This window comes from Actinomyces sp. oral taxon 175 str. F0384 (genome assembly GCF_000223355.1).
Taxonomy (GTDB): Bacteria; Actinomycetota; Actinomycetes; order Actinomycetales; family Actinomycetaceae; genus Actinomyces; species Actinomyces oris.
This window is the reverse complement of the sequence record NZ_AFUR01000001.1, coordinates 346,029-403,699: the sequence shown is the minus strand read 5'-3', so window position 1 is coordinate 403,699 and position 57,671 is coordinate 346,029. Positions and strand designations below refer to the sequence as shown.

Below are 57,671 nucleotides of genomic sequence, written 5' to 3'. Positions count from 1 at the left end.
CACCTTGATACCGGTGTCAACGTTGCCGGTCACCTGCTGGGACGCCGCCCCACCATTGCCCTGCTGGGCCTTGAGGGTCCACTGGTCGGCCCCGAGGGCCCTGACCTGCCCGGTGTACGGGGCCTGGACGTTCTTCACGAGCCGGATCGTGGGGACGCGCACCGCGATCCGGTAGTCCTCCACCTCGCCGCCCATCGTGCTGCCGGTGGGCTTGAGGTTCACTCCTGCCTCAGCTGTCCTCACCCGTAGGTAGGTGTGGGGCTGGGATCCGGCCTCCCCGTCGATGCTGCGCACGACGTCCTCGGGGACGGTCCACCGCAGTGTGGCATTACCCCAGCCGTCACAGGTGGTTTGACCGCTCTTCTCGGTGGCGTCGAAGACGCCGTTGTGGTTCCAGTCGATCCAGCCGGCCACCGCTCCCCGGCCGCCGCAGCGGACGTTGGTGGTGTACTGCTGTCCCGGGGCGGTCTCAATGCCTGAGGCGGGGATGGAGACACCGTCCTCGTCGTTGCCGTACCAGCCGTCGTTGTCGTCGCCGTCGGCCCCGTCGCTGAAGCGCTGCTGGGACTCGGCGTCAGTACCCGAGCCCAGGTAGGGTCCGGTGGGCTGCATGCGGGTGGTGTTGATGAGGCGGCCACCGAACAGGTCATAGCCGTTGCGGTTCGTGACCTCACCACCATCCCACCTGGGCTGCAGGAGGGCGGAGGCGCTGCCGTAGGAGACCGGCGCGTCACCGAAGTCGGTGACCAGGACCAGCCCCAGGGCGACGGCGGAGTAGCCCGATCCCTGCATGGTGATGGTGGCGCTGGTGGCCCCTTCCATGAACATGGAGACCGCGGGCCCACCGATGCCGTTGGGCTTGGAGTAGCCTCCGCCGTTCTGGTAGACGCACTCCTGCGCCGTGTTGTCCAGCCTCAGGGTGCGGTTCCCGTTGGAGAAGCTCGCGCGGGTCGTGACCGGCCGCCCGGTGCCTCCTCTGGTGTCCGTGCAGTTACTGGAGCGCCCGCCGTCCAGGAGGCGCCAGGTGACTCGTTGATTGCTGGGCACCTCGGCCTGGATCCATTCGCCGTCGAAGGGCTCATTGGTGCTGCCGGGGTTGGAGGCCTCCGCGTCGGCGAAGACCAGGCCGTTGAGGGCCACCGGTGTGGAGCTGCCGTCGGGGGCCTGGAGAGCAGCGGAGCAGGAGACGTCGAAGCTGATGCGTGAGTATCCGCCCGTGGGCGTGCGGTTGGCCCGGCGGTCGTTCTTGTCCCTGCCGTCCCAGGTCTTGTCCCCGTTGTAGGCGTAGCCGTTGGCCAGTCCGATGACCATCTGGTTGTGGTTGGTGTAATTGTCCGGGTACTTCAGGCCGTTGTGCCACTCCGAGCTGCCGTCGCTCCAGCCCCCGGCGCCACCGGTGTTGTAGAGGTTGTCGAGGATGTCACCGGCCCAGGTGCCCGGAATCGTGGCGACCAACGGGCCGCGGGCAAGATCGTCGGGAAAGCCCTTCTGGTGACCAAGGTGCCTGAGATTGGACAGATTGCAGGTGGTGACCAGATATCCGGCCTCCCCCAGGTCGCGGTAGTTGGTGAAGGTCCTGCGCTGCCCGTAGTCGAGCACGGGAACATTCGGCTTGGTCCGGCCGGCGAAGTTCTGGTCGTAGTCCGCCCACTGGAGCCACTGGATGGTATCCCGGTACCAGCTGGTGCCGCCCTGGGCGAAGACCGCCGGAAGCGCATCGGCGGGGAGCCCGCTCGGGGCCGCCCCGGCAGAAGGCTGCTCAGTGCCCACGAGCGCCGCAGCGACGCAGGCGAGTGCCGCAGCGCCGGCGATGAGCTTGCGCAGGCGAGGCTTGATGGCATGACGAGACAGCAAAGGGAACACTCCGATTCATGGGCAACCAACAGCGCTGGGACCGCCTTCTTTTAGGCGTCGACTCCATGCCCTTGGCAACAGGGATTAACTTAGTTGACGTAGTCGGGCAATACAGGATCGGTGATGGATCTGAAATCGTCCGTTATGGCATTGCGACACCATTCATTACATCGGAATCACGAATACGAGGAAATGGTGTCATTCATATTTCTATTCACGCTGACGGTCGGCTGTGCCCTTTCCCGTCATGGGACACGAAAAAGACCTCCCCGGTCAGAGCAGATGCTCTGACCGGGGAGGTCTGGTGCTACGCGGAGGCGCGGAGCGTCAGTGGGTCACTTGATGACCTTGGTGACGCGGCCGGAGCCGACGGTGCGACCACCCTCACGGATGGCGAAGCCGAGGCCCTCCTCCATGGCGATGGGCTGGATGAGCTGGACGGTCATCTCGGTGGTGTCGCCGGGCATGACCATCTCGGTGCCCTCGGGGAGGGTGATGACACCGGTGACGTCCGTGGTACGGAAGTAGAACTGCGGACGGTAGTTCGAGTAGAAGGGGTTGTGGCGGCCGCCCTCGTCCTTGGTGAGGATGTAGACGTGGCCCTCGAACTCGGTGTGCGGGGTGATGGAGCCGGGCTTGCAGACGACCTGACCGCGCTCGACGTCCTCGCGACGGGTGCCGCGCAGGAGCAGACCGCAGTTCTCGCCGGCCCAGGCCTCGTCCATCTGCTTGTGGAACATCTCGATACCGGTGACCGTGGTCTTCTGAGCCTCGCGGATACCGAGAATCTCGACCTCGGAGTTGATCGGGAGCTTGCCGCGCTCCACACGACCGGTGACGACGGTGCCGCGACCGGTGATGGTGAAGACGTCCTCGATGGGCATGAGGAAGGGCTTGTCCATGTCACGCTCGGGGGTGGGGATGAAGTCATCCACCGCGTCCATGAGCTCCTTGATCTTGCCGGCCCACTCGGCGTCGCCCTCGAGGGCCTTGAGAGCGGAGACGCGGATGACGGGAGCCTCGTCGCCGTCGTAGTCCTGGGAGGACAGCAGCTCACGGACCTCCATCTCAACCAGGTCGAGGAGCTCCTCGTCGTCCACCATGTCGGACTTGTTGAGGGCCACGAGGAGGGCGGGGACGCCCACCTGGCGGGCGAGCAGGACGTGCTCGCGGGTCTGGGCCATCGGGCCGTCGGTGGCGGCGACCACGAGGATCGCGCCATCCATCTGGGCGGCACCGGTAATCATGTTCTTGATGTAGTCGGCGTGCCCGGGGGCGTCGACGTGCGCGTAGTGGCGCTTGTCGGTCTCGTACTCGACGTGCGCGATGTTGATGGTGATACCGCGCTGACGCTCCTCAGGAGCCTTGTCGATCTCGTCGAAGGGGGTGAAGGGGTTCAGCTCGGGGTACTCGTCGTGCAGAACCTTGGAGATCGCAGCGGTCAGCGTCGTCTTACCGTGGTCGACGTGACCGATCGTTCCGATGTTGACGTGCGGCTTGGTCCGCTCGAACTTGGCCTTGGCCACTGGTGTCCTCCTGGGACTCGGGTAGTTCTCTTCGTCGGGATTCGACTAGCACACATGCTAGCCGCCCGGGCGTCGAGAGTCTCTACTGGTGGATGTTGGAAATCTTACTGAACTGGGTCCCGGTCGGCACCCGAGGGGCGCCGTCGGGCCGGGGTCCGCCGCGGTCGCGTGCAGCCGGTGCGGACCCCGGAGGCAGGGCGTCAGGCGCCCTTGACCTTGGCGATGATCTCGTCGGCGACGTTCTTGGGAACCTCGGCGTACGAGTCGAAGGTCATGGAGTACACGGCACGTCCCTGCGTCTTGGAGCGCAGGTCACCGACGTAGCCGAACATCTCCGACAGGGGCACGTTGGCGCGGATGACCTTGACGCCGACGGCGTCCTCCATCGAGGCGATCATGCCGCGACGGGAGTTGAGGTCACCGATGACGTCGCCCATGTACTCCTCGGGAGTACGGACCTCGACGGCCATGACGGGCTCGAGGAGGACCGGCGAGGCCTTCTTGGCACCCTCCTTGAACGCCATGGAACCGGCGATCTTGAAGGCCATCTCGGAGGAGTCGACCTCGTGGTAGGCGCCGTCGATGAGGGTGGCCTTGATGTCCACCATCGGGTAGCCGGCCAGGACACCGGTGAGCATGGCGTCCTGGACTCCGGCGTCCACGCTGGGGATGTACTCGCGGGGCACGCGGCCACCGGTGACGGCGTTGGCGAACTCGTAGTGCGCCTTCTCGCCATCGGCGGTCTCGGCGGCCTCGTCGGCCACGAGGGGCTCGAAGCTCATCTGCACCTTGGCGAACTGGCCGGAGCCACCCGTCTGCTTCTTGTGGGTGTACTCGACCTTGTCCACCTTCTTGCGGATGGTCTCGCGGTAGGCGACCTGCGGGGCACCCACGTTGGCCTCGACCTTGAACTCGCGGCGCATGCGGTCCACGAACACGTCCAGGTGGAGCTCGCCCATACCGCCGATGACGGTCTGGCCGGTCTCCTCGTCGAGGGAGACGGTGAAGGTTGGGTCCTCCTCGGAGAGCTTCTGGATGGCCACACCCAGCTTCTCCTGGTCGCCCTTGGTCTTGGGCTCGATGGCCACGTGGATGACCGGGGCCGGGAAGGTCATGGACTCCAGGACGATCGGGGAGCCCTGGGCGCACAGGGTGTCACCGGTGGTGACGTCCTTGAGGCCGATGAAGGCGTAGATGTGGCCGGCGTGGGCCTCCTCCACCGGGTTCTCCTTGTTGGAGTGCATCTGGAAGAGCTTGCCGATGCGCTCCTTCTTGCCCTTGGTGGCGTTGAGGACCATCTCGCCCTGGGAGACCTTGCCGGAGTAGACGCGCACGTAGACGAGCTTGCCGTAGAAGGGGTGGGTGGCCACCTTGAAGGCCAGGGCGGAGAAGGGAGCCTTCTCGTCGGCCGGACGGGTGAGCACCTCCTCCTCGTTACCGACGGCGTGGCCCTCGACGTCGGGGACGTCGAGCGGGGAGGGCAGGTAGTCCAGGACGGCGTCGAGCACGGGCTGGATGCCCTTGTTCTTGAAGGCGGACCCGGCCAGGACCGGGAAGGCCTCACCGGCCACGGTGAGCTTGCGGATGCCGGACTTGAGCTCGGCGATGCTGAGCTCCTCGCCCTCGAGGTACTTCTCCATGAGGGCGTCGTCGGCCTCGGCGACCGTCTCGACCAGCTGGGCGCGCAGCTCCTCGGCCTTGGCGACCAGCTCGGAGGGGATCTCCTCGTACTCGACGACGGAGCCGCGGGTCTCCTTGCCGTCGGCGTCCTTCTCGGGGAAGCGGATGGCCCGCATCTCCAGGACGTCGACGAGGCCGGAGAAGTCGTTCTCGGCGCCAATCGGGAAGTTGAGGACGATCGGGGTGGCGTGGAGGCGGTCACGGATGGTCTGGACGGAGAAGTCGAAGTCCGCGCCCAGCTTGTCCATCTTGTTGATGTAGCAGATGCGCGGGACGTTGTACTTGTCCGCCTGGCGCCACACCGTCTCCGACTGCGGCTCCACACCCTCCTTGCCGTCGAAGACCGCCACGGCGCCGTCGAGCACGCGCAGGGAGCGCTCGACCTCGACCGTGAAGTCCACGTGTCCGGGGGTGTCGATGATGTTGATCTGGTTGTTCTTCCAGAAGCAGGTGGTGGCCGCGGAGGTAATGGTGATACCGCGCTCCTGCTCCTGCTCCATCCAGTCCATCGTCGAGGCGCCGTCGTGCGTCTCGCCGATCTTGTAGTTGATGCCCGTGTAGAACAGGATGCGCTCTGTCACGGTGGTCTTACCGGCATCGATGTGGGCCATGATGCCGATGTTGCGGACCTTGGTGAGGTCTGTCAGCACGTCAAGTGCCACTGGTGGTGTCCTTCGTTCGTGTGGGGTACGGAGCTGATTCCGGCACTACCAGCGGTAGTGGGCGAAGGCCTTGTTGGACTCGGCCATGCGGTGCATGTCCTCACGGCGCTTGACCGCGGCGCCCAGGCCGTTGGAGGCGTCGAGAATCTCGTTCATGAGACGCTCGGTCATGGTGTTCTCGCGGCGCTGGCGGGAGAAGTCCACGAGCCAGCGCAGCGCCAGGGTGGTGGCGCGGCCGGGGCGGACCTCGACGGGCACCTGGTAGGTGGCACCACCGACACGACGGGAGCGGACCTCCAGGGCGGGGCGGATGTTGTCCAGAGCGCGCTTGAGGACCGAGACCGGGTCCTGGTCCGTCTTGGAGCGCACGCCCTCCAGGGCGCCGTAGACGATCCGCTCGGCGGTGGACTTCTTGCCGTCCAGCAGAACACGGTTGACGAGCTGGGTGACGACCGGCGAGCCGTAGACGGGGTCGACGACGAGCGGGCGCTTGGGTGCGGGACCCTTACGAGGCATTACTTCTTCTCCTTCTTGGCGCCGTACTTGGAACGTGCCTGCTGGCGACCCTTGACACCCTGGGTGTCGAGGGCGCCGCGCACGATGTGGTAGCGGACACCGGGAAGGTCCTTCACACGACCACCGCGCACGAGCACGATGGAGTGCTCCTGGAGGTTGTGGCCCTCACCGGGGATGTAGGCCGTGACCTCGATACCGGTGGACAGGCGCACACGGGCGACCTTACGGAGGGCGGAGTTCGGCTTCTTAGGGGTCGTGGTGTACACGCGGGTGCACACGCCACGGCGCTGCGGACTGGCCTTGAGCGCCGGCGTCTTGGACGCGGAGCGCTTCGTCGAGCGGCCCTTGCGGACCAGCTGCTGAATGGTAGGCACTACTGATTCTCCATTGGGACGTGAGTCTGTATCTGGCTGCTGCCTGCGTGCCGGGCCGCTCCCCCATTGGTGGCTCGACGGCGCACGCCACCGCGGAGAGGGCCGGCCCGCCGGGATCGGGGCGAGCCCGATGACGACGTCCGGAGCCCCGCAGTCAGGGGCCCGTCGGTTCCCGCCGCGGCAGACCCGCGTCACGATGTCGCACCTGAGCCGAGCAGGCCTGGGGCCTGGGACGAGTCCGACGTCGCTGGGAACGGAATGGAGATGCGGTGACCCGCCTGCGGGCACCGTCGGCCAGGCTACCCGTTCGCCGCGTCAGGGCGCCAGGGCGGAGGGAGAGGTGAGGGCGTGGTGCTGGACACGCCGCAGGACCACGAGGAAAGGTGCGGGCACACTGACGTCGGCTCCCGAGCACTCATTGGAGGACGCGAGACACGCATGAGTCCTCTCCATTTTCCCCACCTCGAAGGTAGCGAACGTGCGAGAGTGTGGAGGTGAACGTCTCCGCACTACTGGCCGCCATCGCCGTTGGCGGCGCAGCCATCGCAGTCGTCACCCGCCCAGCCTCGGCGTTCGCCCGCCGGTATGTGTCCGACCTGGAGCAGGACAGGGCACGGACCGGGGCCACCTCATCCCGTGACGCCACCACCGAGCCGCGAGAATTCCGCGCCCTGTGGCTGCTGACTCCCACTTCTCAGGGCATTCTGGCCGCTGTCCTGTGCGCGGCGACGCTCGTGCGGGGAGCGGCTGGCGGGGCGTGGGGCGAGGTGATCGTCGCCCTTCCCCTCGTGGCGCTGCTCGGCGCGGCATGCAGCGTTGACGCCGTGTGCCACCGGCTCCCCAATCGCATTCTCGGCCCTGCGGCCCTGTGGACCGGCACAGCAACCTTGGCTCTTGCGCTGTTCAACGCGACCACGGGGACGCCCCTCCCCGAAGCAGGCTGGGCAGCCCTCAGGTCCATCCTGTGCGCAGTGAGTGCCGGCGTCATTGTGGGCGCCATGGCACTGCTACCCGGATCGGGCATGGGACTTGGGGATGCGAAGCTGTGTGCCGTTCTTGGGCTGTGGCTCGGATACTTCGGCGGAACCTATGCCACGATGGGCATTATCCTCGGATTCTTCATCGGTGGGATCACCGCCGTAGCACTCATGGCCTGTCGCCTGGCGGACCGCAAAACATTCATCGCCTTCGGTCCCTACCTGTCGCTAGGAGGCTGGTTGGCATGGATGCTCGCGGTGGCATGACTCCGCAGGACGATTGTGCGCACTTACCCCCACCGCACATCGACGTGGCGGTTGGCGGCCTTGCCCGCCTCGTTGACGCTGCCGTCCGCGTTGGTCTCGGAGGCCACGGGCTCGCTCTCCCCCTTGCCGGAGGACTGGACGTTCAGGGAGGGGACCTTGGAGGTCAGGTAGTCGGCAACAGCCTTGGCCCGCTGCTCGGAGAGCGTCTGGTTGTGAGCGTCGTCGGCGACGGAGTCCGTGTGCCCCACCACGGTGACCGTGGCGGGAGCCTTGCCGTTCCAGCGCTTGACAATCTCGTCGAGCACCTGCTTGGCGCGGTCGGTCAGGGCCGAGGAGTCGACGTCGAAGGTGACGTCTCCGGACAGTGAGGCCACCGTGGTCTGCCCGTCCGAGGAGTAGGTGACCGCGCTGTCCGAGCTGCTTGAGCGCGACACCGGCGTGACGACGCGGTCCACGGTCTGAGCCACCCGGGGGTTGCCCGGCCCGGCGCTCTCCGGTTGCTTGGTGATCGTCGTCGGGTCGGCTGTGGCGCTGTTGCTCGCAGCCGCCAACGGGTGGCCCGCTTGCGGTGCTGCAGGTACGGCAGCAGCCGAGGCGGACACTGGCCACGATGTTGCCCACACGACGGCGACTGCGGCTGCAAGCACCCCTGACCGAAACCGAGACCGAGACGTGGCGCCCCTTGCCCATCCCCCATTCATCTGCCGTCTCATCGGGTCACCGCCACGTTGCTGAAGGTCCCTCCATTCGGGATGGTGATGGTGACGTTCTTCGCCTCGGCCGGCACACCGGTGAAGGTCGCCTGGAGTGCGATCGTCTGACCGGGCTTGACGAACTCGTTGAGGTCACCGGAGCACAGGCAGCCGCCTTGGGAGTCATAGGAGACTCGATAGATGTTCGAGGAGGACGGCTCAATGAGCGTGATTCCATCGACGTTGTTCTTACTTCCTCCCGGTGTCGCCTTTCCGCTGGGCTGCGGAATCGAGTCGTCCCCATCCGAGAAGTAGTCGGAGACGTACATATCATTGCTCTTGTCGTCATTCGTCACGGAGAACATGACGGTGACCGTCGTCCCCGTGGCGGAGACGGAGTTCAGGGAGACGGTTGCAGGCTTGCTGTCAATGCTGCTGGTGTGCGACTCAATGGCCGCACCCTGGCTGCTATTGCTATCACCCCCGGGCTGCGCCGACTTCGGCGCTGAAGCCGACGTCGAGGTCGACGCCCCCTTCTCACCCGAGGAGCCTCCTGGCAGCTGACAGGACGCCAAGGTCGCCGCCAGACCAATACTGCTCACGGCAGCCAGGAGCCGCTTCGAAGTAATCGTCATGATGGACCTCCAATGCTCTCATTCAGGCCACTTCAACCTGAGGAATACCGACACTCTATGCAGCATTCCTTATTCGAGACATGGGGAGACTCCCACGGGGAAAAACTGTGCCGTACCCATGATGCCCACGGGTACTCCAGGGGACCCACATGCTCCCCATGCAGCAATGGGGAGTACCTGGGGAGCGATGGGGAGTACCCGGGGAGCCCCACTTGCTAGCAATATTACGTTACGATTACGCTCTGTCTTTGAGAAATTCCGGCGGACCCATGAAGGAGTTCTTGTGTCGCCCATCTTGCCTGGTTCTTCTTGTGTTCCTTCGGCACCGTCTCGTCGGTCTTTCGTGGCTCTCTCGGCCCTGGTGGGTGTGGGTGTACCGGTGCTGACCGGGTGTGACCTGCCGGGGACATCGAGGGGCAAGGAAGGGGCGGCCTCTCCGTCAGGCTCCACCGCCGGCGGGTCAGCCACAGCCTCGGCCAGTGCTCCGGCTAAGGCGGGGAGCACTGAGTGGCAGAAGCTCGACGGCCACGTCATGGGCCACAAGGTGAGCGTGGAGGTGTCCCCCGTCATCCGCCAGGACGACAAGACCTCGATCATCGCCCTGAAGCTCACCCGCGCATCCGACGACGCCTCCATCGACGCCGTCAACGCCCATCCCTTCAGCGACAACAAGAACGAGGTCATCCTCTCAAGCTACGTAGGGGCTCCAACCATCTTTCGGCCTGGCGCCGGCGCCGACCTGGTCAAGCTCCTCGACACCGGCTCCGGGCGCGTGTGGAGCGCCGTCGACGGCAGCGGCGGAATGCTGGAGCTCACCCCCGGCGAGGAGATCATCTCCTACCTGTCCTTCGGCAAGGTCGACACCGACACCGTCACCGTCATGGTCCCCATGGCCGGCTTCACCACCGTCTCCGTCCTGGACGCCGACAAGGCCAAGAAGGCCAAGATGGACCTGAGCACAGCCCAAACCGACATCGACAAGTACCCGCGCGCTGCCCCCGAGCTCGCTGACCCCGTCGCCATCGAGCGCTACACACGCTCTCTGGACGACTCCACCAGCACCCACGCCGGAGGCAAGGACATCACTGTCACCCTGGCCAGCGACGTCACCTTCGCCTCCGACTCCGCCGACCTGGCCTCGGGCGCCGAGGCCCAGCTGAAGACCGTGGCCGGCCAGCTGAACCAGCACCCCGACGGCGGCACACTCACCATCGTGGGACACACCGACGACGTCCAGGACGACGCCTACAACCAGACCCTGTCCGAGAAACGAGCCAACGCCGTCAAGACCCGCCTCGCGCAACTCACCAAGCTCGACAAGTGGAAGACCAGCGTGTCCGGCAAGGGCGAGAGCCAGCCCAAGATCAAGGACACCACCGACCAGGCCCGAGCCGCCAACCGACGCGTCGAGATCACTCTGACCCCCACCGGCGGCACCACCCCCAAGGGCAGCAGTACTGCCACCCCCAGCAGCAGCACAGCCCCTAGCCCCAGCAGCGGTAAGCTGCCCGACCCCCAGGGCCCCGTCGCCAAGGGAGCCGAAGGCGTCACCCTCACCCCCAAGAGCGGTGACACCAGCGGAGAGGTCACCATCACCCTCGACCAGGTCACCCGCTCCGGCGGCTACCTCCTGGGCACCATCACCTGCACCGTCAAGGACGGATCCACCGGTGCACAACTCCACCCCCTGCTCCAGGACCCCCAGACGGCACTGAGCAACCAGCGCGACGAAGACGGCAGCGCCTTCGTAACCCAGTTCGCCAGCGATGGCCTGACCCTCCTCAGCAACGGCGAACGCGTCTTCCCCGCCGACTACGTCGACGCCTACAACAAGCAGCACCTCCCCCTGACCGAGCTACACCTCTACGACCACCTCAAGACCGGCACCACCACCGTCTGCGTCGTCTGGCCCGACCCCGGCGGCGACACCATCACCCTCGACCACGCCAAAGACAAGTACTCCATCCCAGACACCGCCTACCGCCTCACCGACATCCCCATCAAGAACAACTGAAAGGACCCGCGCCATGCGTCGTCGCGTATTTCTCTCCGGAGCAATTCTGACCGGTGTCGGGTTGCCGATGCTGGCCGGGTGCAAGCTGCCCTGGCAGTCGAAGCATCAGGCCGGCTCTACCTCAGCGGCCTCGACATCAGCATCGGCATCGGCCTCGCCGTCGGCAGTCAAAACACCGGGGACAGCCGCACCCACAGCATCGGCCGCGCCGCAGGGATGGCAGGAACTCGACGCTCACGTCATGGGTCACCACCTGGGGATCCAGGTCTCACCACTGGTGCGCCGCGACGAGAAGACCACCGTCCTGGCCCTGAGACTGACACGAGCCAAGGACGACCCCGCAGTCAAGGACATCGCAGACTCCTCGCATGATCCCGGAAACAACACCTTCGAGGCAACTAGCCCACTGGGACGCCCCATTCACATCAGGACCTTTGACTGGGGTGCGACCGGGGTGCGCCTGCTGGACCTGCCCAACAACCGGGTGTGGGTGGCCACCACCGGTGTGGAGAACAAGGTCAAGGACAACTACAACAAGCTGGCACTCAAGCCGGGCGAGTCCACCAGCTGCTTCGTTCTCTTCGGGGCTGTGGATGCCAAGCAGGTCACCGTCTTCGTCCCCCAGGCCGGCTTCGTCACCGTCGACGTCGTGGACAAGGACGCCCCTGGCGCCTCCGGCGTCGACCTTGCAGCAATGGACAAGGCCTTCGACAGTGTCGCCACCATCGGCTACTCCCGAGACAAGGCCAAGCCCAAACAGGCACTGGAGGCCCCAGTCACCATCGAGCGCTACTCCAGGGCTCTGGATGACTCCAGCAACACCCACACGGGGAGCAAGGACATCACCGTCACCCTGGCCAGCGACGTCACCTTCGCCTCCGACTCCGCCGACCTGGCCCCCGCCGCCGAGGCGCAGCTCCAGACTGTGGCCGGCAAACTCGGCCAGCACCCCGAGGGAGGGACGCTCACCATCGTGGGACATACCGACGACGTCCAGGACGACGCCTACAACCAGACCCTCTCCGAGAAGCGGGCCAACACTGTCAAGACCCGCCTCGAGCAGCTCACCAGTCTGGACAAGTGGCAGACCAGTGTGTCCGGCAAGGGCGAGTCCGAGCCCAAGATCAAGGGCACCACCGACGAAGCCCGGGCCGCCAACCGACGCGTCGAGATCACCCTGACCCCCACCAGCGGCACCACCCCCAAGAACACTGCCCCTCCCGCTGGAACCGGTTCCTTGCCCGAGACCAAGGGCGCCGTCGCTAAGGGCGCTGAAGGCGTCACCGTCAAGAATGACAGTGGTAACGGAGAACTCACCATCACCCTGGACCACGTCACCCGCTCCGGCGGCTACCTCCTCGGGCAGCTCCACACCACCCTCAGCACCAAGAACAACTCCACCACAGGCCTCTTCCACTGGTTCAAGGACAAGGAGGTCTTTCTGTCCAACGTCCGAGGAGAGGATGCGAGCGGCGAGACTACCGGCTTCTCCGCCGACGGGTTGACCCTTCTGGCCGGAGGCGAGCGCATCTACCCCGCCGACTACCTCGACGCCGAGTTCAAGACCCACGTCCCCCTCACCGAGCTCGCACTCACCCCGTTCATCAAGGCCGGAACCACCACTATCTGCGTCGTCTGGCCCGACCCCGGCGGCGACACCATCACCGTCGACCACACGACGCCCATGAAGCAACTCTCCGACTTCGCCTACCGCCTCACCGACATCCCCGTCAAGAACAGCTGAAAGGACCCGCAGCCATGCGTCGTCGCTTGTTTCTCTCCGGAGCGATCCTGACTGGTGCGGGCCTGCCGGTGCTGGCGGGCTGTGATCTGCCGGGGGCATCGAAGGGCAAGGCAGGGGCGGCCTCTCCGTCGGGCTCCCAGGCCGGGGGTTCGGCCTCGGCCGGCCCGGCTAAGGCGGGCAGCACCGAGTGGCAGAAGCTCGACGGCCACGTCATGGGCCACAAGGTGAGCGTAGAGGTCTCCCCCGTCATCCGCCAGGACGACAAGACCTCGATCATCGCCCTGAGGCTCACCCGCGCATCCGACGACGCCTCCGTGAAAGAGACCAATATCAGCTCCTACGGCGGAGATGACAACAAGCTCAAGACTGATAACTATCTGGGAGCTCCGACAACCTACGGTCCCGGCATCGGCGCCTCATGGACCAAACTTCTCGACCTGGACTCAGGTCGGGTGTGGAGCGCCGTCGACGGCAGCGGTGTTTCTCTGTACCTCGCCCCCGGCGAGGAGATCACGTCCTACCTGTCCTTCGGCAAGGTCGACACCGACACCGTCACCGTCATGGTCCCCATGGCCGGCTTCACCACCGTCTCCGTCCTGAACTCCGACGATGCCAAGAAGGCCGGCATCAACCTCGCCACCGCAAAGAAGGAGCTTGCTAAGTGGCCCGACGCCATCACGAAAGATACGGCCCCCGTTGCCATTGAGCGCTATACCCGGGCCCTGGACGACTCCACCAGCACTAAAGCCGGCAGCAAGGACATCACCGTCACCCTCGCCAGCGATGTCACCTTCGCTTCCGACTCAGCCGACCTGGCCTCGGGCGCCGAGGCCCAGCTGAAGACCGTGGCCGGCCAGCTCGGTCAGTACCCCGACGGCGGGACGCTCACGATTGTGGGGCACACCGACGACGTCCAGGACGACGCCTACAACCAGACCCTGTCCGAGAAGCGCGCCAACGCCGTCAAGACCCGACTCGAGCAACTCACCAAGCTCGACAAGTGGAAGACATCCGTCTCCGGCAAGGGCGAGTCCGAGCCCAAGATCAAGGACACCACCGATGAGGCCCGGGCCGCCAACCGACGCGTCGAGATCACCCTGACCCCCACCGGCGGCACCACCCCCAAGGGCAGCAGCACCGCCACCCCCAACAGCAGCGGTGGTGGCAAGCTGCCCGAGCCGAAGGGGCCCGTCGCCAAGGGATCCGAGGGCGTCACCCTCACCTCCAAGGGCTCCGACACCAGTGGGGATGTCACCATTACCCTCGACCAGGTCACCCGCTCCGGCGGCTACCTCCTGGGCACCCTCACCTGCACCGTCAAGGACGGCTCCACCGGCGCACTACTGAGCCAGTTGTGCGCTGACCCCCAGACAGTCTTGGCCAACCAGCGTGACGAGGACGGTGGAGCCGTACAAACCCTCCTCGCCAGCGACGGCCTGACCCTCCTCAGCGACGGCGAGCGCGTCTTCCCCGCCGACTACGTCGACGCCTACAACAAGCAGCACCTCCCCCTGACCGAACTCAACCTCTACGACCGCCTCAAAGGCGGCACCACCACCATCTGCGTCGTCTGGCCCGACCCCGGCGGCGACACCATCACCCTCGACCACCAACACCACAGAATCACCAACGACTACGGCTACCGCCTCACCGACATCCCCATCAAGAACAGCTGAGACCTGTCCGGGCCTCCTTCACGGCGGAGAGGTCGTCCCCGTCCTTGCGAGAGGGAGAGGCAAGGACGGGGACGACCGGCTTCTCCCCTCCCCCATCCGGTGCGCCACCGACGCCTTCACCGTAGTCAGCGCGGCACCCCGCGGACCATGGGCAGATGCTCCCGTGGAGGGCTCGTGCAGTCCCCAGGCAGGCCCCGGGGACCGGCACTCCCCCGCAGGCGAAGAACGGCGTCGGCCGCCTCCCGCATGAGGAGGCGGCCGACGCCGTCGTGAAGAAAAAGAGCCTCAGGCCTTGGTGACATCCATCGGGATGCCGGGGCCCATGGTGGTGGTCATGGTGGCCTTGAGGATGTAGCGGCCCTTCGAGGTCGAGGGCTTGAGGCGCAGGACCTCCTCCAGGGCGGCCTGGAAGTTCTCCGTCAGCTGCTCCTCGGTGAAGGATGCCTTGCCGATGATGAAGTGGAGGTTGGAGGCGCGGTCCACGCGGAACTCGATACGGCCGCCCTTGATGTCGGAGACGGCCTTGGCCACGTCCATCGTCACGGTGCCGGTGCGGGGGTTGGGCATGAGGCCACGGGGGCCCAGGACGCGGCCCAGGCGGCCGACCTTGCCCATGAGGTCCGGGGTGGCCACGGCGGCGTCGAAGTCCGTGTAGCCCTTGGCGACCTTCTCGATGAGCTCGTCGCCACCGACCTCGTCCGCGCCGGCGGCGAGGGCCTGCTCGGCGCGCTCACCCTGGGCGAAGACGACGACGCGGGCGGTCTTACCGGTACCGTGCGGCAGGGACACGGTGCCGCGGACCATCTGGTCCGCCTTGCGGGGGTCGACCCCCAGGCGGAAGACGACGTCCACGGTGGCGTCGAACTTAGTGATCGAGGTGGACTTGGCCAGGTGAACGGCCTCGGCCGGGGTGTAGAGGACTCCGGACTGGATCTTCTCAGCCGCGGCGCGGTAGGCCTTGGAGCGCTTGGTCATCTGCTTCTCCTTGCAGTCGTGGTGTTCGGGCCGCGCGAGGCCCTTCCACGGTTTCGTATGGGGGTTGAGTTGAGAGAGCCGGCGGGCCGGCGAGTGCCTCAGGCCTCGACGGTGATGCCCATGGAGCGGGCGGTGCCGGCGATGATCTTGGCAGCGGCCTCGATGTCGTTGGCGTTGAGGTCGGGCATCTTGGACTCGGCGATCTCACGCACCTGAGCCTGGGTCAGGGAGGCCACCTTCACGGTGTGGGGGGTGGCGGATCCCTTGGGGACGCCAGCGGCCTTCTTGATGAGCTCGGCGGCCGGCGGGGTCTTGGTGATGAAGGTGAAGGAGCGGTCCTCGTAGACGGTGATCTCCACGGGGATGACGTTGCCGCGCTGCGACTCGGTCGCCGCGTTGTACGCCTTGCAGAACTCCATGATGTTGACGCCGTGGGCACCCAGGGCGGGGCCGATCGGCGGAGCGGGGTTGGCCTGGCCGGCCTGGATCTGGAGCTTGATCAGCCCGGCGACCTTCTTCTTGGGGGCCATAGGAATGGGTCCTTCTTACTTGTCCGGATGTGCTGCACGCCTGCCGTGCAGCCGTGGGTGCATGCGCACACACAAGCGCTCATCGTAGCCCGCTGCCGGGCCGCGCAGGGAGCCCGGTGCGCGGTATCACAGGAGATCTGCCTGTGATTCACGGCTCTTGAGTCGTGGCCGCTGGCACAGCTCAGGCGGTTGTGGCCCGACGACGCGGAACAGCGTCGTCGGGCCACAACGGCTGACGGGGCCTGCCCTCAGGTCCGCCTCAGATCTTGGCGACCTGATTGAAGGAGAGCTCGGCCGGGGTGTCACGACCGAACAGGGAGATGAGCACCTGGAGCTTCTGAGTCTCGGGAAGGATCTCGGCGATCGTGGCCGGGAGGGACTCGAAGGGGCCGTCGGTGACGATGACGGACTCGCCGACCTCGAAGGCGACCTCGAAGACCTGCCCGCCGGTGGCGATCTGGGTGCCGGAGCCGGACTCGGGGGCCGTGACCTCCGCAGCGGCGGCCTCCTTGGCGGCAATCTCCTCAGGCGTGGGGCCGAGCTGGGCGACGGCCTCCTCGAAGGTCAGCGGCACCGGGTTGTAGCGGTCCCCCACGAAGCCGGTGACAGCCGGGGTGTCCTTGATGGTGCGCCACACCTTGTCCGAGGTCTCCGGGTCATCCAGGTCCATGCGCACGAACACGTAGCCGGGGATGCGCACCCGGGAGACTTCCTTCTTCTTGTTGCCGTTCTTGATCTCGATGACCGTCTCCATGGGGACGGTGGCGTCGAAGATGTAGTCCTCGACCTCGAAGTTCTCGGCGCGGGCCATGATGTCGGCGGCCACGCGGCGCTCGTAGCCGGAGTAGGTGTGCAGCACGTACCACTGCCCCGGCAGGGCCGACATCTGGCGGCGGAACTCGGCCAGCGGGTCGACGACGGGCGCCTCCTCGGCCGGCGCGGCAGGCTCGGCGGCGGTCTCGGGCTGCGCCTGGGCCACCTCATCGGTCGCATCGGCCTGGGCGGCCTCAACCGGCTCGACGGCGCCAGCGGCGTCGTCGGTCGCGAGCGAGGTCAGGGCCTCGACGTCGTCGGGGTTGGTCTGCGAGGAGACGTCCTCAGACATGGTGTACCTGCTTTCCAGTGGCGTGAGACGAGCGGATGCGACGGGCCGCGCGAGCAGCAGCGGCGTCGGGAGTAGACGTGGTCAGGGGCGCAACCGCGCATCCCCGATGAGGGTACGGCCGCAGAAGCCGGGAGGTCAGGCGAAGAGCCACATGACGGCCCGGTTGAAGGCGAAGTCCAGTACCCCGGTGAAGGCCATGATGGCGATGATGAAGACGACCACTACCGTGAAGTAGGTCCACAGCTCGTTCATGGTGGGCCAGACGACTTTGCGCAGCTCGTCAATGACCTGGCGGATGAACAGGGCGATGCGCCCGAAGAAGCCGCGCTTGGTGGCCGACTTGCCTGTCGCGGCGCGTGCGCTCTCGCTCATGAATCTGGGTCCTCAGGGTCGACGGTCAGGTCAGTTCCCGCACAGCGGGGAGAAAGACGAAACCGACGGGATCTCCCGACAGATCCGCCGTTCTCAGCAGGGCAGGCGGGACTCGAACCCACAACCGCCGGTTTTGGAGACCGGTGCGCTACCAATTGCGCCACTGCCCTTCAGCGGTGCTCTAGTCTGCCATACGAGGAAGCCTTTGCGGTAACCGCAGGCCGTGGGGTGCGCCACGCCGAGCCGGCCGGGGTGCGGCGCCACACCGCGCCCCCCGAGGTGCCCTGGAGGTGTCCCGGCGTCGTCACTGGCGGATCCGACGTGTTTCAGGCGCGCGGATGTCGCTGGTCGTGGGACCATGGTCGGGTGACACCTGCACCCACGCACCGCGTTTCCGCCCGCCTGTCCGCCATCGCCCCCTCCGCCACTCTGGCCGTCGACGCCAAGGCCAAGGCCCTCAAGGCCGCCGGCCGCCCCGTCATCGGCTTCGGCGCCGGAGAGCCCGACTTCCCCACCCCCGACTACATCGTTGAGGCCGCCGTCGCCGCCGCGAAGGACCCGGCCAACCACAAGTACTCCCCCGCCAAGGGCCTGCCGGCCCTGCGCGAGGCCATCGCCGCCAAGACGCTGCGCGACTCCGGCTACGAGGTCTCCCCCGACGACATCCTGGTCACCAACGGCGGTAAGCAGGCCGTCTTCCAGGCCTTCGCCGCACTCGTCGACCCCGGCGACGAGGTGCTGCTGCCCGCGCCCTACTGGACCACCTACCCCGAGGCCGTCGCCCTGGCCGGGGGGACCACGGTCGAGGTCTTCGCCGGGGCCGACCAGGACTACAAGGTCAGCGTTGACCAGCTCGAGGCCGCCCGCACCGAGCGCACCAAGGTGCTGCTGCTGTGCTCGCCGTCGAACCCGACCGGCTCGGTCTACACGCCCGAGGAGCTGACCGCCATCGGCCAGTGGGCCCTGGAGCACGGGATCTGGGTCATCACCGATGAGATCTACGAGCACCTCCTCTACGACGGCGCCCAGACCGCACACGTCGTCAAGCTCGTTCCCGAGCTGGCTGAGCAGACGATCGTCCTCAACGGCGTGGCCAAGACCTACGCCATGACCGGATGGCGCGTGGGCTGGATGATCGCCCCCAGCGACGTCATCAAGGCCGCCACGAACTTCCAGTCGCACCTGACCTCCAACGTCGCTAACGTCTCGCAGCGCGCGGCGCTGGCGGCCGTCAGCGGCGACCTGACCGCCGTCGAGCAGATGCGCACCGCCTTCGACCGGCGCCGGCGCACCATGGTGGAGATGCTCTCGCAGATCGAGGGGCTGACCGTGCCCGTACCCCGCGGTGCCTTCTACGCCTACCCCAGCATCGAGGGGCTCGTGGGGCGCACGCTGCGCGGCACCACGATCGACAGCTCGGCCACGCTGGCGGCGCTCATCCTCGAGCACGCCGAGGTCGCTGTCGTTCCCGGTGAGGCCTTCGGTCCCTCGGGCTTCGTGCGGCTGTCCTACGCGCTGGGCGACGACGACCTGGTCGAGGGCGTGGGCCGCGTCCAGAAGCTGCTGGCCGAGGTCGAGTAGCGCCTGAGGCCCCGCCTCCGTCATCGAGCCGGGCGGGTTTCGCGCCAGCCGACAGAGAGTCTGTCGGAGGCAGCGAAACCTGCCCGGCTCGGCGTTTGATACCAATGTGGTTGCGGACGGGCCTTCCGCGTCCTTCAGAGACCTATCATCCGATTCGTGCCCGCCCACACTCCCGACGATGAACGTCGTGCCGCCGATCCCAGTACGGAGCCCGAGGTGCTGGAGTACCTCGCCAAGGCGTTTCCCGATCTGCGACCGGTCGTCGCCGCCAATCCAGCTATCCCCGCGGTGCTGCGCGAGCAGGTTCTCCAGATGGGCGCGAATGATCTCCCCAGCGTCTCACCCGCTTCCCCCACCAGCGCCACGGACGCATCAGACACGAACCGTCCGAGGACCGCGGAAACCGCGTGCCTGCCCACGGCATCAACCGCGGACTACAGCAGCGTCTCGACGTACTCCGCGATCCCCGTCGAGACAGCTCCTCAGACGATGGTGCTGGGAGCCTCGTCGGCAGCGCCAGCGACGGCTTCATCTCCAGGGACCGCAGCGCCGCCCATGTCCGGCACCGCCCCAGCAGCCTCGGCGGCTCCGGCACCGCCCCTCGACCGTCCTGCGCCTCGTTCCAGCTCTCATGCTGGGCTGATGACCGCACTGGTTGTCGTTTTGATCCTCGTGGTCGCTGCGGCCGGAGTCTTCGGTGGCATGCTGCTGGCGAACCGTGGACGACAGTCCGATACGACATCCGCCTCGGCCGCCACTGCGGCCCCCTCCTCAAGCGCGGGTACTGCGGCAGAGCAGGCCGCACCTCCCACCGGTGGGCCGATACTCCCCAGCGGCCCTGCCCTCCCCACGTCCACAACGACGTACTCCTACCAGTACGTGGACACCCCGTCGAAGAACATCTCCTGCATCCTCTCCAACGAGGGAGTCGGTTGCTCGATCCTGGAGAGGAACTACGCCTCCTCCGGGATGCAGGACTGCCCCGACCGGGAGTTCTCCATCGTGGCCCTCGCCGGTCGCACCGAGGTCCGCTGCGGAGAGGAGTACCTGGGACAGCCCGGGGACACCTTCCACACGCTCGAGTACGGGGAGACCACGATGTTCTCCGACTACGCCTGCACCTCGCAGTCCAAGGGGATGACCTGCTGGAACACGATCACCGGACGAGGATTCACCATCTCCAGGAAGTCACTCATCCGCTTCTGACGGCCTCAAGCCGAGCATCCGGCGGGACTGTCAGTGGGCGCCGCGGCGGGCCTGGATCTCGCGGCCCTGCGCCAGCCAGGTCTCGGCGCGGGCCAGGCGGCCCTCGGCGTCGGGGCGCCACGGACCGCCGTCCTCGCGGCGGGCGCCGGCCACCAGGGACAGGACCACGCCAGCGCAGCGCGCACGCAGGGAGACCGGATCCACCTGCCGCTCGGCCATGCGGGTCCAGGTCTCCAGGATGGGACGCAACTTCGGGTAGGAGGCGGGTGCCAGGTGGTCCAGTACGCTGACGTGTCCCAGCAGACAGGCCAGGTCGTCAACCCGGTAGCCGGGCCCCAGGGAGTCCACGTCGAGCAGACTGGTGACGGACTCGCCCTCCATGAGGACATTGGCCTCGTAGAAGTCACCGTGGACCGGGACCGGCCGACCGGCGTCGGAGGCGGCCATGAGCTGCTCGACCCCCTCTGCGACGGCCCGGGCGCGGGCGGCGTGCTCGGGCAGGACCGTGGCGGCGGCGTGCGCGTAGTGGCGGGCCCGCTCCGACCAGGCGGCGTGCGCCGGCAGCTGCATGGCGCTGGCCGGCAGGGCGTCCAACAGCGAGATGAGGCCGTTGAAGACGCGTTCGCTGCGCGAGACGCTCATGCCCTGGGACAGCAGGCCGGACAGGGCCACTCCCCGACCGGTGGACAGCAGCACGAGTCCGTCGGGGTCCTCCCGCAGGACCTCGGGCGCGGGCACGCCTGAGGCCGTCAGCAGGCGGTGGCGCTGGGCGAAGGACGGGGCCTGGCTCGGGCGCAGGACCTTGGCGTAGGCGGTGGTCTCATCCGGGAAGGTGGCGCGCACGACCGCTCGACGGGTGGGACGGTAGGCGACCATCGTGGCCTTGACCTGCGTGCCGATCCGGGCCGAGAGCAGCGAGGGCGTACAGGCCACCACCAGGCCGGGAAGCTCGGGGTCGGCCGGGTGGCGCCACACATGGACCGCGGGGCCGTCCCCGCCGGTGGGGGCTACCCGGGTCAGACCCGGTGCGTGCGGGTTGGACAGACGAGCCGTCGTAGCACACAGGTACTCGGTGGTGGAACGCCCGTTGGGCGCGACGACAACGGCCGTGTACCCCACGGACACCCCCGCTCCGGGGCGATGGTGGACTGAGTGGACCTCCCAGCTGGCCAGACGCTGGCCGGCCGGGGCGAGGGCGGCGGAGAGCACGGACGCGGCACGCGGCCCCGTCAGCAGGGCCACCTCCTCGGGCTCCTGGGACGCCGACGAGTGGTTCATAGCAGTTAGTCTGCCCCACCCACCTGATGGTTCGCCTCCAAAACGGCCCCGGGTGTTCGACAACAGCGGAAGCACCCGTCCCCGGACGATGCGCCGGGTGGTCCAGGTGGAGGACGTGCAGGGGCACAGATCTGCCACGAGATCTGTCACTCCTGGCGACTTTTAGGTCGGCTCGGGGAGGGGGCGCCGGGACGTTGCCCTCTATCTGCGCAGGTCAGCGCCGTTCCCTCCTGTCGCAGGCTGTCGGTACCGGGCGGAAAAGTCGCCAATCGTGACAACGAAGGCACTGACAACACCGAGGGACGCCCGACGTTATCCACAGCGCCACCCCATGTCTTTTACCTCAAAGCACTGTTTGACATGATTTAAATATGTTTGATGATGTCCGTCGGAGTGATGTGCGCGCCCGGCTACTGGCCAGGAACGGCGCAGCCCGGCTCTCCTCACTGAGCCTCACCCGGTCAGAGCGCAGGACAGTGGCGCGCATGCTGTCTGAGAAGGCGTTGACCTCCCACCCCGGTCACGTCGTGTCCCTTCCGTCGGCCAAGACCTTCGTCGTCACCTGCCGCCGACTGGGAGGCGTGGTGAGCTGTGGACACGCGATGAAGCACTACGGCATTCCGCTGAGGACATCATCCGGTGTTCTCCATGTCGCCATCCCGGCACAGCGAAGCCGCGTTCCCAATGCGATCGGCCGCACCGTGGTCCACCGCGTCAGGGGACTGGCCTTGCCCGAGGACACTCAACCACCGGTGGCGCAGGTCGAGCAGGCTCTCATCTGCTTCATGCGCTGCGCCGATAAGCTCGATGCCCTCATCGCTCTGGATGCGGCCCTGCGCCTGGGATACACGACCCGCGCTCAGCTGGAATCCGCGTTGCCGGGCCCGCGCAACGCACCGCTGCGATCCCTGCTCTCCCAGGCCTGCCCGGGGGCGCGCTCCCTGCTGGAGACGATCGCCCGCCACGACCTGGAGCAGGCCGGCTACCGCCCAGTCGCGGCGGTCATGGTGGACGGGGTCGGCGAGGTGGACCTGGTTCTCAGCCGGAGGCCTCAGGCGATCGTTCCCGGGCCTGCGGAGGGCACCCATGTCCTCACCGCAGCAGCCTGCCCGGCCCTGCTCATCGAGACAGACGGCTACACCTACCACTCCTCCCGCCCGGACTGGCACAGCGACCACCTACGCGATCAGGCTGCTCTCGCTCACGGTCATACCCCGTTGCGTCTTACCAGCGACCAGGTACTGGATCGGGAGACGGTGCGGATCGTCTCCCCGGTGGCGCGCCGGCTCGGAATCCACCCGGATGTCACTCCTGGCGACTTTTAGATCGAGTCGAGGCGGGGTGGCCAGGCACCTCTCCCCTATCTGCGCTGGTCCGCCCCCTCCTCTCCCCTCTTAAGCTGTCGGTACCGGGCGGAAAAGTCGCCAATCGTGACACTTCGGTGCCTCCTGCCTCGCGTGGGAGGGCTGCCGGTGGGGTGCGAACGCGTGGAAGAATCCACCCATGCGAGACCTCGCCACTCTTCCCAAGGCGCACCTGCACCTGCACTTCACGGGGTCGATGCGCCTGGAGACCCTCATTGAGCTCGCCTCCAGCGCGCGCACGCGCCTGCCCTCGAACTTCCTGGACGGCGATCCGCTGCGCGTGCCCGCTGACCGGCGCGGCTGGTTCCGCTTCCAGCGCGCCTATGACACGGCGCGGGCCCTGGTGCGCACCGAGGAGGTCATGCGCCGCATCGTCCTGGAGGCCGCCCTGGATGACGCCGCCGAGGGCTCGCGCCGCCTGGAGATCCAGGTCGACCCGACCAGCTACGCCCCCTTCGTCGGCGGGATCACCCCGGCCCTGGAGATCATCCTCGATGCCGCCAAGCAGGCCACGACCCTGAGCGGGGTGGAAGTGGCGGTCATTGTGGCGGCCTCCCGGATGCGTCACCCGTTGGACGCCCGCACGCTTGCGCGCCTGGCGGTGCGCTACGCCGGGGATCAGCCGGGCGAGGTGATCGGCTTTGGCCTGTCCAACGATGAGCGCGCCGGGCAGACGTCCTCCTGGGAGCGGGCCTTCGCCATCGCCCGCCGGGGCGGATTGGCCTCCATGCCGCACGGAGGGGAGCTCTTAGGGCCCGACCACCTGCGTGAGGTCGTCTCCTGCCTCGGCCCCACACGCCTGGGCCACGGGGTTCGCGCCGGTGAGGACCCCGCACTGCTGGACGCGATCGTCGCTTCCGGCATCAGCCTCGAGGTCTGCCCCGCCTCCAACGTGAGCCTGGGCGTCTATCACAGCACCGACGACGTCCCTCTACGTAGGCTCATGAGCCACGGGGCGCAGATCGCCCTGAGCGCCGATGACCCCTTGCTCTTCCAGTCCCGGCTCGTCGACCAGTACGAGATCGCCCGGACCCTGGGCTGCGGCGACGCCGAGCTGGCCGAACTGGCCCGCGGCTCGATCCGCGCCTGCCTGGCCTCCCCGACGGCGAAGCAGACCTGGTTGGCCGAGGTGGACGCCTGGCTGGCGGCACCCGACCAGGCTCTGGGAGCGCAGTCCGACGGCCCGGAGGCCGGCGACCTCGAGTCTCGCGCGGCTGCGCGCTAGGGGCTAGAACCGGCAGCGAGCACGCCCGGATAAGGACTCTGAGACGCAGAACCACGCCCCAGGGACAGGGAAAGTGCCCGCAGCGACCGCTCCCCAGAGCCAGGGGCGCCCGCGACGGACCACATGCTCGCGCGGTGAACTACGGGGCCGCCGGGGCTTTGGACAGGCGGCCTAGAAGCCGACCTGGACGGGCTCGGGCACAAGGGTGACGCCGTAGCGCTCACGCACGCCGGCCACCACCGCGTCACGCAGGCGCGCCAGGTCCGCACCGGTCGCGCCGCCCCGGTTGGTCAGGGCCAGCACGTGCTTGGTGGACAGCCCGGCCGGTGCGCCGGTCTCCACGGCGAAGCCCTTGCTGAAGCCGGCGTGGTCGATGAGCCAGGCGGCGCTGGTCTTAACCAGCCCCTCGATGACGGGGGCGGCCTTGGTTCCGAGCACCACCTGCGAGTGGTCGGTGACCGGGAAGCGCGGCGCGTCCTCCGGCAGCTGCTCGGCCTGCTCCGTGGTCAGGATCGGGTTGGTGAAGAAGGACCCGGCCGACCAGGTGTCGTGGTCGGTGCCGTCCAGCACCATCCCCTTGGAGCGGCGCAGCTCGAGAACCGCCTCACGCAGCTCGCGCTCGGGCACACGCTCACCCAGCTCAACGCCGAGCGCCCCGGCCAGCTGGGAGTAGGCGATCCGGGAGGACAGGGAGCCCTGCCGCACGGCGAAGGTGGCGTCGAGGACCACCCAGCGCCCGGTCGGCCCCCACAGGCGCCCGCCCCCCACCTCGGTGTCGGTGAGGGACTGCTTGAGGCGCGAATCCCGGTAGGCCAGCCCCAGCTCACCCAGGGCCAGCCAGACCACCCGATTGCGCAGGCGGTCCCAGGCGCGCACGCTGGCGATGAGCTCGGCGACCTCGGCGCCGTAGGCCCCGATGTTCTGCACGGGGGCGGCGCCCACCGTGCCGGGAATCCCGGACAGGGGCGCGAACCCGGCCCACTGGCTGGCGATGGCCTCGCGCACCAGGTCGTCCCAGGTGGTTCCGGCGGTGGCGGTGACCTCGACGCCGCCGCACACCGAGTCCGAGACGAGCGAGACCTCGGCGCGGGCGTCCCGGATGACGAGACCGTCGAAGCCGGCGTCGGAGGCCATGATGTTGGAGCCGCCGCCGATGACGAGGACGGGCGTTCCGGCGGCGTCGGCCTCGCGGATCGCCTCGGTCAGCTCGCTCTGCGTGGTGGCCTCGACGTAGCTGCCCACCGGGCCGCCCACACGAAGCGTGGTCAGCTCGGCCAGGCTGGTCGGCCGGGCGCCGGAGCCGGGCGTGTGCGCCAGGGCCTGGACGGGTGCGGGCCAGGCGGACGGGTCGACGTCAACGCTCAGCGGGACGGTGCAGTCGCCTGCCACCAGCTGCGGCTCGATCGACGGCGCAGCCGGCACCGTCGAGGCCTCAGCGGGGGCAGCGGGGGCGCGGTCATCTGGGGTGGTGGTCAACGGAGGTCTCCGCTCTTTCTGATCGGTTCCTCGTGAGACAAGCAGGGCCCCGCTCACACCAGTAGTGTGCACGGAGCCCCGAGACGCGGACGGGCCGCTCGTCTCACTTCTTGTTGCGACGCTGGTGACGCGTCTTGCGAAGCAGCTTGCGGTGCTTCTTCTTGGCCATGCGCTTGCGGCGCTTCTTGATGACGGATCCCATGAGATCTCCTCGCAGTTCGCTTGTAGTGCCCGCAGACCCTCCCTGCGGGCCGAGGCAGGCCGGCGAGGGTTATGCCATGGGGCGGTTGGTCGGCGCGTGAGGCTCAGCGGCCGACCACGCAGGTGACCGCCTGAGTGTAGCGGCTCCTAGGACCCTGATGCCTCTGACGCGTCGTGGCCCCAGTCACCCAGCCCTGCGGACAGGTAGTCGTGAACGGCGCGCTCGGGGACGCGGAAGGATCGTCCGACCTGCATCGCGGGCAGGTCGCCGGAGTGCACCATCCGGTAGACGGTCATCTTGGACACGCGCAGCATCGCCGCCACCTCAGCCACGGTGAGGAACGAGGGGGCGCCGGAGGCGCTGGGGGATGTGGGAAGGCCCGGTGCCATGAGCTTGAGGTCCGTTCGTCGCGGGTGGCCCCGTCGGGGCAGGAACACAGCCAATATATCTCCGCACCAGCCTTCGCACAGGGTTTCTCGGGCCCCATTCGCCACAGGCGTCGCATTTCACACTCGGTCACCAATTGTCGCTGCGGCATCCTCACAGATCCCCCCTGATCCGGCCGTCAGGACGGCGAGCACCGGAGCCCGCTCACCGGCCCTACTCGAACACACCCGGCCCACGACGCCGGGAAACGTGACGAAGCCCCACCAGCGGGACCACAATGGCGACCGTGCCCCAGACAGACACCACCCAGGAGCCGGAGCCCGGCCGCGGATCCCGCGGCGAGACCCGGCCCGGGAAGCGCGGCGCCTCCCAGGCCGGCCGGCGCCGTCAGGCCCACTGGCACGCCCCCCTCGTGGGCGTCGTCGGCCATGCGTGGAAGCGCCACAAGAAGCCCCCGAATTCCAGAGAGGGAGCCGGCCCCCTCGAGGAGCCGCTGCCCCGCCCCCCGCTGCCGGGTACGGAGCCCACCGGGATTCGCCGCCTGCTCAGGCACATCGAGCCCCTCGGCCAGATCGCGAGGGCCGCCCGCTTCTACCCGGCCCGGCTGGCCGTGATCGTCTTCGCGGCCATCATCGTGGTGGTGACCGGCCTCCTCAGCCTCCCCATCGCCACGACCAGTGGGGAGCACGCCGACTTCCTCGACGCCCTGTTCACCGCCACCTCGGCCGTGTGCGTCACCGGCCTGAGCACGGTGGACACGGCTGCCTACTGGTCCACCTTCGGACACGTCGTCATCATCCTGGCCGCGGCCGTGGGCGGTCTGGGAGTCATGACCCTGGCCTCCCTGCTGTCCCTGGCGGTGTCCCGGCACGTCGGACTGACTCAGCGGATGCTGGCGGCCTCGGAGAACCAGTCGCGCCTGGGTGAGGTGGGGCGGCTGCTGCGCGCCGTCATCTACACGGCCGCCGGCTGCGAGCTCCTCCTGACGCTCATGCTGCTGCCGCCCTTCCTCAGTCACGGTCTCGATGTGGGCCACGCCCTGTGGTACGCGGTCTTCATGGCGCTGTCGATCTTCAACAACGCCGGCTTCGTCATCATGCCCGAGGGCCTGGAGGCCTACTCCACCGACTGGTGGATCGGCTTGCCGATCATCGTGGGGACCTTCATGGGCGCCGTCGGCTTCCCCGTCATCCTGGACATCATGGGCCGACGCCACCGCCCCCGCACATGGAGCCTGCACACCAAGCTGACCCTGACGACCTACCTGGCCCTCACGGTCGCCTCGACCATCGCCATCGCCACCTTCGAGTGGAACAACCCGCTCACCTACGGCTCCCTGCCCACGAGCGGGAAGATCATGACCGCGCTCGTCAACGGCGTCAACGCCCGCTCCTCAGGGCTGTCCACGATCCCACCCGAGCACATGCACGAGGCGACCTGGTTCCTTCAGGACGCCCTCATGTTCGTCGGGGGCGGCTCGGCCTCGACAGCCGGCGGCATCAAGGTGACGACCTTCGCGGTCCTGCTGCTGGCGATCCTCGCCGAGGCCCGCGGCGACCAGGACATCGAGGCCTTCGGACGGCGCATCACCCCCTCAACCGTGCGCCTGAGCGTGGCGGTGGCCTTCATCGGCTCCAGCATCATCGGACTGGCCACGCTCCTGCTGCTGCAGATGACCAACCTGTCCCTGGACCGAATCCTCTTCGAGGTCATCAGCGCCTTCGCGACCGTGGGCCTGTCCACGGGCATCACGCCCTCCCTGCCGGACGGCGCCAAGTACGTCATCGTGGCGCTCATGTTCGTCGGCCGCGTGGGCACCATGACGGCAGCCAGCGCCCTAGCGCTGCGCGAGCGGCGCCGCGTCATCCGGATGCCCGAGGCCAGCCCGATGATCGGCTAGCGCCCACCGCCCTGCTCTCCGCACTTGCTCACCCGAGAGCCTGCAGGCACCAGGGAGAACGATCAGCTCCCCTCGGGTTTCTGCCCATCCGGCGCGAGCAGGTGCCCAAGGGTCGCGGCCGCACTCTCCACGTCTGCGCGGCCGGTGATGAGCTGCTCGACGATGAGACCGAAGGAGACGCTCTGGATGAGGGAGGCCAGCTGCTCGGGACTCAGACGGCTGGAGATCGTCCCCACCCTCTGCCCGTTGCGGCACAGTCGGATGAGGCCACTGCGGATGTCGTGGTAGTTCTCCTGGACCATGACAGACATCTCGGGATCGCGAGTCAGCTCACCCCAGGCGTGGTAGGCCAGCGGCGCCCAGGCACTCAGTCCGACATCGTCAGCATCCTTGCGGACCTCGCCTCGCCGAGCGGAGGTCCGCCGCGAGGTGGAGGCCGCCTCGCCAACGTGCTGCTCAGCGTCGTCGCGCTCGTAGTTGAGCAGGACGAGCGCCTCGATGAATCCCTGCTTGAAGTCCGGCAGCGCCTCGGACTCGGCGAGCTGCTTGATCCGCTCGACGAGCGGTCCCATACGCCGAGTCAGGACCTCGCGCACAAGTGAGCGCTTGCCCTCGGGGAAGTAGCGGTAGACCGTCGATGACGACATTCCGGCCGCGGCAATGACCTCATCCATGGAGGCGGCCTGGAAGCCGCTGCGCGCGAAGCACTCCTCGGCGGCCTGCAGGATCCGGTCGGTCTGACGCTCCCGGTAGGCGGCGGTCACTCGTGGCATGAGTTCAGGATAAGCGACTCAGAGCACACTCCAAATCGAAACGATCGTTGTTGACTAGGTGTCACGGGAAGCCTAGACTCTCGAGCGCAAACGAAAACGATAGTTTTGATATGGAGGTTCGCGATGACGCTCACAACGACATCCCCCCTCAAGCAGACCGAGTCAGCACCGGAGATACAGGAAAAGACTCCCGCAGCCGTGCAGCGGCCCAATCGACGCGCGGTCATGGTCAGTGCCGTCCTCACCCAGCTGATGATCGTCCTGGACCTGACGATCATCGCCATCGCCCTGCCGCACATGCAGGAGGACCTGGGGATGACCGTGTCCCAGAGCCCGTGGACGGTCACCGGCTACAGCCTGGCCTTCGGCGGCCTCGTGCTCTTCGGGGGAAGGCTCTGCGCCGTGGTCGGCATCCGCCGCTCCTACCAGGTCGGTCTGATCGGATTCGGGATCGCCAGCCTCGCAGCCGGGATGGCGACCTCCTTCCCCGTCCTGCTGGCGGCCCGCGTGGCCCAGGGCTGCTTCGGCGCCCTGCTGGCCCCCACCTCACAGTCGCTGCTCAATGTCACCTTCACCGAGCGCACTGAGCGCGAACGGGTCTTCGCGATCTTCGGCGCCACTGGCGGCCTGGGAGCGGCCGTCGGACTGCTTGTCGGCGGAGCACTGACCGACTGGTTCAGCTGGCGCTGGGCCCTCTACATCAACATTCTCCTGGCTGCCGCCGCCCTGCTCATCGGGCAGCGCAGCCTTCCGCCGGCCGACCAGCGCGACCGCGGCTCACGCATCACTGATGACCTGAGCGGCCTGGTACTGGGCTGCGGAGCCTGCTTCAGCGCCGTCTACGGGCTCGACCGGGCCCAGCAGACCTCCTGGACCTCCACGTCGACCGTCAGCTGGCTGGCCCTGGGCGGCATCGCCGCGGTGCTGTTCGTGGTCCGTGAGCGCTTCGCGAGCCGCCCGGTGCTGCCCCTGTCGATGATGGCACTGCCAGTGCGGGCGGCCTCCTACGCCACGCAGTTCGTCGTCGGCGCCGCCCAGATGGGGGCGATCATCTACCTGACCTACTACATGCAGAACCACTTCGGTTACTCGCCCCTCAAGAGCGGGGTCGTCTTCCTCCCAATGGTCCTTGCGTTGATCGCCACCGCGATCCCGGCCGGGCGCATCATCGTGCCCAGGCTCGGGGCGCGCGGCACCCTGCCACTGGGGCTGGCAGTATTGGCGGGATCCTTCCTCATCTTCTCCCGTATGACCACGGAATCGACTTACGAGCACGTGGCACTGCCCGGCCTCATCGTCTTCGGGATGGGCCTGGGGCTGACGATGCCGGTCACCTTCAACTCCGGCACTCGCGGGGTGGATGCGAAGCGGACCGGACTGGCCTCGGCGATCCTGAGTGCCGCCCAGCAGATCGGCGGGTCCTTCGGAGTGGCACTCATGACCTCCTACGCCACCCAGCACGCCGAGGACTACGTGACCGACCACGCCGCGCGGGTCAGGGCGGAAGCCATGGAGGCGATGATGCGCGCTCAGGCACTGCCGCAGTCGCCCACGGGCAAGCAGATCATCGAGACCCTCAAGGCCCAGCTCGTCGACCGCGCGCAGATCGAGGCCTACTCCGGCGGCTTCACGATGATGACGTGGCTCCTGGCCGGGGCGGCGACGGTCCTGGTGGCCTGCGGGATCGGCCTGAGCCTCCGTCGTCGCCGCAGGAGGTAGCGTAGGGGCCACTGCCTCACGGCCGACCTCAGGAGACCTCATGCCTGCCCCGCTCTCGCGCACCGACTCCACGCTCGTCATCGGGCTGGGACGCTTCGGCTCGGCCGTGGCCGCCACCCTGGACCGGCTGGGGCGCGAGGTGCTGGCCGTGGAGGCCAATCCCGCAACCGTGCGGCAGTGGACCGGCCGCATCCCCCTGGTGGAGGCCGATGCCACGGACGTGGAGGCCCTCGAGCAGCTGGGCGCCACCGAGTTCGGCACCGCGGTCGTGGGGGTGGCGACCTCCCTGGAGGCCTCCGTCCTCATCACCGGTAACCTCGTGGACCTCGAGACCCCCCAGATCTGGGCCAAGGCCATCTCCCGCGCCCATGGCCGCATCCTGCGCCGCATCGGCGCCCAGCACGTCGTCTACCCCGAGTTCGACGCCGGTCAGCGTGCCGCCCACCTCGTCTCGGGCCGCATGCTCGACTACATCGAGATGGAGAAGGGCGGCTTCACCATCGTCAAGATGCGTCCGCCCACGGAGCTGCACGGATTCACCATCGGGCAGTCCAAGGTGCGCTCGCGCTACGGGGTGACCGTCTTCGGCCTCATGAGCCCGGGCGAGCCCTTCGAGTACGCCACCCCGGACACCCTGGTCTCAGCCGAGGACGTGCTCGTCGTCGGTGGGGACGCCGCCCTCCTGGAGCGCTTCGCCAACCGCGCGTGAACCGGCCCGGCGGCCCCTGACGCGACGACGCGCGTCAGAAGCACCTCAGAAGGCGGCCACCTGGGAACGCTTGGCCTCGGCGGCGCCGTCGGCCTCAGCGGCCACGGCCTGAAGATCCTTGCCGATACCGGCTGCGCCGTAGGCGCCGAGCAACCCCTCGACGAAGGGCGCCGCCGACAGGCGCGTCCGCTCGGCGAGGGCCGGATCGAGCATCTCCAGAGCCATCTCGGCGCTCATGACCCCGCTGCCCAGGTCGGCCAGGACCAGGACGCCCTCGCAGCGCTCGGCCAGACGCTCCACGGCCTCGACGACGGCCCCGGGGTCGGTGCCCAGCCCGCCGTCGGCCAGGCCCGCGGCCAGCTCGACGGGGACGTCGACGGCCACGATGAGCCGGCGCGCCAGGTCCATGGCGGCCTCGGCCAGGGCCCGGGAGTGGGAGACCAGGACGATGCCGACGCTCACGGCACTCACGACGCTCTCCCTGCCACGACGTCGTCGAGGGCTGTCAGCAGCAGGACGGTGGAGGCGGCACCGGGGTCGATGTGCCCCACCGAGCGCTCCCCCAGGTAGGAGGCCCGTCCCTTGGTGGCCACCATGGGCTTGGTGGCCTCGCGCCCCTCGGCGGCGGCCTGCACGGCGGCCGCGACGCCGGCGGCGAGGTCGCCGGGGTGGGCGCGCAGGGCCTCCAGGGCCGGGCTCCAGGCATCGAGCATGGTCTTCTCCCCCGTGGTGGCCCGCCCCCGTGCGGCGAGGCCGCCGACCCCGGCCTCCAGGGCGCCGGCGAGCGCCTGGGCGTCGAGCACCTCCAGGCCGGCCACGGCGCCCCCGGCCCGCAGGAAGAAGGTGCCGAACAGGGGCCCGGAGGCGCCGCCGACGGTGGAGACCAGGGTGGTGCCGACCTTCTTGAGCAGGGCGTCGGCGCTGGCGAAGCTGCCGGCCTGCACCGCCTCGGCGGCGGCGGCCAGGCCGCGCTTCATGTTGGTGCCGTGATCGGCGTCGCCGATGGCGGCGTCCAGGTCGGTGAGCTCCTCGGCGTGCTCGGCGATGAGTGCGGCGCTACGGCGCACCCAGGTAGCCAAGTCCGCCACGCTCAGCGAGTGGCGGGCGGCTCCCACCTCTGCGGTCATGTCGCTTCTCCTTACAGTCTCCTTGGGGTACCCGCAGGCGATCGGGCACCCCGATTGTGTCAGGTCCTCACGCTCCCCAGCGCAGGCCGGGCGTGTTGACTGGGGCGTCCCACAGGCTCAGCAGCTCGGCGTCGGCACGCACCAGGGTCAGGGAGCAGCCGGCCATGTCGAGGCTGGTGATGTAGTTGCCCACGAGGTTGCGGGCCACGGTGATCCCGGCACCCTCAAGGAGGCGGGCGATCTCCCCGTACATGAGGTAGAGCTCGAGCAGCGGGGTGGCGCCCATGCCGTTGACCATGGCAATGACGCCCTCGTCGGCGCCGGCACTGTCCAGCTCGGTGAGCGCGGTGAGCTCAGCCAGGATGGGGGTGACGAGACGCTCAGCGATCTCAGCGGCGGGGACGATCTTCTCGCGGTGGCGTCCGGGCTCGCCGTGGATGCCGATGCCGATCTCCATCTCGCCCTCGGGCAGGTCGAAGGAGGGCTTGCCGTTGGCCGGGACGGTGCAGGAGGTCAGGGCCATCCCCATGGACCTGCCGGCGGCGTTGACGCGTGCGGCGATACCGGCGACCTCGTCCAGCGGGCGCCCCTGCTCGGCGGCGGCGCCGGCGATCTTCTCCACCATGACGGTCACGCCCACGCCGCGGCGTCCGGCGGTGTAGAGGGAGTCCTCGACGGCGACGTCGTCGTTGGTGACGACGCTGGCCACCTGGATGCCGGACTCGGCCTCGACGATCTCGGCGGCCATCTCGAAGTTCATGACGTCGCCGGTGTAGTTCTTGACGATGTGCAGCACGCCGGCTCCACGGTCGACGGCGCTGGTGGCGGCCACCACCTGGTCGGGGACCGGGGAGGTGAAGATCTCTCCGGCGCAGGCGGCGTCGAGCATGCCGGTGCCCACGAAGCCGCCGTGGAGGGGCTCGTGCCCGCTGCCTCCCCCGGAGATGATGGCGACCTTGCCCTGCTCCTTGGGTCGGCGGCGGTAGACGATGTGCTGGTCGAGGTCGATGTCGAGCTCGTGGGGGTGGGCGGCGGCCATGCCCCGCAGGGTGTCCGTGACCACGTTGTCAACGGCGTTGATAAGTTTCTTCATGGCGCTGACGCTACCGCGCCACGGGCCCGCGTGGGGCGTCTCGGGCACTAAGGACCTCGCCCCGTGCACATCGGTGCAGGTTGCCGAGGCCTTGTCGGGGCGGATGCGCGCCGCAGCGGCCGGCGCCCCCTCCCAACGCACCGCCCCAGCGACGTCACCCCCTCGCCCTCCTCAGCGTGAGCGCGGCCACCACCCGGCCTGGGCGTCACCCGCAGAGATTCTGGGGACTATCTGGGGAGGCCCTTTTTTCGCGGCACCATCGAGTCGATTACGGGCAGGATAGGGGTATGGATCTGTCCGTCGTCGCCGTCGTGGCCACTATCGCAGCCGGTGTCTCCATCCTGGTCGCCGTTGCCGCCGTCTTCGCCGCCCGGCGCTCGACGGCGCATGCGGACCTGGCCCTCAAGGAGGCCTCACGGATCTCCCGGGCGAGCATCTCGCGGATCAACGAGGTCCAGTCCGAGGCCAGCTCGGCCCGCCTGGCGGCGCGTCACGCCGCCGAGCGGCTGCGCTCGATGACCAAGGAGCGCACGACCCCTGACAGCGTCGCCGCCTACCGGGTCTTCCTGCGTGAGGTCGTCGAGGACTCCAAGCACCTGCTGGGCCCCGAGGGCACCGGGACGATGAAGAATGAGGCGCTGGACCGCCTGCGGGTGGGGGCCCTGGTGGGTGGCTCGGACGAGGTGCTGCGCGCCATGCGGAACTTCGCCCTCCTGCGCACCCAGCGGCCCGAGGCCCCGTGGCCGAGTGCCTACGCCATGGCCTACGCGCGCCTGGAGTCGGACCTGGTCACCGCGATCCGCAATGACCTGGGCTCCTCCGAGGAGTCCCTGACCGCCGACCAGATCTGGGGCGCGGTCAACGCCCGCTGTGTCGACCCCGCCTTCCGGCTGGCCCTGCTCAGCCCTCTGGAGGACGTGCTGCGCAACGCCGGACAGGACCCGACCCACTACGACCTGGACCACATCGCCAAGTTCGCCGACTACCCGAGCCCCGCCTCCCCCGCCGGGGCCATCCGGGCCAGTGGAGTCACTGGAACCACGAGGGCCGTGCCCTCCGCCGACGGCGCCCGCGCCTCCGGCTCCGAGCCCCGGCGGCGCTCACGGCGGGCGCGCAGCCGGGTGGAACGCAGGGCCTCGGAGGCGCCCTCCAGGCCGGCCGCCGCCCCGGTGTCCGACGCCGATGTCGTCTGGCCTCCGATCACCCCCGGGCGCCGGGGCGGGCGGGCAGCGGCTCCGGCACGCTCCATGACCATTCCCGAGCCGGCCCGGCCGGTGGTGCCAGCAGCGCCTGCGACGACGACCGCCACCACCGGCTCACATGCGCCGGTGCCCGAGCCATCCTTCTCAGCCGCCGCCCTGGGCGAGCGACCCGGCGGCGCGGAGCCGTCGGACCCAGCGGCTGCCGTCTCCATCCTGGAGCCGCGGACCGACGCGCCCTCCGGGCCGTCCACCGACTCGCTGCCCGAGGCCCCGCCACAGGCAGCCGGCGCCCAGTCAGCGCCACCGGAGCAGACCTCCGCACCCGAGGGCCAGCCCCAGCACTCCCCCGCGGGCCCGAGAAGTCACCGGGAGCCCCAGGCGCCCAGGAGAGTCTTCGAGGACCCGACCCCCAGTCGCATCTCCCGGCGTCGACGGACCCAGGCCGCCCTGTCTGGTTCGTCCATGCAGGCGGCCGCGGCCCCTGACGCCATCACGGTCACGGGGACGGTGACAACCTCGCCCCTGTCCGCCTCCGTGGCAGTGACCTCGGGAGCGTCGACGGCCTCGGCCAACACCGAGGAGACCGAGCCGGTTCTCGCCTCGACTCCCCCGGGACGCAGACCGGGCGCCACACCACCGAGGCGCCCGCCTCACCGATCGCAGCGGCCGTTGCCGCCGGCGCCGCACCGGCAAGGCCCCAACCGGCCCAGCCGGCCCAGCCGCGCCCCAAGCACACCGGCGCCCAGGCGAACCCGCCGGCCGAGCGCCAGGTCGGGTCACCAGTGAGAGCCGTGGCTGTATCCGCGCAAACCGTCACCGTGCCCACCGGACCCACCGGGCCCCAGCCCTCCTCGGCCGCGGCAGCCGGTGCGATTCCGGCCGCGGCCGCCGGCTACGGACTTCTCCCGCCCCAAGGAGGACCCCAGGCCGCCGCCCAGGCACCCGGGAGCGCCGGCCATCCCGTCCCCGACCCGTCGGGCCCGCCCATCCTGACCGCCTCCCAGCAGGCAGACCAGTCCTCGGCAGTGGCAGCCGCCGGCGCCGTCCCCGCCGACGCCGTCGGATCCCACCGGAAGGCAGCGGTCACGGTGAGCACGGCTGGTACAGCCGGCACAGGTAGGACCGCCGGCACCGCCGCCCCGGCCGGCCCCGAGCAGGGGACCGATCCGGCGATGCAGGAGACCATGACCATTCCCACCAACCCCTCTGCTGCGACAGCCATCCCGACGGCGACATCCTGGTCCTCGGCTGCGCCGCCCCTGCAGGACTCCGGTCGGCTGCCGCGCGCCCGCGGCGCCTGAGTCCAACCGGGTTGTTCTTCCCATCCCAACCCAGGCTTGCCGTGCCGGCCTGCGTGGCAGAATCCAGGTGTCGGAGGTCGAGGGGCCTGCGCGGAAGGGAGCTGGTGTGGGCGTCTTCGCCTGGTGCGCGATCATCGGCTGCACCGTCCTGGTGGCCGGCATCCTGTTCGACGGACTGCTGGACGCCCTCCTGCCCGACGGGCTCGTGCCGATCCTCGCTCTGCCTGTGGCCGTGTTCGGCGCCATCGGCATGGGGGTGACGGCGACGGGCTCGGCCACGGCGCAGGTGCCGGCGGCGGTGCTGTGGGGCGTTCCCACCGCAGCAGCCCTCGGATCCGGTGCACTCATGCGCTGGCTGTGGAACCGACTCAGGCGCTCCATGCCGTTGGACACGGCTCCGCCCACCGCCGCCGAGCTGGTCGGTGAGAAGGTCACCGTCCTGTGGTGGAAGGACGGCAGCGGTGAGGTTCGCGCCGTCACGCGCGGCCACCAGCTCACCTTGCCGGCGCACTCCGAGCAGCCGCTGCGCTCGGGGCAGAGCGCCTGGGTGCTCGACGCCGTCGACTCCACCCTGGCCATCGTCCCCTGGGAGCAGATCAGCGACTGAGCCCACCGGGAGCCTCTGACGGACCGCACCCCACCTGTTACTGCGCCGTCTGCCCACCATCCTCCTTCATCCCATCTTCCCGCACAGAAAGGAACCCGCATGGGTGTATCACTCATCGGTCTGATCGCCATCGTCGCCATCATCGTGCTGGCGGCGGTCGCCTACCTGTTCAGCCGCATCGTCGTCGTCCCCTCCAACCTCACCGGTCTGATCTCCGGATCGAACCGGGGCACGGTCAAGATCGTCCACCCCGGTGGACGCGACTTCGTCCTGCCGGTCATCCAGACCATCCAGTACCTGCCCTTCACCCAGACCACGATCGGTTTCAAGGTCACCGCCGAGGACGAGAACAAGATCAACGTCAACGTCGCCGCCGTGGCCGCCGTCAAGGTGGGCGACTCCGACGAGCAGGTGCGTGCCGCCGCCAAGCGCTTCCTGGGCAAGCCCAACACGGACCAGGCCATCGCCGACTCCGCACGGGAGGCGCTCATCGGCTCCCTGCGCTCGATCATCGGCCACATGACGGTCACCGACCTCATCTCCGACCGCGACGCCCTGCAGCGCAACGTCTTCGACGACGCCAAGAGCATCATGGCCAACATGGGTCTGGAGATCGACATGCTCCAGGTCTCCGAGATCACCGACGCCGGCGGTTACATCGAGTCCCTGGGTGTGCCCGAGCAGCAGCGCGTCGAGAAGGACGCCCGCATCGCGCGGGCCAACGCCGAGCGTGAGGCCCGCGACGCCGAGGTCACCTCCCGTCAGCAGATCGCCGAGCGCGAGCGCGACCTGTCCCTGCGTCAGGCCCAGCTCAAGGCCGAGACGGACAAGGCCCAGGCCGACGCCGACTCCGCCGGCCCGATCGCCCGCGCCGCCAAGGAGCGCGAGATCGCCATCATCGGGCAGGAGGCGGCCGAGGCCAAGGCCGCCCTGACCGAGCGCGAGCTGGACTCCACCGTGCGCAAGCCCGCCGACGCCGCCCGCTACCAGCGCGAGCAGGAGGCTCAGGCCTCCAAGACCGAGGCGCTGCTGCGGGCCCAGGCCGACGCCGAGCGCACCCGTCTGGACGCCGAGGCCCAGGCCCAGGCCACCGGTGGCCCGCGCCGAGGCCGAGGCCAAGGCGACCGCCGCCCGGGCCCGCGCCGAGGCCGAGGCCATCGCGGCCCGAGGCCAGGCCGAGGCCGACACGATCCGTGCCGCCGGTGAGGCCGAGGCCAAGGCCATGAGCGACAAGGCGGACGCCCTGGCCAAGTACGGCGAGGCCGCCACCCGCCAGATGCTGCTGGACAAGGCCCCCGAGATCGCCCGGGCCCTGAGCGAGCCGCTGGCCAGCGTGCGCGACCTGTCGATCATCTCCACCGAGGGCGCCTCCGCCCTGCCCAAGGCGGTGGCCAACAACGTCGAGCAGCTCGATCTCATCCTGCGCAGCCTCGTGGGCACCGGACTGACCGACATGGTGGGCAGCCACCTGCCGGGCTCGGACACCTCCGCCGACCACGCCGGCTCCGCTGACCACGACGGCGCAGCCCCGGCCGCCGTCGTCGAACACTCGGAGCACTGACAACCGGTAGGTCTGAAACAAATCGAGATCATCCACGTGGCCGGGTGCGGAATATGTCCGCTCAACCGCACCCGGCCACGTAGCATGTCCCCGTCATTCCGCACAGTCAGTACCGGGCAGGTCATCATGCGTCGTCGCATCTTTCTCACCGCCGCACTCGGCGCCACCGCGGGCGCCGGCGCCCTGTCCCTGAGCGGCTGCGCGGACGTCCGCCAGCGCATCGCGCGCACCCTGACCCCTCAGCCCCCCACCGTCCTTCACGCGTCACTGTCCACGCTCCCGAAGGCCCCCTCCATCCCGACCGACTTCGGCGGCGAGGCGGTGTGGCCCCTGCGCGTCAAGGAGAATCAGAACCACCCCTGGCCCACCAACGCGATGATCGAGACCGTCCACGGCTCCTTTCTCATCGCCTATGACGTCAACAGCGACGACGAGACCGCCGGTCTGTCCGGCGACCGCCCCATCCTCGTTGACCTCAAGGGGCCGACGACCTACGGCATCGTGCCGGAGGACTCCAAGCACGGGTATCGCATCGAGCCGATGACCGTTCCCCCCGTCGGCGGTGTTCCCGCAAGCAACCCCATCGCCCCCAGCCCCGGCACACTCGTCACCGAGCAGTTCACCTGCGCCGCCACCTGCGACGACGAGTTCGCCTACCTCATCACCGGCCGCGAGGACGTCCTCGACGAGCGCCCCGAGAACCGGGGACGAGTCAGTCTGCTCAAGATCCGCCTGGCCGACCGCCGCATCGTCGCCAGCGCGCTGCTCGGGGAGAATCTCGCCCTCAAGGCGAGGGAGTCGACCTACCGCGCCGGATCCTCGATCACGCTGACCTCCGACGGCGCCGACCTCCTGATCACCACCAGCGTCCCGCACCGGGCCCTGCGGCTGTCTGCGAAGGACCTGTCCGTGCAGTTCGACCTGGCCTCCGTCACGTCCCAGAGCTTCTGCGCGGTGGCCGGCGGCGAGGCGGTGGCCCTGCTCGGTGACGACGCGAAGGTCCACACGGCCATCGTCACGCTCGCCGACGGCCTCACCCACCCCATCGAGAACCTGAGCGCACAGCTCGTGCACCAGGGCTACCTCTACGCCACCGACAGCCGCACGAAGGAGCCGCCCTACCCCGAGGTGAGCATCAACCTCACCACCGGTGAGCGCACCGAGCTGACGGACCTGCCGGTCGACAAGGAGGACAAGCACCCCACCCTGACCGCGAGCAACGGATACGTCATCAGGAGGACCGACCACATCCAGGTCCGCAAGAACGGCTCGGCGACCGCGCTGCTGACCCGAGAGTCCACCGAGGAGGAGTCCTACCAGAGTGCGGCGATCTACGGCTCCATCCTCTACCTCACCCTCAATGGAGGCCGCCTGCACCTCATCGACCTGGACACCGGCGAGGTGATCTCACAGTCCAGGACCGGCGGCCAGCACGAGATAGTGACGGTGACGCCCTACGGGTTCTGCAACGAGAGCGCCTTCTACCCGGCCACCGCCTGGAAGTCCTGAGCCCGCCACCACTGACGCCCTCGAAGCGCTCGGGCACTCAGATGTCCTCGAGGCTCTCACCCTTGGTCTCGCGGGCCAGCAGGTAGATGAAGCCGCCCAGGACCAGCATGACCGCGAAGAAGAGGAAGGCCGGGAAGACCGCCGCCAGCGGGTGCGCCAGATCCTGAAGGCTGCCGGAGCCGATCATCACCCCCATGAGCAGGGGCCCGAGGATCTTGGCGCTCGCGCCGATGCCGTATCCCAGGCCCAGCCCCGTGCCCCGGGCACCGTTGGGGAACTGCTCGCCGCCGAAGGCGTTGAGGATCCCGAAGGCCCCGTCGCCGAAGCCCATCGTGATGCAGATGCCGGTGAAGAAGACGATCCACGAGGTCTCCCAGTGGGCGGAGAGGGCCACGATGACCGCTCCGAGCGCCCCGATGAGACCGAAGGAGAACACGGTCCAGCGCCGCCCGATCCGGTCGGCGAGCCAGGCCGAGGCCAGGCGCCCGAGCAGATCCACCAGGGAGACCCCCATGAACAGCGTCCCCACGGCGTCGGCGCCGATATCGGCGAAGCCGACCTCCAGGAGCGTCTGTCCCCAGGACTGCACGGTGAAGGAGCCCAGGATGAAGCAGAAGGAGCCCACCGAGACGATGGCCAGGGGCCGCAGGTGCTTGCGCAGCAGCTCGCCGTAGGCGATGCGCGGCCCGGTCCGCACCGGCGGCAGGGCTCCGACGTCGTCGGGACTCAGCTCCAGGGCCCAGGCGATGGACTCGCGGGCCTCGCGCTCGCGCCCGTGGGAGAGCAGGAAGCGGGGCGACTCGGGGACGATCCGAATCCAGACCAGCAGGAGGATCGGGACGGCCCCCAGCGCGATGAGGCCGCGCCAGTTGTCGTGCAGGAGCCGCTGCGACACAGAGCCCAGGAAGAGCCCCAGCGGGATGAACACCGAGCCCAGTCCGGCCAGCAGACCGCGCTGCCTGGTGGGCACGAACTCCTGGACGTAGGGGATGGAGACGATGTTGAGGCCCCCGACGCCCACTCCGACCAGCACCCGCAGCAGGGCCAGCATCATCCACCAGCCCGTGGGGGTGAACACCGAGGCCAGGGTGAAGACGGTGAAGATCAGGACGCACCAGAAGAAGGTGCGCCGTCGGCCCATCCGGTCGGCGGCCCAGCCCCACAGGACCGCGCCGAGCACCGTACCCAGCCCGGAGCAGGCCAGGATGACACCGGTCTCGAACCCGCCCAGGCTCCACTCCTTCTGAAGCTGGACGACGGCGAAGCCGATGAGGAACATGTCGAAGAACTCAGAGATGTTGGCGACGATGGCCAGAGCGATGATGCTTCGCTGATGGCCCGTCAGGGGCCGGGAATCGATCTGCTCCAACGCGCTCCCGCGCTCCGCCGGCGGCGCCGCGCGCCCTCTTGCTGTACCCATATGCGGCCCAATCTACGGGCAAGAGCACCCGCCTGCGGGAACAAGCCCCCGAGTGTGAAAGACACACGCACTCGTGCCTGTACTTGCCCGCCCTCACGGAAGCGGGAAGGATCACCCTTGATGCCCGCCCGCGGATGCACCGCGATGCACCACCGTCACGGCGCCCGTGGCCGCGAGCAAGACCCACCCTCATGCACAAGGAGTCCTCCGTTATGAGCGCTGAGCCGTTGCTCACCGATCTTGACCGTCAGACCATCGCGGTGTCCAAGGCCCTGGCCGCCGACGCCGTGGAGAAGGCGGGGTCGGGCCACCCCGGTACGCCGATCTCCCTGGCCGGGGTGGCGTGGCTGCTCTACCAGCGTGAGATGGTCCACGACCCGGCGGATCCGGGGTGGCTGGGACGGGACCGGTTCGTCCTGTCCATCGGGCACGCCTCGCTGGTGCAGTACATCCAGCTGTTCCTGGCCGGATACGACATCGATCTGGAGGGCTTCACGGCCTTCCGCTCTCCGGCCGGCCTGCCGGGCCACCCCGAGTTCGGCGAGGTTGTCGGGGTGGAGACCACCACGGGCCCGCTGGGGGCGGGCTTCGCCAACGCGGTGGGCCTGGCCATGGCGGCGCGCCGCGAGCACGGGCTGCTCGACGCCGGCACCCCGCTGGGCGAGTCGGTCTTCGACCACTTCGTCTACACGGTCCTGGGCGACGGCTGCATGCAGGAGGGCGTGTCCTCGGAGGCCGCCTCCCTGGCCGGCACCCAGCAGCTGGGCAACCTCATCGCCATCTACGACGACAACGACATCTCCATCGAGGGCAACACGGACATCGCCTTCACCGAGGACGTCTCGGCCCGCTTCGAGGCCTACGGCTGGCAGGTGCTCGACGTCGACTGGCGCACCGGCCCCGACGGCTACGCGGAGAACCTCGAGGAGCTGCACGAGGCCATCGTCGCGGCCCGCGCCGAGAGCACGCGCCCGTCGCTGATCCGTCTGCACACCATCATCGCCTGGCCCTCCCCGACCAAGCAGGGCCAGGAGTCCTCCCACGGCTCCAAGCTCGGGGCCGAGGAGGTCGCCGGGCTCAAGCGGGCCCTGGGCCTGGACCCCGAGCAGAGCTTCATCCTGCCCGAGGACGTCGTCTCCCACGCTCGGAAGCAGGCCGCCGACAACGCCCGGGCCGCCCGAGCGGACTGGGACGCGCGCTTCTCGACCTGGCAGCAGGCCAACCCCGCCGGCGCCGCGCTGTTGGAGCGCCTTGAGGCCCACCGTCTGCCCGAGGGCCTTGAGGAGGCCCTGCCGACCTGGGAGGTGGGCGAGTCGTTGGCCACCCGTGCGGCGTCGGGCAAGGTGCTCTCCGCCCTGGCCGGCGTGGTGCCCGAGCTGTGGGGCGGGTCGGCGGACCTGGCCGGCTCGAACAACACGACCATGGCCGGGGAGCCCTCCTTCCTTCCCGCCGGCCTGGCGCAGTCCGAGGGCGACGGGCCCTTCGGGCGCACCCTCCACTTCGGTGTGCGCGAGCACGCCATGGGCTCGATCCTCAACGGGATCGCCTTGGACGGGCTCACCCGCCCCTACGGGGGCACCTTCATGGTGTTCTCCGACTACATGCGCCCGGCCGTGCGCCTGGCGGCTCTCATGGGGATCGGCCCGGTCTTCGTGTGGTCCCACGACTCGATCGGGGTCGGCGAGGACGGCCCCACGCACCAGCCCGTCGAGCACCTGGCGGCGCTGCGCGCCATCCCCGGACTGTCCGTGGTGCGGCCCGGGGACGCCAACGAGACCGCCGCGGCCTGGGCGGAGATCCTGCGCCGTCACGACGAGCCGGCCGGCATCGCCCTGTCGCGTCAGAACCTCACCGTGAGCGCCTCCGCCGAGGCCGCCGCCGAGGGCGTGCGCCGCGGCGCCTACATCCTGGCCGAGGCCACCGACACCGATGGGCAGCAGGCGGCCCCCGAGGTCGTCCTGATCGCCACCGGCTCCGAGGTCGGCGTGGCCGTGGCCGCCCGGGAGATCCTCCAGGAGGAGGGCACCCCCACCCGGGTGGTCTCCGCCCCCTGCCTGGAGTGGTTCGCCCAGCAGGACGCCGCCTACCGGGAGCAGGTGCTGCCGGCCGGCACCGCCAAGGTCGCCATCGAGGCGGGCATCGCCCTGGGCTGGCGCGAGATCGTCGGCGACGCCGGCGAGATCGTCTCCATCGACCACTACGGTTCCTCCGCCCCCGGCACCGCCCTGTTCGAGGAGTACGGCTTCACCGCCGACAACGTCGCCGAGCGGGCCCGCCGGGCCCTGGCCCGCACCCACGGCTGACCCCCACTGCCCCACCGCCACCGAGCCGGGCATCTTTCGAGTCGTCCTACGGTCTTTCTGTAGGGCCACGCGAGAGGTGCCCGGCTCGGCATGAGAGAAGCACATGTCACGGGGGTACCCCTCCCCATGAGTGAGGGGGTGACCTGACGGTCAAATGTGGGCAGGCTGGGACCGGTCGCGCCACCTGGCGCACTGCGACACCAATCCCCGAATACAGAAAAGGCCGTCTCTCATGAGCGCACAGCAACCCGCCCAGAACGACCCTCAGATCCCTGACAGCGAGGACTCCGGTAAGGACCAGCCCCTGCGCACGCGCTACTACTACCTGATCATGACCATCATGGTCGTGATCGGCGTCGTCATCGACATCGCGATCTTCATCGGGATCATCACAAACGCCGAGGGGAGGGTGCGCATCCCCTACCTGGTCTTCATTCTTCCCGTTGTCGGCGCTCTGGCGATCGGCAGATTCGCCGACGCGGCCCTGGCCAAGAAGTCTCCCCACCTGGTAACCGGCTACGCGGCCCCGTACTTCCAGGGAGGGCAGGTCCCTCAGCAGGGCCAGTACGGACAGCCCCAGTACGGACAGCCGGCAGCCCAGCCGACGGCGCCGCAGAGCACCGGCTACGGCCAGGTGCCCGGCCAGCAGGCAGCTCGGACCGCTCCGCAGCAGGCCCCGCACGGCGAGCAGCAGCCGGGCCAGGTGCCGCCGTCGGGCCAGTACGGTCAGGATTCCCAGAACCAGCAGCCCCACGGTCAGGGAGGGCAGCCCGGGCAGAGCGGCCCGGTCGGCTACTGAGGCCCGCAGGGCGCCGATGTCGAGGTCTGAATAGATGTCGGTGGGGCCCGATACTCTCCGGTCATGCCCGCATCGAAGAGCCCCAAGGCACCCAAGGTCTCCTACTGCTGCACGGAGTGCGGCTGGTCCAGCCCCAAGTGGATGGGCCAGTGCCGGGAGTGCCGCGAGTGGGGAACCCTGGAGGAGACTCAGGTCTCCGACTCCCCGGGTGGGGGCGCAGGCGGGGCCCTGGGCGCTGCCGGCGCCGTGCGACCGACCGTGGCCGCCCGCCCCATCGGGGAGGTCAGCGCCACGGAGGCCAGGGCCCGTCCCACCGGGGTGGGTGAGCTGGACCGGGTCCTGGGCGGCGGGATCGTGCCGGGTGCCGTCGTGCTGCTGGCCGGCGAGCCCGGCGTCGGCAAGTCCACGCTGCTGCTCGACGTCGCCGCGAAGGCAGCCGCTGTGGCTCGCGAGCGCGGGGACGGGCCGGTCCTCTACGCCACCGGTGAGGAGTCGGCCTCGCAGGTGCGGCTGCGGGCCGAGCGCATCGACGCCCTGGATCCGGGGCTGCTCCTGGCCGCGGAGACCGAGCTGGGGGCCCTGCTGGGGCACGTGGAGGCGGCCGGTCCCTCCCTGCTGGTGGTGGACTCGGTTCAGACCATCGCCTCAGCGCAGGTCGAGGGCAGTGCCGGGGGCGTCACCCAGGTGCGGGCCGTGGCCGGTGCACTCATCGCGGTGGCTAAGGAGCGCAATATCCCGGTGCTGCTCGTGGGTCATGTGACCAAGGACGGCGGGATCGCCGGGCCCCGGGTCCTGGAGCACCTGGTCGACGTCGTCACCCAGTTCGAGGGGGACCGTCACGCCCGCCTGCGGCTGCTGCGGGCCGTCAAGAACCGCTACGGCCCCACCGATGAGGTCGGCTGCTTCGACCTGGGCGAGCGGGGCATCGTGGGGCTCGCGGACCCCTCGGGCCTGTTCCTGTCCGCCGCCCGCTCCGAGGTGCCGGGCACCTGCGCCACCGTGACCCTGGAGGGGCGCCGCCCCATGCCGGTGGAGATCCAGGCGCTGGTGGCCCCCACCAACGCCGGCTCCCCGCGTCGCACCACCTCCGGGGTGGACCACTCGCGCACAGCCATGGCGCTGGCCGTTCTCAGCGCCCGACTGCGGGTGGACACCTCCAGCGCGGACGTCTACGTCTCCACCGTGGGCGGGGCCCGCGCCGTCGAGCCGGCCACGGACCTGGCCGTGGCCATCTCCGTGGTCTCGGCCGCGCGCAACCTGCCCACACCTGCTGGCCTCGTGGCCTTCGGCGAGGTGGGGCTCACCGGTGAGGTGCGGGCCACTGTCGGTATCCAGCGGCGCCTGGCGGAGGCCTCCCGTCTCGGCTTCGACCGGGCGATCGTGCCGCTGGCGGGCTCGGCCGAGCTGCGCGAGGTCGCCGGGATGCAGGTGCTGCCGGTCGCGCACGTGGGTGAGGCCATGGGGGCGGCACTCCCACGCGGCTGACAGGACAGCACGGTCACCATGGGCAAGCACATACAGCACAGGCAGTGGAGGCAGTTCAGGCAAACGCAGACAACGCCGGGACCAGGGGCGGCCACGGGAGCCGAGCAGGTGACGTGACCGTCATGGATCGGCCGGGCGCCGCCAACAGACCGACCGGTCCAGTGTGGGAAGGCCCTCGCCGAAGGTCGGCCCGGCTGCCGATACCATGGGAGCGTGAGCACCGGGGCGTGCGCTCACCTGGATGCCGCGAGACCGGAGGGTCCCCAGCGCGGTCCGCCCCGGCAAGTTCACTGTGCGATCCCTTCCCCAGGACACCGCGAGATCAGGAGAGATGATGATCGAGGCCGCTGGCCAGCTGCACGAGACGCTTGCGCTCGTTGCTCCCGGCACCGTCCTTCGTGACGGACTGGAGCGGATCCTGCGCGGACGTACCGGAGCGATCATCGTGCTGGGCTTCGACCCGGTGGTGGAGGCCATCTCCTCGGGCGGCTTCCACCTGGACGTCGAGCTCTCCGCCGCCCGCCTGCGCGAGCTGGCCAAGATGGACGGCGGCGTCGTCGTCGACATGGACACCGCCCGGATCCGGCGCGCCAACGTCCAGCTGCTGCCCAACGCCTCGATCCAGACCTCGGAGACGGGCATGCGTCACCGCACCGCCGAGCGCGTGGCCCGCCAGACCGGGTACCCGGTCATCTCCGTGAGTCAGTCGATGCGGATCATCTCCCTGTACGTGGACGGCAAGCGCCACGTCCTGGAGCCCAGTGAGTCGATCCTGGCCAGCGCCAACCAGGCCCTGTCCGCCCTGGAGCGCTACAAGGCCCGCCTCGACCAGACCTCCGCCGGCCTGGACTCCCTGGAGATCGAGGACCTCGTCACCGTCCGTGACGTCACCTCGGTGCTCCAGCTCATGGAGATGGTCCGCCGCATCTCCGCCGACATCGACTCCTACGTCCTGGAGCTCGGCACCGACGGGCGCCTCCTGGCCCTCCAGGTCGAGGAGCTCACCCGGGGCCTGCTCGCCGAGCACGGCTTCCTCCTGGAGGACTACCTGCCCGAGGGCCTGGACACGACCACCGTCGATGCGCGCCTGAAGTGGGTGGGCTCCCCCGCCTCCTGGACCTGGCGATGGTGGCGCGCTCCATGGGACTAGGCGGCATCGACGGCCAGGACCTGGACGCTCAGGTCTCCCCGCGCGGCCTGCGGATCCTGTCCAAGATCCCGCGCCTGCCCGTGGTGACGGCGCGCGCCGTCGTCGAGCAGTGGGGGTCCCTGCAGGGGGTCCTCGGAGCCACCATCGAGGAGCTCGAGGCCGTCGAGGGCGTGGGCGCCCAGCGGGCCCGGACCCTGCGCGACGGGCTGTCACGGCTGGCGGAGATCTCCGTCGTCGAGCGCTACTCCTGAGCTCGTCGGTCGCCAGGCCTTTCCGGCGGCCACCCCGGCGCCCGCCTGCAGAAGGCCGTCAGCCGACGACGAAGACCCGGTCCTCAGTGAGGTCCTTGTCCCCCATGACGAAGCGGAAACGGTAGGTTCCCGCGCCCGCGGTGCTGCCGGGGGCGGTCTGCGCCTGGCCCGCCGAGGGGCTCGCGGCGGAGGAGGCAGTGGCGCTCGGCGTCGAGGAGGCCGATGCGCCTGCCGGGGAGGCCGGTGCCGCGTTGGCCGCTGCGCAGTCGGAGGTGGCCGCGTTGCCGTTCCAGGTCACGTTGACATCGGCGCCCTTGCCCGCAGGCAGGAGGAGGGCCTTCTCGGTCTGGCCCACGGGGCAGGTGACAGAGTCCCACACCTGCTGGGAGCCAGAGGAGACCCGCACTCCCAGGGCCTGGCTGCCGACGTCGATCAGGCAGGGTGCCTGGCCGCTGTTGACCAGGGAGATGGAGAAGGTCGCCCCGGCACCGACACTGACGGACTCGGGCCCCTGCACTGTGCTCTTCAAGGTCGAGGGGTCGCACTTCCCCGGCGTGGGGTAGACGGTGTGCACCTGGGCGGCTGCGCGCTCCTCATCCTGGGTGCGGATGGTGTTGCGGACCCAGAAGTAGCCGACGGCGATGGTCGCGATGAGCAGCAAGAGGACCAGCAGGACCCCGCCCAGCACCAGGGCACGGCGCAGACCGTAGCGGGGCTGAGGCGGGACCGGCTTGCGCAGGCGCCCACTGCGAGGCTGGTCCGGGCCCTGCGGGATCGAGTCGGGGGCTCCGGTCAGCCGCCCACCACCGATATGGGTCCACTGGAGGCCCGCGCCCCAGCTGTGTCGACGACGATCGGAGCGAGCGGCCTGAGTCGAACTTGTCCGGGAGGAGCGAGCGGTTCCCGGAGCGGCCTGCCGTGAGCGAGGCGTCGAGGTCCCCTGGCCGCCCTGGGGGGACCGGCGGTTCTTGCCGCCCCGGGCCGGCGTGCCCGACTGTCCGCCGGCGGGCCGGCCCGTCTGCCCCGAGTGCAGGGGGCGTCCGGTCGACTTCGTGCCCGAGGCGCGACCGCCGCGTCCCCTGGCCTGGGAGGATCGAGGCGTCCCGCCGGAGCGGGACGAGGAGGACTGTCCGGCGCCCGACCGCGGCCCGCCGCCGGAACCACCTTGCCGGTGGGGCCGGGACTGGGAGCCCGAGGACGAGCGTCCCGATGAGGAGCCTGCGCCGCGACGGGCCGAGCCTCGTCGTCCTGCGCTTTCCCCATGGTTGCGTCCGCGTCCTTTGGCCATGGTCACGACTCTACCGGCGCCACGGCCCCAGGCCCGTGAGCGCCCCGCCCCGGCGATGCGCGAGGCCGATGAGACCTTCGTCGTTGTCCGCACAGGCCCCAAGCGCGGCCTGCCGGCCGGCTACTGGGGCGGTCCACGCAGCGGCGGCCGGCTAGGGAAGCCGGTAGGTGGCGCCGTCGTCGTCGGTGACGATGAGCCCGTCGGCCAGGAGGGTGGACAGGGCGCGCACCGGCTGCTCGGGGTCGCGAGCACCACCGGAGGCCCGCGTCCCGGCCCTGGCGGCACAGGCCCTGAGCTCAGCAGCCTCGACGCACTGCCCGTCGGGGGCCGCGCGCAGGCGGGCCATCACCAGCCCGCGGGCCTGGCGGTCGGTGCCGTGCCAGGCCTGGGTGCGACGTCCGCCCGCGTGGACGTCCGCAGGGCGGCCGGCCGCCAGCCAGGCGCAGCCGGCCTGCCACGGGCAGGCCCCGCAGTCCGGCTCACGGGCGGTGCACACCAGGGCGCCGAGCTCCATGACGGCCACCGACCAGTGAGCGGCGGTGGCGTCGTCGTCGGGCAGCAGGTCCAGTGCCCGCTCGCGCTCGGCCCGGTTGAGGCTGGGGGCGGGAAGGGCCTGACCGCCGACGGCGCGAGCCAGGACCCGTCTGACATTCGTGTCCAGCACGAGGGCGCGCCGACCGTGGGCGAAGGCCAGGACCGCACCGGCCGTGTACTCCCCCACCCCGGGCAAGGCAAGGAGGGCGTCCAGGTCATCAGGCAGGACGCCGCCGTGCTGCTCGACGACGCTGCGGGCGCACTCGATGAGCCGCAGGGCCCGGCGTGGGTAGCCCAGGCGACCCCAGACCCGCAGCACCGCAGCGGTGGGGGCTTGGGCGAGCTCGGCGGGACCGGGCCAGCGCCGCATCCACTCCTGCCAGGCAGGGACGACGCGAGCCACCGGGGTCTGCTGGCTCATGACCTCCGAGACCAGGACCTCCCACGGCGTCGTACCGGGCCGGCGCCACGGCAGGTCGCGGGCGTGGGCGTCGTACCAGGTCATGACGTCCTGCGCCGAGGTCGCAGCAGTGAGCGTGTCGTCAGGGGCGGGGCGGGCGGGCACGGGGACACCGTAGCGGCAACGGCTTGGGCGAGGCCGGATGCCTTCGTCACCAGCCGCCTGAGAGTCGTCGCACTCCCCGCGATCGTAGGGTAGGCACCCGGTTCGTACCCTTACCCTACGAAGCCGAGGCTTAACCTACGATCGCGCGGGCGTACCCATCTCCTGGGTGTAACCGCGGGCCACTGCCCAGGTCCAGATGCGGTCCAGTTCGGCATCGCCCCGGCGCACCATCACGGACCTCGACAGACCGCGACGAGTCAGCCCCGGCAACCAGACGGCTCGCCCTTGAGGGACCCTGACGTAGGCTCGGGCGCTCAGGCTCACGCCGGCAGCGTCCCCGGCGTCCCCTGCGAGGAGGGCCAGGACGATGAGGACGAGCCCCAGGAGAATCACCAGTAGCGGGGGCGCACTGGGGCGCTTGACGAATAGGTCGCTGCGGGACCGGGGCCAGGGGACGTCGCGCCGGAAGCCGAGAACTCGCGTGTGGATGCCGCTGGAGTCGAATTCGGTCCGCATGGACATCATCATCGGAACCGGCACCAGGAGTATCAGCCCAGTGATGAGCATGGTGAGGCCGAACGTGGAATCGTTCCCGCCGCCAACGATGGTCTTGAGCCCAAGCACCAGGAGCAGCAGCCCGACGGCGCCACACAGGACGAGCACGATCCAGCCGGACCCGGTTGCGGCGGTACGGCGGACCAACCTATCGGTCACCGGCACAGCGGATGCTCGCTCGGGACGATGCACCGGCGGCGTGAACGTCCGGGCCGCGGGGACTCCCTGGAGCGCAACGACGGGAACGGGGACCGGAGGGGCCGATGGCTGCTGGTAGTTCGGTCGGCCGTCATTCGATCGACCGCCACCAACTCGGCCGTACTCGGCCGAGTCATACTGACCGGGTGCCCCCTGAGGAACGGCCCCACCGTAGGGGGCGGGGCGGCTCCCGGGCCGGCCGTAGGGAGCGGGCCGGCCGTCGGACGTGCCTGTCGGTGGTTGCGTCATGGGAACCTCTTCATCAAGGCGGTCAGCACCAGATCGTGGGCGGTGGGGTGCCACGAGCGTATTCCACACCGACCACGACCTCACCGCCGCCAAGGACCCAGTCCCCCTCGACCGAGAACGCTGGAGGAGGCTGCAGGTCCTCGACGTCCACCGTGTGCGCCCCGACTCAGGGGCGGTTCAGGCCCTGACGGCGTTCCTGCCTCGCTCGCAGTCCCTGTTGGACACCGAGCACGCCGTTGAGCTCGACGTACTCGCCCGTCTCCTGGGTGTATCCGCGCGCGACCGCCCACTCCCAGATGCGGTCCAGCTCGGCGGTGCCCTTCGCCTCCAGCGCCTGGGCACTGACTCCGGACCAGGTCAGACCGGCCAGCACGAATGCCTTGCCGGCGGGGTCGATGACGTGCCCCTCGGCGTGACGGATCTGGACCTTGCCGGCGGCGACGCCCTGGGCCGCCGGCGCACCGGGAACCTTGACGAACAGCCCCGTGCGCGACCGCGGCCAGGGAATATCGCGACCCCTCCCGCCGGCCCCGATGTGGATGCCCGTGGCGTCGAACACCGTGCGCACCGACAGGAGGAACAGGATACCGAGCAGCAGGAACAACCCGAGGAGCAGCAGGATGACGAAGGCACCGATCGTGCCCTTGTCCCCGAGATGAATGAGGTTCCAGACCGCGCCGGCCAGGCACACCAGCCCAAAGCCGCCGCCCACGAGAAACTGGATACGGCTGGAGGTCGTCGCCGTGGGCTTGAGGACCAGCTTGTCCTGTTCCACGGGGATGGGGCCGAGGCGGGAGGGCTGGTACTCGTACTGCGGGGCCGAGGAGGACTGCGGCGCGCCCGCGACGCCGTAGGAAGCCGCCTGAGGCCCTGCGGGCTGTCCGGCCTGCTGACCGTACTGGGCCTGAGGTCCGGGGTGACCGTACTGCACAGCTCCGACCTGACTCGTCTGGCCGTACTGGGCTTGAGGTCCGGGGACACCGGCTTGACCGTAGGGGTTCTGCTGGGCGGGGGCACCGTACTGGCCGGGCTGTCCGGGCTGACTGTAGGGGCCGTTGGCCGGTGGCTGACTCATGAGTATTTTCCTCTAGGGGTTCTTCGGACTTATGGGGGCTGACGACGCTTTGTCAGCCTATCGCCCTGGCTCTGTACCGGCTTTTGGTAGAACTCCCCATCGGCCCAGCCTGCGCTTAACGGTTATCTGTCGCCGGTGAGGCGGCGCAGCACGCGTACCCGCGGACTCCAGGACGCGGGCCGGGACACCGAACCGGTCGCCTCCCGTTCGGCGTTGTCGAGGAGGTCCTCGACGACGGCGTCGTGCAGGGGCTCGACCACGGCCGAGAACATGAGCCGCATGGCGCCGCGGGCACGGCCGATGAGGACGTGGCGGATGCGGGTGCGCTCATCGTCCAGGGCATCAAGGCTCAGTTCGTGGGCACCGATGATCCCTGTTCGCGGACGGAAGGTGAACCGCACTCGCCGGCCGGGCTCGTACTCGCTCACGTAGTAGCGGATGACGCCATGGCCGCCGTCAGCCCCCACCGCCAGGGGCCGGTCCAGGACCATCGGTGTCCAGGACTGCGAGGGCCAGAGCCGGTCGTCCTTCTGTCCCAGCCCGTCAAGCAGGGCCCCAAGGGACTCGATAGGGGCGTTGATGACGCGTTCGTGAACGTTGCGGATCATGGGTGCTCCTCCACGGTTGCCGCATGGCTGTCACACAGCCGCCGGTCGTTTGTCTGACAGGATCGCACCCGACGACGAGGTCGCACAGGACTGCGGCGCGCCGCAGCGAACCGCACCCTGCCCATCCAGGGCGGTCAGCTCACAGGTGCAGGAGCATGCGGGCGTTGCCCAGGGTGTTGGGCTTGACACGGGCCAGGTCGAGGAACTCAGCCAGACCGTCGTCGTGGGAGCGCAGCATCTCGGAGAAGACGTCCGCACCCACTGGGGTGCCCTCGATCGGCTCGAAACCGTGGGCACCGAAGAAGGGCTCCTCGAAGGTCATGCAGAACACCCGCTTGAGCCCCATCTCCCGGGCCTGCGCGATGAGCTCGCGCAGGATGGCCGAACCGAGCCCGGTCCTCACAGCGTCGGGGTGAACGGCCAGGGTGCGTACCTCGGCGATGTCGTCCCACATGACGTGCAGAGCCCCGCAGCCCACGATCCTGGGCGTGGCCGACGCCTCGCAGCCGTCTGCTCCACCGGGCCCGGCGACGCCGGGGATCTCCTCGGCGACGATGAACTCCTGAATGTCCTCGAAGTAGGAGATGAGGTCCTTGGCGATGAGAACGCGACGCTCAGCGTAGGGCCGCACCAGCTCGGCGATGGCGCGCACGTCCGCCGGGCGGGCCGACCGCAGGATGCGTCGGGAGCCGTCGACCCCGTAGACCTCGGCCCGGCGAGCTGCCCGGCCGGTGGGCAGGTGTTCATCTGTCCTGACAGCAGTGCTGTTCATCGTCGTCCGCATTCAGTAAGACTCAGTTCTGGTCGTGGGCCCCGCGAGCCGGTGCTCCACCGACGACGTCGGAGCCGTGAGCAGACCGCAGCGCGATCCGGGCCCACATCCTGCCACGTTCGCGACTCATCGAGAACCGCCTCCCTTCTGGCCGCGGGCCTCGGCGAGATCCAGGACGGCGCGGGCGGTGGCGTCGTCGACGACGAGATCCGTGGCGGTGCGAGCGCGCAGCGCGGCCAGCAGGGCGCGGGCCTTGCCGGTTCCCGCGGCCACGCACAGGCGGCGCGGAATCCGGGCGAGCTGGGCGGGAGTCGGACCGGTGGCCCGGGCGTTGAGGGCGACGTCGCGCCAGGAGCCATCGGCGCGCAGCAGGACGGTGCACACGTCCCCCACCACGTTCTGGCGGCGCAGCACGGCCTGGTCCCGGGCCGTGAGGTGGCCGCCCTCGTAGACCTGAGAGGGCAGGGCCCCGTTGAGGGCATCGAGGGCGCCGACGCCGAAGACGGCCAGGCTCGCGCGCCGCACCACCGACAGGACTCGCTTGACCGAGCGCTCCGACCACATGGCCTCGCGCGTGGCCACATGGTCGAAGAAGGCCGGCACCGGGAAGGAGATCGTGCGCGCCCCCAGCGACAAGCGCATCCGGGAGAGCACCTCGCCGGCACTGGGCCCCTCACGCACAGGATCCGAGGCACCGTTGAGCTGGACGACGGTCAGTCCCGGAACGGACCTCGAGGGCAGGGCGGCGCTGACCTCCGACATGGTGGTGCCCCAGGCGACACCGACGACGATGCCTCCTGCGCCGGCGTCCCGACCCGACCCGGCGGGCTTGTTACCCTCGGGGCCACCGGACTCAGGCGCACCGACAGCTCGGCCCTGGCCCGGCTCGACCAGGGCCTCGATGAGATCGACCATGTGCGCGGCAGCGACGGAGGCGACCTGCTGGAGGCGGTGGATCTCCGTGGTGCCCTCGCGCACCGGGACGATATGCGTGCGGACCCCGAAGACCTGGGCCATCCGCCCCTCCAGGGAGCCGGCACCCCCGGGCTGGACGAGGCTGACCCGCACGACACCCTCCTGGCGGGCACGCGCCAGGAGCCGGGAGACGGTCGAGCGCGACACCCCCAGGTGGTGGGCGATCACCTCCATCGTCTCGCCCTGGACGTAGTACATGGAGGCCGCCTCGTAGGCGCGCAGGAGGCCGCCGGGGTCGGCGGCACTGGCCGCGCTCCCGGCCGCGTCAGCAACGGTTCTGCCAGTCACGTCTTCCTCCTTGCTCCACCCGGCTCCACCCTCCGACGACGGTGCCGTTCCACACGGCTGCTGCGCACCGCAGGAGGAAACGATCCTGCCGCCTGCGACATCGGATGTCCTGTTCAGGAGAGCCGTCCACACAGTTGTGCGGACATTCTTGTGGATACCTCGAAAGTCTCGTGCACATTCGTGCACATCCCTTGCGCATTCTCCCACGCTCGGCGGACAGTGGTGTCCGCCACCACACAAGGGCCGTGCGAGCGCGAGGGAACGCGGCGGGCCCCGGCGCCGGAAGCCGGGACCCGACCTGCCTCCCATCCGGCACCCCGGTCAACGCCGACCGGCCCCGCACAGCCCCATCAGTTTCGATCTCACGACACGTAGGAGCCCAGGAGCCATGACCTCCACCCGCAAGCCCTCGTCCACGAAGACCCCCCGCAGCTCCGGCCCGGCTGGCCCCTCCTACCCCGCACCCATCCAGGACACCGCGCTCAACGCCGCCCAGCGTGAGCGCGCCCTGGAGGAGATGTCCTCCGCCGAGGGCCTGGACGTGCTGGTCGTCGGCGGGGGCGTCACCGGCGCCGGCATCGCCCTGGACGCCGCGGCCCGCGGCCTGCGCACCGGCATCGTGGAGATGGGCGACTGGGCCTCGGGCACCTCCTCGTGGTCCTCCAAGCTCGTCCACGGCGGCCTGCGCTACCTCTACCAGCTCAACTTCGCCCTCGTGCACGAGGCCCTCACCGAACGCGGCCGCCTGCTGAGCACCACCGCGCCGCACCTGGTCAAGGCCCAGCCCTTCCTGTGGCCGCTCAAGCACCACTACGAGCGCTCCTACTCCGCGGTCGGCGTGGGCATGTATGACGCCCTGGCCCTGGCCGGCTCCCGCGGCCGCAAGACCGTGCCGATCCAGCGCCACCTGGGCCGCAAGGGCACCTCCGCCCTGGCCCCCTCCCTGGACACCAGCGGCCTGGCCGGCGCCATCCGCTTCTTCGACGCCCGGGTCGACGACGCCCGCCTGGTCATCGACCTGGTGCGCACCGCCGTCGGCCTGGGGGCGCTGGCCGCCAACCGCACGAAGGTCACCGGCTTCATCACCGACGAGCGCGGCCATGTCCACGGCGCCCGCGTCACCGACCTGGCCACCGGCACCGACCACGAGATCCGGGCCAAGCGCACCATTAACGCCGCCGGCGTGTGGACCGAGGACGTCCAGGACCTGGCCACCGACGCGGGAGGCCTGAAGGTCCTGGCTTCCAAGGGCATCCACATCGTGGTCCCCAAGGAGGCCATCGACGCCGAGACCGGGGTCTTCCTGCGCACCGAGAAGTCAGTCCTGTTCATCATCCCCTGGCCCGAGTACTGGGTCATCGGCACCACCGACACCCCCTGGGATCTGGACGTCTCCAAGCCCGTGGCCACCGCCGCCGATGTCGACTACATCCTCGAGCACGCCAACTCCGTGCTGTCGCGGCCCATCACCCGCGCCGACATCATCGGCGTCTACGCGGGCCTGCGCCCCCTGCTCCAGCCCAAGCTCAAGCCGGGCGCGGAGGCCGCCTCCACGAAGGTCTCCCGTGAGCACACGGTCACCCGGATCGCCCCTGGGCTGACCGCCATCGCCGGCGGTAAGCTGACCACCTACCGGGTCATGGCCTCCGACGCCGTCGACCACGCCCTGGGCGAGGCCCTGTCCCATGCCCATCCCTGCGCCACGCAGGAGCTGCCCCTGGTGGGTGCGGCCGGCTACCACGCCCTGGCCAAGCGGGCCGGGCGGATCGCCGGTGAGCGCGGCTGGACCCTGGAGCGGGTCACCCACCTGCTGGACCGCTACGGCGACGAGACCCCGGCCCTGCTGGAGGCCATCGACGCCGCCGGTCCCGAGGAGCGCCTGGGCGAGCCGCTGGCCGAGGCCCCCACCTACCTGCGCGCCGAGGTCGCCTGGGCCGTCACCCACGAGGGCGCCGAGAGCCTCGACGACGTCCTGCTGCGCCGGGTGCGCCTGGACCTCTCGCGCCGTGACCGGGGCCTGGCCGCCGCCGACGAGATCCTGGCGATCATGGCGCCGCTGCTGAACTGGTCCGAGAAGGACGTCGCCGCCCAGAAGGAGGCCTACGCCCAGCGCGTGGCCCAGATCGCCGCGGCCGAGGCCGAGCTGACCGACGCCGCCGCGGTGGCGCACATCACCGAGCCGATCTAGTCTCCTGCGGGTCAAGCGGACCGCAGCCGGTACCGCTCGGCCAGCGGGATCCCCGTGGTGCCCGTCAGTTCCCGTGGAGGCGGGCACCGCGACCACCCACCACCCACACCCCGGACCTCGCAGTCCCGAGTACACCCGCACACCGTCGTGCAGAAAGAGAGCCGCACATGTCTGCGACCCTGACCCAGATCTTCGCCTCGGAGGCTCTGGGGACGTTTCTCCTCATTCTTCTGGGCTGCGGCGTCGTCGCCGGTGTCGTGCTGCCCACCTCCAAGGCCAAGGACAGCGGCTGGATCGTCATCACCATGGCGTGGGGGCTGGCGGTCTTCGTGGGCGTCTACGCCGGTTACAAGACCGGCGCACACCTCAACCCGGCGGTGACCATCGGCCTGGCGGTCGCCGGACGACCCCTGGCCGAGGGAATCTCCGCCACACCGGTCAACATCCTCGTCTACTGCGCAGCCCAGATGGTGGGTGCCATGGCGGGCGCCGCCACCGTCTGGCTGTCCTACAAGAAGCAGTTCGACCAGGAGGCCGACGCCGCCTCCAAGCTCGCCGTCTTCGCCACCGGCCCGGCGGTGCGCTCATACGGTTGGAACGTCGTGACCGAGGCGGTGGGCACCTTCGTCCTGCTGGCCTGGATCCTCGCCTCGGGCAAGACCCCCTCCGGCCTGGGCCCGCTGGCCGTGGCCATGGTCGTCGTCGTCATCGGCATGAGCCTGGGCGGCCCCACCGGCTACGCCATCAACCCGGCCCGTGACCTGGGCCCGCGCATCACCCACGCCCTCCTGCCGATCCCCGGCAAGGGCGACTCGGACTGGGCCTACTCCTGGGTCCCGATCGTCGGCCCGCTCATCGGCGCCGTCGCCGCCGGGCTCATCGTCCCCCACGTCGCCGGGCTGTTCTGAGCCCACACGACCCTCGACCGCATCGACACCATCGCTGCCCAGCGCAGCCCTCACCACCGCCCCCTCACAACGCAGTGAAAGGACATTCCTGTGAGCCCCAACAGCACTGAGAAGAAGTACGTCCTGGCCATCGATCAGGGCACGACCTCCTCACGCGCCATCCTGTTCAACCACGACGGCGAGATCGTCGCCGTCGACCAGAAGGAGCACGAGCAGATCTTCCCGCGCGCCGGCTGTCGAG

Annotated in this window: 49 protein-coding genes, 1 tRNA gene and 2 pseudogenes (2 of these 52 cut by a window edge); 24 read left to right on the top strand and 28 right to left on the bottom strand. The window is 69.4% G+C overall.

Features of this window, described 5'->3' with window-relative positions; genetic code table 11:
* The 5 genes from HMPREF9058_RS01565 to rpsL form a co-directional block, all read right to left on the bottom strand.
* Positions 1-1,863, bottom strand: the 5' portion of a protein-coding gene (locus HMPREF9058_RS01565; RefSeq protein WP_009747652.1) for a CshA/CshB family fibrillar adhesin-related protein. The gene continues 1,008 nt to the left of window position 1, outside the view; the window shows 1,863 of its 2,871 coding nt (coding positions 1-1,863); the start codon lies at positions 1,861-1,863; the stop codon falls past the left edge of the window.
* 326 nt (positions 1,864-2,189) lie between these two features.
* Entirely contained in the window at positions 2,190-3,380 is a 1,191-nt protein-coding gene (gene tuf, locus HMPREF9058_RS01560; RefSeq protein WP_003789287.1) for an elongation factor Tu, read from the bottom strand.
* A gap of 200 nt (positions 3,381-3,580) precedes the next feature.
* Positions 3,581-5,722 (bottom strand): elongation factor G, encoded by a 2,142-nt coding sequence (fusA, locus tag HMPREF9058_RS01555; protein WP_009405721.1) that lies wholly within the window; start codon positions 5,720-5,722, stop codon positions 3,581-3,583.
* 45 nt (positions 5,723-5,767) lie between these two features.
* Positions 5,768-6,238: a 30S ribosomal protein S7 gene (rpsG, locus tag HMPREF9058_RS01550; RefSeq protein ID WP_003786052.1), complete on the bottom strand. Its 471-nt coding sequence runs from the start codon at positions 6,236-6,238 to the stop codon at positions 5,768-5,770.
* Positions 6,238-6,612, bottom strand: coding sequence for a 30S ribosomal protein S12 (gene rpsL / locus HMPREF9058_RS01545; RefSeq protein ID WP_003786082.1), 375 nt, complete (start codon positions 6,610-6,612; stop codon positions 6,238-6,240). Before rpsL ends, rpsG begins: the two co-directional genes overlap by 1 nt.
* A gap of 494 nt (positions 6,613-7,106) precedes the next feature.
* On the opposite strand from rpsL, the gene HMPREF9058_RS01540 reads away from it, so the two are divergent.
* Complete coding sequence (locus HMPREF9058_RS01540) at positions 7,107-7,856, top strand: A24 family peptidase (protein WP_254654029.1); 750 nt, start codon at positions 7,107-7,109, stop codon at positions 7,854-7,856.
* 23 nt (positions 7,857-7,879) lie between these two features.
* Here HMPREF9058_RS01540 and HMPREF9058_RS01535 read toward each other — a convergent pair whose 3' ends face one another.
* Complete coding sequence (locus HMPREF9058_RS01535) at positions 7,880-8,458, bottom strand: OmpA family protein (protein ID WP_009406139.1); 579 nt, start codon at positions 8,456-8,458, stop codon at positions 7,880-7,882.
* Between the two features lie 107 nt (positions 8,459-8,565).
* On the bottom strand, positions 8,566-9,183 hold the full coding sequence (locus HMPREF9058_RS13725) for a hypothetical protein (protein ID WP_254654028.1): 618 nt from the start codon (positions 9,181-9,183) through the stop codon (positions 8,566-8,568).
* 343 nt (positions 9,184-9,526) lie between these two features.
* Between HMPREF9058_RS13725 and HMPREF9058_RS01520 the strand changes: the two genes are divergently transcribed.
* The 3 genes from HMPREF9058_RS01520 (at position 9,527) to HMPREF9058_RS01510 (ending at position 14,617) form a co-directional block, all read left to right on the top strand.
* The gene (locus tag HMPREF9058_RS01520; RefSeq protein WP_254654027.1) at positions 9,527-11,197 is read left to right on the top strand and encodes an OmpA family protein; all 1,671 of its coding nucleotides are present in this window, start codon (positions 9,527-9,529) and stop codon (positions 11,195-11,197) included.
* 241 nt (positions 11,198-11,438) lie between these two features.
* Positions 11,439-12,941 carry an OmpA family protein gene (locus HMPREF9058_RS01515; RefSeq protein WP_043537562.1) on the top strand — a complete coding sequence of 501 codons (1,503 nt, stop codon included), beginning with the start codon at positions 11,439-11,441 and terminating at the stop codon, positions 12,939-12,941.
* Positions 12,942-12,955: 14 nt separating this feature from the next.
* On the top strand, positions 12,956-14,617 hold the full coding sequence (locus HMPREF9058_RS01510) for an OmpA family protein (protein ID WP_009747334.1): 1,662 nt from the start codon (positions 12,956-12,958) through the stop codon (positions 14,615-14,617).
* Positions 14,618-14,902: 285 nt separating this feature from the next.
* Here the strand turns inward: HMPREF9058_RS01510 and rplA are convergent, their stop codons facing one another.
* The 5 genes from rplA to HMPREF9058_RS01485 form a co-directional block, all read right to left on the bottom strand.
* Positions 14,903-15,592 (bottom strand): 50S ribosomal protein L1, encoded by a 690-nt coding sequence (gene rplA / locus HMPREF9058_RS01505; RefSeq protein ID WP_009405977.1) that lies wholly within the window; start codon positions 15,590-15,592, stop codon positions 14,903-14,905.
* 98 nt (positions 15,593-15,690) lie between these two features.
* The gene (rplK, locus tag HMPREF9058_RS01500; protein ID WP_003789267.1) at positions 15,691-16,122 is read right to left on the bottom strand and encodes a 50S ribosomal protein L11; all 432 of its coding nucleotides are present in this window, start codon (positions 16,120-16,122) and stop codon (positions 15,691-15,693) included.
* A gap of 259 nt (positions 16,123-16,381) precedes the next feature.
* Positions 16,382-17,227 (bottom strand): transcription termination/antitermination protein NusG, encoded by an 846-nt coding sequence (gene nusG, locus HMPREF9058_RS01495; RefSeq protein ID WP_009406133.1) that lies wholly within the window; start codon positions 17,225-17,227, stop codon positions 16,382-16,384.
* Between the two features lie 135 nt (positions 17,228-17,362).
* Entirely contained in the window at positions 17,363-17,599 is a 237-nt protein-coding gene (gene secE, locus HMPREF9058_RS01490; RefSeq protein WP_003789264.1) for a preprotein translocase subunit SecE, read from the bottom strand.
* Between the two features lie 97 nt (positions 17,600-17,696).
* Positions 17,697-17,769, bottom strand: a tRNA-Trp gene (locus HMPREF9058_RS01485).
* Positions 17,770-17,965: 196 nt separating this feature from the next.
* Here HMPREF9058_RS01485 and HMPREF9058_RS01480 point away from each other — a divergent pair.
* On the top strand, positions 17,966-19,180 hold the full coding sequence (locus HMPREF9058_RS01480; protein WP_009747400.1) for a pyridoxal phosphate-dependent aminotransferase: 1,215 nt from the start codon (positions 17,966-17,968) through the stop codon (positions 19,178-19,180).
* A 156-nt stretch (positions 19,181-19,336) separates the two neighbouring features.
* Positions 19,337-20,386: a serine/arginine repetitive matrix protein 1 gene (locus HMPREF9058_RS01475; protein WP_083816337.1), complete on the top strand. Its 1,050-nt coding sequence runs from the start codon at positions 19,337-19,339 to the stop codon at positions 20,384-20,386.
* 30 nt (positions 20,387-20,416) lie between these two features.
* Here the strand turns inward: HMPREF9058_RS01475 and HMPREF9058_RS01470 are convergent, their stop codons facing one another.
* Complete coding sequence (locus tag HMPREF9058_RS01470; protein ID WP_003789258.1) at positions 20,417-21,664, bottom strand: phosphotransferase; 1,248 nt, start codon at positions 21,662-21,664, stop codon at positions 20,417-20,419.
* A gap of 485 nt (positions 21,665-22,149) precedes the next feature.
* Between HMPREF9058_RS01470 and HMPREF9058_RS01465 the strand changes: the two genes are divergently transcribed.
* Positions 22,150-22,989, top strand: a complete 840-nt coding sequence (locus HMPREF9058_RS01465) for a hypothetical protein (protein ID WP_254654026.1) — start codon at positions 22,150-22,152, stop codon at positions 22,987-22,989.
* 178 nt (positions 22,990-23,167) lie between these two features.
* Positions 23,168-24,253 carry an adenosine deaminase gene (locus HMPREF9058_RS01460; RefSeq protein ID WP_009406158.1) on the top strand — a complete coding sequence of 362 codons (1,086 nt, stop codon included), beginning with the start codon at positions 23,168-23,170 and terminating at the stop codon, positions 24,251-24,253.
* A gap of 171 nt (positions 24,254-24,424) precedes the next feature.
* Here the strand turns inward: HMPREF9058_RS01460 and HMPREF9058_RS01455 are convergent, their stop codons facing one another.
* From HMPREF9058_RS01455 to HMPREF9058_RS01450, 3 genes are all read right to left on the bottom strand, one after another.
* Entirely contained in the window at positions 24,425-25,642 is a 1,218-nt protein-coding gene (locus HMPREF9058_RS01455) for a UDP-N-acetylmuramate dehydrogenase (RefSeq protein WP_139018961.1), read from the bottom strand.
* 190 nt (positions 25,643-25,832) lie between these two features.
* A complete protein-coding gene (locus HMPREF9058_RS12900; RefSeq protein ID WP_003792170.1) occupies positions 25,833-25,931 on the bottom strand; it encodes an AURKAIP1/COX24 domain-containing protein in 99 nt (32 codons plus the stop codon).
* A 146-nt stretch (positions 25,932-26,077) separates the two neighbouring features.
* Positions 26,078-26,320, bottom strand: coding sequence for a helix-turn-helix domain-containing protein (locus HMPREF9058_RS01450; protein ID WP_003789249.1), 243 nt, complete (start codon positions 26,318-26,320; stop codon positions 26,078-26,080).
* 275 nt (positions 26,321-26,595) lie between these two features.
* Here HMPREF9058_RS01450 and HMPREF9058_RS01445 point away from each other — a divergent pair, with 275 nt between their 5' ends.
* On the top strand, positions 26,596-28,218 hold the full coding sequence (locus tag HMPREF9058_RS01445) for a TrkH family potassium uptake protein (RefSeq protein WP_009406022.1): 1,623 nt from the start codon (positions 26,596-26,598) through the stop codon (positions 28,216-28,218).
* A gap of 62 nt (positions 28,219-28,280) precedes the next feature.
* On the opposite strand, the gene HMPREF9058_RS01440 is transcribed toward HMPREF9058_RS01445, so the two are convergent.
* Complete coding sequence (locus tag HMPREF9058_RS01440) at positions 28,281-28,991, bottom strand: TetR/AcrR family transcriptional regulator (RefSeq protein WP_009406023.1); 711 nt, start codon at positions 28,989-28,991, stop codon at positions 28,281-28,283.
* Between the two features lie 123 nt (positions 28,992-29,114).
* Between HMPREF9058_RS01440 and HMPREF9058_RS01435 the strand changes: the two genes are divergently transcribed.
* Together HMPREF9058_RS01435 and HMPREF9058_RS01430 are read left to right on the top strand one after the other, a co-directional pair.
* Positions 29,115-30,710, top strand: coding sequence for an MFS transporter (locus tag HMPREF9058_RS01435; RefSeq protein WP_009405659.1), 1,596 nt, complete (start codon positions 29,115-29,117; stop codon positions 30,708-30,710).
* Positions 30,711-30,750: 40 nt separating this feature from the next.
* Complete coding sequence (locus HMPREF9058_RS01430) at positions 30,751-31,419, top strand: TrkA family potassium uptake protein (RefSeq protein ID WP_009394109.1); 669 nt, start codon at positions 30,751-30,753, stop codon at positions 31,417-31,419.
* A gap of 45 nt (positions 31,420-31,464) precedes the next feature.
* Here the strand turns inward: HMPREF9058_RS01430 and dhaM are convergent, their stop codons facing one another.
* The 3 genes from dhaM to dhaK all read right to left on the bottom strand — a co-directional run bounded on the left by dhaM (position 31,465) and on the right by dhaK (position 33,639).
* The gene (dhaM, locus tag HMPREF9058_RS01425; protein ID WP_075414906.1) at positions 31,465-31,881 is read right to left on the bottom strand and encodes a dihydroxyacetone kinase phosphoryl donor subunit DhaM; all 417 of its coding nucleotides are present in this window, start codon (positions 31,879-31,881) and stop codon (positions 31,465-31,467) included.
* Positions 31,882-31,886: 5 nt separating this feature from the next.
* Complete coding sequence (gene dhaL / locus HMPREF9058_RS01420; RefSeq protein ID WP_009405654.1) at positions 31,887-32,546, bottom strand: dihydroxyacetone kinase subunit DhaL; 660 nt, start codon at positions 32,544-32,546, stop codon at positions 31,887-31,889.
* A gap of 67 nt (positions 32,547-32,613) precedes the next feature.
* Complete coding sequence (gene dhaK / locus HMPREF9058_RS01415; protein WP_009747468.1) at positions 32,614-33,639, bottom strand: dihydroxyacetone kinase subunit DhaK; 1,026 nt, start codon at positions 33,637-33,639, stop codon at positions 32,614-32,616.
* 287 nt (positions 33,640-33,926) lie between these two features.
* On the opposite strand from dhaK, the gene HMPREF9058_RS01410 reads away from it, so the two are divergent.
* The 6 genes from HMPREF9058_RS01410 (at position 33,927) to HMPREF9058_RS01385 (ending at position 39,819) form a co-directional block, all read left to right on the top strand.
* Positions 33,927-35,627, top strand: a complete 1,701-nt coding sequence (locus HMPREF9058_RS01410; RefSeq protein ID WP_009405813.1) for a hypothetical protein — start codon at positions 33,927-33,929, stop codon at positions 35,625-35,627.
* A 32-nt stretch (positions 35,628-35,659) separates the two neighbouring features.
* A complete protein-coding gene (locus tag HMPREF9058_RS01405) occupies positions 35,660-36,142 on the top strand; it encodes a DNA polymerase III subunit gamma/tau (protein ID WP_254654025.1) in 483 nt (160 codons plus the stop codon).
* A gap of 106 nt (positions 36,143-36,248) precedes the next feature.
* Positions 36,249-36,749 (top strand): nodulation protein NfeD, encoded by a 501-nt coding sequence (locus HMPREF9058_RS01400; protein ID WP_009747649.1) that lies wholly within the window; start codon positions 36,249-36,251, stop codon positions 36,747-36,749.
* A 99-nt stretch (positions 36,750-36,848) separates the two neighbouring features.
* The gene (locus HMPREF9058_RS01395) at positions 36,849-37,955 is read left to right on the top strand and encodes a flotillin family protein (RefSeq protein ID WP_009747337.1); all 1,107 of its coding nucleotides are present in this window, start codon (positions 36,849-36,851) and stop codon (positions 37,953-37,955) included.
* Positions 37,843-38,310, top strand: coding sequence for a flotillin domain-containing protein (locus HMPREF9058_RS13720; protein WP_043537560.1), 468 nt, complete (start codon positions 37,843-37,845; stop codon positions 38,308-38,310). Before HMPREF9058_RS01395 ends, HMPREF9058_RS13720 begins: the two co-directional genes overlap by 113 nt.
* Positions 38,311-38,394: 84 nt before the next feature.
* On the top strand, positions 38,395-39,819 hold the full coding sequence (locus tag HMPREF9058_RS01385; RefSeq protein ID WP_009406253.1) for a hypothetical protein: 1,425 nt from the start codon (positions 38,395-38,397) through the stop codon (positions 39,817-39,819).
* A 37-nt stretch (positions 39,820-39,856) separates the two neighbouring features.
* On the opposite strand, the gene HMPREF9058_RS01380 is transcribed toward HMPREF9058_RS01385, so the two are convergent.
* On the bottom strand, positions 39,857-41,239 hold the full coding sequence (locus HMPREF9058_RS01380; RefSeq protein WP_050797981.1) for an MFS transporter: 1,383 nt from the start codon (positions 41,237-41,239) through the stop codon (positions 39,857-39,859).
* Between the two features lie 212 nt (positions 41,240-41,451).
* Here HMPREF9058_RS01380 and tkt point away from each other — a divergent pair, with 212 nt between their 5' ends.
* The 4 genes and pseudogenes from tkt to disA all read left to right on the top strand — a co-directional run bounded on the left by tkt (position 41,452) and on the right by disA (position 47,227).
* Positions 41,452-43,542 carry a transketolase gene (tkt, locus tag HMPREF9058_RS01375; protein ID WP_009747575.1) on the top strand — a complete coding sequence of 697 codons (2,091 nt, stop codon included), beginning with the start codon at positions 41,452-41,454 and terminating at the stop codon, positions 43,540-43,542.
* A 232-nt stretch (positions 43,543-43,774) separates the two neighbouring features.
* Positions 43,775-44,341, top strand: a complete 567-nt coding sequence (locus HMPREF9058_RS01370) for a hypothetical protein (RefSeq protein ID WP_009405731.1) — start codon at positions 43,775-43,777, stop codon at positions 44,339-44,341.
* Between the two features lie 63 nt (positions 44,342-44,404).
* A complete protein-coding gene (gene radA, locus HMPREF9058_RS01365) occupies positions 44,405-45,826 on the top strand; it encodes a DNA repair protein RadA (protein WP_009747287.1) in 1,422 nt (473 codons plus the stop codon).
* A gap of 331 nt (positions 45,827-46,157) precedes the next feature.
* Positions 46,158-47,227: pseudogene (disA, locus tag HMPREF9058_RS01360) on the top strand (DNA integrity scanning diadenylate cyclase DisA).
* Positions 47,228-47,285: 58 nt separating this feature from the next.
* On the opposite strand, the gene HMPREF9058_RS13715 reads toward disA, so the two are convergent.
* From HMPREF9058_RS13715 to HMPREF9058_RS01325, 7 genes are all read right to left on the bottom strand, one after another.
* Complete coding sequence (locus HMPREF9058_RS13715; RefSeq protein WP_254654024.1) at positions 47,286-48,515, bottom strand: hypothetical protein; 1,230 nt, start codon at positions 48,513-48,515, stop codon at positions 47,286-47,288.
* 151 nt (positions 48,516-48,666) lie between these two features.
* Positions 48,667-49,614: an A/G-specific adenine glycosylase gene (locus HMPREF9058_RS01350; protein WP_009405849.1), complete on the bottom strand. Its 948-nt coding sequence runs from the start codon at positions 49,612-49,614 to the stop codon at positions 48,667-48,669.
* A 135-nt stretch (positions 49,615-49,749) separates the two neighbouring features.
* Complete coding sequence (locus HMPREF9058_RS01345) at positions 49,750-50,328, bottom strand: hypothetical protein (protein WP_254654023.1); 579 nt, start codon at positions 50,326-50,328, stop codon at positions 49,750-49,752.
* 454 nt (positions 50,329-50,782) lie between these two features.
* Positions 50,783-51,691 (bottom strand): hypothetical protein, encoded by a 909-nt coding sequence (locus HMPREF9058_RS01340; RefSeq protein ID WP_009747368.1) that lies wholly within the window; start codon positions 51,689-51,691, stop codon positions 50,783-50,785.
* A 122-nt stretch (positions 51,692-51,813) separates the two neighbouring features.
* The gene (locus HMPREF9058_RS01335) at positions 51,814-52,299 is read right to left on the bottom strand and encodes a hypothetical protein (RefSeq protein WP_009405800.1); all 486 of its coding nucleotides are present in this window, start codon (positions 52,297-52,299) and stop codon (positions 51,814-51,816) included.
* Between the two features lie 139 nt (positions 52,300-52,438).
* A complete protein-coding gene (locus HMPREF9058_RS01330; protein WP_043537559.1) occupies positions 52,439-53,071 on the bottom strand; it encodes an amino-acid N-acetyltransferase in 633 nt (210 codons plus the stop codon).
* A 126-nt stretch (positions 53,072-53,197) separates the two neighbouring features.
* The gene (locus tag HMPREF9058_RS01325; RefSeq protein WP_009747615.1) at positions 53,198-54,334 is read right to left on the bottom strand and encodes a sugar-binding transcriptional regulator; all 1,137 of its coding nucleotides are present in this window, start codon (positions 54,332-54,334) and stop codon (positions 53,198-53,200) included.
* A gap of 388 nt (positions 54,335-54,722) precedes the next feature.
* Here HMPREF9058_RS01325 and HMPREF9058_RS01320 point away from each other — a divergent pair, with 388 nt between their 5' ends.
* The 3 genes and pseudogenes from HMPREF9058_RS01320 to glpK form a co-directional block, all read left to right on the top strand.
* On the top strand, positions 54,723-56,522 hold the full coding sequence (locus tag HMPREF9058_RS01320; protein ID WP_009747471.1) for a glycerol-3-phosphate dehydrogenase/oxidase: 1,800 nt from the start codon (positions 54,723-54,725) through the stop codon (positions 56,520-56,522).
* A gap of 167 nt (positions 56,523-56,689) precedes the next feature.
* Positions 56,690-57,430, top strand: a complete 741-nt coding sequence (locus HMPREF9058_RS01315; protein WP_009406179.1) for an MIP/aquaporin family protein — start codon at positions 56,690-56,692, stop codon at positions 57,428-57,430.
* A gap of 90 nt (positions 57,431-57,520) precedes the next feature.
* Positions 57,521-57,671 (top strand): annotated as a pseudogene (gene glpK, locus HMPREF9058_RS01310) (glycerol kinase GlpK); it runs 1,383 nt beyond the window's last position.

Bases quoted from the DNA above. Each gene is read 5' to 3' on its own strand.
- rplK (WP_003789267.1), bottom strand. From the start codon at position 16,122: ATGGCCCCCAAGAAGAAGGTCGCCGGGCTGATCAAGCTCCAGATCCAG.
- HMPREF9058_RS01440 (WP_009406023.1), bottom strand. From the start codon at position 28,991: ATGCCACGAGTGACCGCCGCCTACCGGGAGCGTCAGACCGACCGGATC.
- HMPREF9058_RS01340 (WP_009747368.1), bottom strand. From the start codon at position 51,691: ATGAGTCAGCCACCGGCCAACGGCCCCTACAGTCAGCCCGGACAGCCC.
- dhaK (WP_009747468.1), bottom strand. From the start codon at position 33,639: ATGAAGAAACTTATCAACGCCGTTGACAACGTGGTCACGGACACCCTG.
- HMPREF9058_RS01430 (WP_009394109.1), top strand. From the start codon at position 30,751: ATGCCTGCCCCGCTCTCGCGCACCGACTCCACGCTCGTCATCGGGCTG.
- HMPREF9058_RS01465 (WP_254654026.1), top strand. From the start codon at position 22,150: ATGCTGTCTGAGAAGGCGTTGACCTCCCACCCCGGTCACGTCGTGTCC.
- HMPREF9058_RS01380 (WP_050797981.1), bottom strand. From the start codon at position 41,239: ATGGGTACAGCAAGAGGGCGCGCGGCGCCGCCGGCGGAGCGCGGGAGC.
- HMPREF9058_RS01330 (WP_043537559.1), bottom strand. From the start codon at position 53,071: ATGAACAGCACTGCTGTCAGGACAGATGAACACCTGCCCACCGGCCGG.
- dhaL (WP_009405654.1), bottom strand. From the start codon at position 32,546: ATGACCGCAGAGGTGGGAGCCGCCCGCCACTCGCTGAGCGTGGCGGAC.
- HMPREF9058_RS01370 (WP_009405731.1), top strand. From the start codon at position 43,775: ATGAGCGCACAGCAACCCGCCCAGAACGACCCTCAGATCCCTGACAGC.
- HMPREF9058_RS01470 (WP_003789258.1), bottom strand. From the start codon at position 21,664: ATGAACCACTCGTCGGCGTCCCAGGAGCCCGAGGAGGTGGCCCTGCTG.
- HMPREF9058_RS13715 (WP_254654024.1), bottom strand. From the start codon at position 48,515: ATGGCCAAAGGACGCGGACGCAACCATGGGGAAAGCGCAGGACGACGA.
- HMPREF9058_RS01315 (WP_009406179.1), top strand. From the start codon at position 56,690: ATGTCTGCGACCCTGACCCAGATCTTCGCCTCGGAGGCTCTGGGGACG.
- HMPREF9058_RS01395 (WP_009747337.1), top strand. From the start codon at position 36,849: ATGGGTGTATCACTCATCGGTCTGATCGCCATCGTCGCCATCATCGTG.
- HMPREF9058_RS01435 (WP_009405659.1), top strand. From the start codon at position 29,115: ATGACGCTCACAACGACATCCCCCCTCAAGCAGACCGAGTCAGCACCG.
- rpsG (WP_003786052.1), bottom strand. From the start codon at position 6,238: ATGCCTCGTAAGGGTCCCGCACCCAAGCGCCCGCTCGTCGTCGACCCC.
- HMPREF9058_RS01385 (WP_009406253.1), top strand. From the start codon at position 38,395: ATGTCCCCGTCATTCCGCACAGTCAGTACCGGGCAGGTCATCATGCGT.
- HMPREF9058_RS01450 (WP_003789249.1), bottom strand. From the start codon at position 26,320: ATGGCACCGGGCCTTCCCACATCCCCCAGCGCCTCCGGCGCCCCCTCG.
- HMPREF9058_RS12900 (WP_003792170.1), bottom strand. From the start codon at position 25,931: ATGGGATCCGTCATCAAGAAGCGCCGCAAGCGCATGGCCAAGAAGAAG.
- nusG (WP_009406133.1), bottom strand. From the start codon at position 17,227: ATGTCTGAGGACGTCTCCTCGCAGACCAACCCCGACGACGTCGAGGCC.
- HMPREF9058_RS01460 (WP_009406158.1), top strand. From the start codon at position 23,168: ATGCGAGACCTCGCCACTCTTCCCAAGGCGCACCTGCACCTGCACTTC.
- radA (WP_009747287.1), top strand. From the start codon at position 44,405: ATGCCCGCATCGAAGAGCCCCAAGGCACCCAAGGTCTCCTACTGCTGC.
- HMPREF9058_RS01515 (WP_043537562.1), top strand. From the start codon at position 11,439: ATGGGTCACCACCTGGGGATCCAGGTCTCACCACTGGTGCGCCGCGAC.
- secE (WP_003789264.1), bottom strand. From the start codon at position 17,599: ATGAGCGAGAGCGCACGCGCCGCGACAGGCAAGTCGGCCACCAAGCGC.
- HMPREF9058_RS01335 (WP_009405800.1), bottom strand. From the start codon at position 52,299: ATGATCCGCAACGTTCACGAACGCGTCATCAACGCCCCTATCGAGTCC.
- rplA (WP_009405977.1), bottom strand. From the start codon at position 15,592: ATGACCAAGCGCTCCAAGGCCTACCGCGCCGCGGCTGAGAAGATCCAG.
- HMPREF9058_RS01410 (WP_009405813.1), top strand. From the start codon at position 33,927: ATGGATCTGTCCGTCGTCGCCGTCGTGGCCACTATCGCAGCCGGTGTC.
- HMPREF9058_RS01510 (WP_009747334.1), top strand. From the start codon at position 12,956: ATGCGTCGTCGCTTGTTTCTCTCCGGAGCGATCCTGACTGGTGCGGGC.
- HMPREF9058_RS01320 (WP_009747471.1), top strand. From the start codon at position 54,723: ATGACCTCCACCCGCAAGCCCTCGTCCACGAAGACCCCCCGCAGCTCC.
- HMPREF9058_RS13725 (WP_254654028.1), bottom strand. From the start codon at position 9,183: ATGACGATTACTTCGAAGCGGCTCCTGGCTGCCGTGAGCAGTATTGGT.
- tkt (WP_009747575.1), top strand. From the start codon at position 41,452: ATGAGCGCTGAGCCGTTGCTCACCGATCTTGACCGTCAGACCATCGCG.
- HMPREF9058_RS01445 (WP_009406022.1), top strand. From the start codon at position 26,596: ATGGCGACCGTGCCCCAGACAGACACCACCCAGGAGCCGGAGCCCGGC.